61 protein-coding genes (1 of these 61 cut by a window edge) are annotated in these 55,573 nt (G+C 67.8%); 34 read left to right on the top strand and 27 right to left on the bottom strand.

Features of this window, described 5'->3' with window-relative positions; translation table 11 throughout:
* The first annotated feature begins 42 nt into the window (after positions 1–42).
* From MHO01S_RS00005 to MHO01S_RS00015, 3 genes are all read left to right on the top strand, one after another.
* On the top strand, positions 43–618 hold the full coding sequence (locus MHO01S_RS00005) for a cation efflux transmembrane domain-containing protein (protein ID WP_060958848.1): 576 nt from the start codon (positions 43–45) through the stop codon (positions 616–618).
* A 62-nt stretch (positions 619–680) separates the two neighbouring features.
* Positions 681–1,040 carry a Cd(II)/Pb(II)-sensing metalloregulatory transcriptional regulator CmtR gene (gene cmtR / locus MHO01S_RS00010; protein WP_060958847.1) on the top strand — a complete coding sequence of 120 codons (360 nt, stop codon included), beginning with the start codon at positions 681–683 and terminating at the stop codon, positions 1,038–1,040.
* The gene (locus tag MHO01S_RS00015; protein ID WP_060958846.1) at positions 1,037–2,941 is read left to right on the top strand and encodes a heavy metal translocating P-type ATPase; all 1,905 of its coding nucleotides are present in this window, start codon (positions 1,037–1,039) and stop codon (positions 2,939–2,941) included. The genes cmtR and MHO01S_RS00015 overlap by 4 nt, the downstream gene beginning before the upstream one ends.
* 73 nt (positions 2,942–3,014) lie before the next feature.
* Here MHO01S_RS00015 and MHO01S_RS00020 read toward each other — a convergent pair whose 3' ends face one another.
* The 4 genes from MHO01S_RS00020 to MHO01S_RS00030 form a co-directional block, all read right to left on the bottom strand.
* Entirely contained in the window at positions 3,015–3,995 is a 981-nt protein-coding gene (locus tag MHO01S_RS00020) for an arsenic resistance protein (protein WP_060958876.1), read from the bottom strand.
* Positions 3,996–4,027: 32 nt separating this feature from the next.
* A complete protein-coding gene (merT, locus tag MHO01S_RS00025) occupies positions 4,028–4,282 on the bottom strand; it encodes a mercuric ion transporter MerT (RefSeq protein WP_060958845.1) in 255 nt (84 codons plus the stop codon).
* 54 nt (positions 4,283–4,336) lie between these two features.
* Complete coding sequence (locus tag MHO01S_RS16830) at positions 4,337–4,459, bottom strand: hypothetical protein (protein ID WP_255266050.1); 123 nt, start codon at positions 4,457–4,459, stop codon at positions 4,337–4,339.
* A 139-nt stretch (positions 4,460–4,598) separates the two neighbouring features.
* A complete protein-coding gene (locus MHO01S_RS00030; protein WP_060958844.1) occupies positions 4,599–4,931 on the bottom strand; it encodes a hypothetical protein in 333 nt (110 codons plus the stop codon).
* 311 nt (positions 4,932–5,242) lie between these two features.
* On the opposite strand from MHO01S_RS00030, the gene MHO01S_RS00035 reads away from it, so the two are divergent.
* From MHO01S_RS00035 to MHO01S_RS00115, 17 genes are all read left to right on the top strand, one after another.
* Complete coding sequence (locus MHO01S_RS00035; RefSeq protein ID WP_157553710.1) at positions 5,243–5,665, top strand: hypothetical protein; 423 nt, start codon at positions 5,243–5,245, stop codon at positions 5,663–5,665.
* A 90-nt stretch (positions 5,666–5,755) separates the two neighbouring features.
* On the top strand, positions 5,756–6,421 hold the full coding sequence (locus tag MHO01S_RS00040; protein ID WP_060958842.1) for a DsbA family protein: 666 nt from the start codon (positions 5,756–5,758) through the stop codon (positions 6,419–6,421).
* An 11-nt stretch (positions 6,422–6,432) separates the two neighbouring features.
* Entirely contained in the window at positions 6,433–7,440 is a 1,008-nt protein-coding gene (locus tag MHO01S_RS00045; RefSeq protein ID WP_231734915.1) for a flavin-containing monooxygenase, read from the top strand.
* Between the two features lie 13 nt (positions 7,441–7,453).
* Positions 7,454–8,170, top strand: coding sequence for a copper resistance CopC family protein (locus MHO01S_RS00050; protein WP_060958840.1), 717 nt, complete (start codon positions 7,454–7,456; stop codon positions 8,168–8,170).
* The gene (locus MHO01S_RS00055) at positions 8,167–8,442 is read left to right on the top strand and encodes a TFIIB-type zinc ribbon-containing protein (protein WP_060958839.1); all 276 of its coding nucleotides are present in this window, start codon (positions 8,167–8,169) and stop codon (positions 8,440–8,442) included. Before MHO01S_RS00050 ends, MHO01S_RS00055 begins: the two co-directional genes overlap by 4 nt.
* Positions 8,443–8,519: 77 nt before the next feature.
* Positions 8,520–9,056: a signal peptidase II gene (locus MHO01S_RS00060; RefSeq protein WP_060958838.1), complete on the top strand. Its 537-nt coding sequence runs from the start codon at positions 8,520–8,522 to the stop codon at positions 9,054–9,056.
* A complete protein-coding gene (locus MHO01S_RS00065; protein ID WP_060958837.1) occupies positions 9,053–9,388 on the top strand; it encodes a DUF6804 family protein in 336 nt (111 codons plus the stop codon). The genes MHO01S_RS00060 and MHO01S_RS00065 overlap by 4 nt, the downstream gene beginning before the upstream one ends.
* Entirely contained in the window at positions 9,385–9,984 is a 600-nt protein-coding gene (locus MHO01S_RS00070; protein ID WP_060958836.1) for a TlpA family protein disulfide reductase, read from the top strand. Before MHO01S_RS00065 ends, MHO01S_RS00070 begins: the two co-directional genes overlap by 4 nt.
* Positions 9,981–10,748: a cytochrome c biogenesis CcdA family protein gene (locus tag MHO01S_RS00075; RefSeq protein WP_005054907.1), complete on the top strand. Its 768-nt coding sequence runs from the start codon at positions 9,981–9,983 to the stop codon at positions 10,746–10,748. The genes MHO01S_RS00070 and MHO01S_RS00075 overlap by 4 nt, the downstream gene beginning before the upstream one ends.
* Positions 10,729–12,423 carry a cytochrome c biogenesis protein ResB gene (gene resB, locus MHO01S_RS00080; protein WP_060958835.1) on the top strand — a complete coding sequence of 565 codons (1,695 nt, stop codon included), beginning with the start codon at positions 10,729–10,731 and terminating at the stop codon, positions 12,421–12,423. The genes MHO01S_RS00075 and resB overlap by 20 nt, the downstream gene beginning before the upstream one ends.
* On the top strand, positions 12,420–13,361 hold the full coding sequence (locus tag MHO01S_RS00085) for a cytochrome c oxidase assembly protein (protein ID WP_060958834.1): 942 nt from the start codon (positions 12,420–12,422) through the stop codon (positions 13,359–13,361). The genes resB and MHO01S_RS00085 overlap by 4 nt, the downstream gene beginning before the upstream one ends.
* A 3-nt stretch (positions 13,362–13,364) precedes the next feature.
* A complete protein-coding gene (gene lnt / locus MHO01S_RS00090; RefSeq protein WP_157553711.1) occupies positions 13,365–14,987 on the top strand; it encodes an apolipoprotein N-acyltransferase in 1,623 nt (540 codons plus the stop codon).
* Positions 14,984–16,390 carry a M23 family metallopeptidase gene (locus MHO01S_RS00095; protein ID WP_082734083.1) on the top strand — a complete coding sequence of 469 codons (1,407 nt, stop codon included), beginning with the start codon at positions 14,984–14,986 and terminating at the stop codon, positions 16,388–16,390. The genes lnt and MHO01S_RS00095 overlap by 4 nt, the downstream gene beginning before the upstream one ends.
* A gap of 192 nt (positions 16,391–16,582) precedes the next feature.
* Positions 16,583–17,371, top strand: coding sequence for a M23 family metallopeptidase (locus MHO01S_RS00100; RefSeq protein WP_231734912.1), 789 nt, complete (start codon positions 16,583–16,585; stop codon positions 17,369–17,371).
* Entirely contained in the window at positions 17,368–18,384 is a 1,017-nt protein-coding gene (ccsB, locus tag MHO01S_RS00105; RefSeq protein ID WP_060958833.1) for a c-type cytochrome biogenesis protein CcsB, read from the top strand. Before MHO01S_RS00100 ends, ccsB begins: the two co-directional genes overlap by 4 nt.
* 129 nt (positions 18,385–18,513) lie before the next feature.
* Complete coding sequence (locus MHO01S_RS00110; RefSeq protein ID WP_060958832.1) at positions 18,514–20,493, top strand: bifunctional copper resistance protein CopD/cytochrome c oxidase assembly protein; 1,980 nt, start codon at positions 18,514–18,516, stop codon at positions 20,491–20,493.
* A gap of 10 nt (positions 20,494–20,503) precedes the next feature.
* A complete protein-coding gene (locus MHO01S_RS00115; RefSeq protein WP_060958873.1) occupies positions 20,504–20,899 on the top strand; it encodes a DUF4307 domain-containing protein in 396 nt (131 codons plus the stop codon).
* A 39-nt stretch (positions 20,900–20,938) separates the two neighbouring features.
* On the opposite strand, the gene MHO01S_RS00120 is transcribed toward MHO01S_RS00115, so the two are convergent.
* Positions 20,939–22,975, bottom strand: coding sequence for a heavy metal translocating P-type ATPase (locus MHO01S_RS00120; RefSeq protein WP_174524642.1), 2,037 nt, complete (start codon positions 22,973–22,975; stop codon positions 20,939–20,941).
* Positions 22,976–23,095: 120 nt separating this feature from the next.
* Here MHO01S_RS00120 and MHO01S_RS00125 point away from each other — a divergent pair, with 120 nt between their 5' ends.
* The 3 genes from MHO01S_RS00125 (at position 23,096) to MHO01S_RS16835 (ending at position 24,812) form a co-directional block, all read left to right on the top strand.
* Positions 23,096–23,386: an ArsR/SmtB family transcription factor gene (locus MHO01S_RS00125; RefSeq protein ID WP_231734909.1), complete on the top strand. Its 291-nt coding sequence runs from the start codon at positions 23,096–23,098 to the stop codon at positions 23,384–23,386.
* 143 nt (positions 23,387–23,529) lie between these two features.
* Entirely contained in the window at positions 23,530–23,847 is a 318-nt protein-coding gene (locus MHO01S_RS00130) for an ArsR/SmtB family transcription factor (RefSeq protein ID WP_060958871.1), read from the top strand.
* Positions 23,844–24,812, top strand: a complete 969-nt coding sequence (locus tag MHO01S_RS16835) for an arsenate reductase ArsC (RefSeq protein ID WP_082734080.1) — start codon at positions 23,844–23,846, stop codon at positions 24,810–24,812. The genes MHO01S_RS00130 and MHO01S_RS16835 overlap by 4 nt, the downstream gene beginning before the upstream one ends.
* On the opposite strand, the gene MHO01S_RS00140 is transcribed toward MHO01S_RS16835, so the two are convergent.
* From MHO01S_RS00140 to MHO01S_RS00170, 7 genes are all read right to left on the bottom strand, one after another.
* Positions 24,794–25,486, bottom strand: coding sequence for a response regulator transcription factor (locus MHO01S_RS00140; protein ID WP_060958830.1), 693 nt, complete (start codon positions 25,484–25,486; stop codon positions 24,794–24,796). The genes MHO01S_RS16835 and MHO01S_RS00140 overlap by 19 nt on opposite strands.
* Positions 25,483–26,253, bottom strand: coding sequence for a phosphate ABC transporter ATP-binding protein PstB (pstB, locus tag MHO01S_RS00145; RefSeq protein ID WP_231734935.1), 771 nt, complete (start codon positions 26,251–26,253; stop codon positions 25,483–25,485). The genes MHO01S_RS00140 and pstB overlap by 4 nt, the downstream gene beginning before the upstream one ends.
* Before the next feature lie 111 nt (positions 26,254–26,364).
* The gene (pstA, locus tag MHO01S_RS00150; protein ID WP_060958829.1) at positions 26,365–27,282 is read right to left on the bottom strand and encodes a phosphate ABC transporter permease PstA; all 918 of its coding nucleotides are present in this window, start codon (positions 27,280–27,282) and stop codon (positions 26,365–26,367) included.
* On the bottom strand, positions 27,282–28,130 hold the full coding sequence (gene pstC, locus MHO01S_RS00155; protein ID WP_231734907.1) for a phosphate ABC transporter permease subunit PstC: 849 nt from the start codon (positions 28,128–28,130) through the stop codon (positions 27,282–27,284). The genes pstA and pstC overlap by 1 nt, the downstream gene beginning before the upstream one ends.
* Positions 28,131–28,298: 168 nt before the next feature.
* Positions 28,299–29,273: a PstS family phosphate ABC transporter substrate-binding protein gene (locus MHO01S_RS00160; RefSeq protein WP_060958827.1), complete on the bottom strand. Its 975-nt coding sequence runs from the start codon at positions 29,271–29,273 to the stop codon at positions 28,299–28,301.
* A 197-nt stretch (positions 29,274–29,470) separates the two neighbouring features.
* On the bottom strand, positions 29,471–29,962 hold the full coding sequence (locus MHO01S_RS00165) for a GNAT family N-acetyltransferase (protein ID WP_060958868.1): 492 nt from the start codon (positions 29,960–29,962) through the stop codon (positions 29,471–29,473).
* Between the two features lie 14 nt (positions 29,963–29,976).
* On the bottom strand, positions 29,977–31,296 hold the full coding sequence (locus tag MHO01S_RS00170; protein WP_060958826.1) for an FAD-dependent oxidoreductase: 1,320 nt from the start codon (positions 31,294–31,296) through the stop codon (positions 29,977–29,979).
* Positions 31,297–31,386: 90 nt separating this feature from the next.
* Here MHO01S_RS00170 and MHO01S_RS00175 point away from each other — a divergent pair, with 90 nt between their 5' ends.
* Positions 31,387–31,740, top strand: a complete 354-nt coding sequence (locus tag MHO01S_RS00175; RefSeq protein ID WP_060958825.1) for an ArsR/SmtB family transcription factor — start codon at positions 31,387–31,389, stop codon at positions 31,738–31,740.
* A 448-nt stretch (positions 31,741–32,188) separates the two neighbouring features.
* Here the strand turns inward: MHO01S_RS00175 and MHO01S_RS00180 are convergent, their stop codons facing one another.
* Positions 32,189–33,154, bottom strand: coding sequence for a sulfite exporter TauE/SafE family protein (locus MHO01S_RS00180; protein WP_231734904.1), 966 nt, complete (start codon positions 33,152–33,154; stop codon positions 32,189–32,191).
* Positions 33,155–33,186: 32 nt separating this feature from the next.
* Between MHO01S_RS00180 and mobF (MHO01S_RS00185) the strand changes: the two genes are divergently transcribed.
* The gene (mobF, locus tag MHO01S_RS00185; protein WP_060958824.1) at positions 33,187–35,691 is read left to right on the top strand and encodes a MobF family relaxase; all 2,505 of its coding nucleotides are present in this window, start codon (positions 33,187–33,189) and stop codon (positions 35,689–35,691) included.
* Positions 35,692–35,746: 55 nt separating this feature from the next.
* On the opposite strand, the gene MHO01S_RS00190 is transcribed toward mobF (MHO01S_RS00185), so the two are convergent.
* Positions 35,747–36,754: a zinc-binding alcohol dehydrogenase family protein gene (locus MHO01S_RS00190; RefSeq protein ID WP_024476678.1), complete on the bottom strand. Its 1,008-nt coding sequence runs from the start codon at positions 36,752–36,754 to the stop codon at positions 35,747–35,749.
* 71 nt (positions 36,755–36,825) lie between these two features.
* Between MHO01S_RS00190 and MHO01S_RS00195 the strand changes: the two genes are divergently transcribed.
* Positions 36,826–37,176 (top strand): winged helix-turn-helix transcriptional regulator, encoded by a 351-nt coding sequence (locus MHO01S_RS00195; protein ID WP_024476679.1) that lies wholly within the window; start codon positions 36,826–36,828, stop codon positions 37,174–37,176.
* Positions 37,177–38,213: 1,037 nt separating this feature from the next.
* On the opposite strand, the gene MHO01S_RS00200 is transcribed toward MHO01S_RS00195, so the two are convergent.
* The 8 genes from MHO01S_RS00200 to MHO01S_RS00235 form a co-directional block, all read right to left on the bottom strand.
* Positions 38,214–39,128 (bottom strand): alpha/beta fold hydrolase, encoded by a 915-nt coding sequence (locus MHO01S_RS00200; protein ID WP_024476680.1) that lies wholly within the window; start codon positions 39,126–39,128, stop codon positions 38,214–38,216.
* A 16-nt stretch (positions 39,129–39,144) separates the two neighbouring features.
* The gene (locus MHO01S_RS00205; protein WP_024476681.1) at positions 39,145–39,867 is read right to left on the bottom strand and encodes an alpha/beta fold hydrolase; all 723 of its coding nucleotides are present in this window, start codon (positions 39,865–39,867) and stop codon (positions 39,145–39,147) included.
* 161 nt (positions 39,868–40,028) lie between these two features.
* Positions 40,029–40,856: an IclR family transcriptional regulator gene (locus MHO01S_RS00210; RefSeq protein WP_060958823.1), complete on the bottom strand. Its 828-nt coding sequence runs from the start codon at positions 40,854–40,856 to the stop codon at positions 40,029–40,031.
* A gap of 26 nt (positions 40,857–40,882) precedes the next feature.
* Positions 40,883–42,094 (bottom strand): NAD(P)/FAD-dependent oxidoreductase, encoded by a 1,212-nt coding sequence (locus tag MHO01S_RS00215; RefSeq protein ID WP_005054949.1) that lies wholly within the window; start codon positions 42,092–42,094, stop codon positions 40,883–40,885.
* Positions 42,091–42,288, bottom strand: a complete 198-nt coding sequence (locus MHO01S_RS00220) for a ferredoxin (protein ID WP_005054951.1) — start codon at positions 42,286–42,288, stop codon at positions 42,091–42,093. The genes MHO01S_RS00215 and MHO01S_RS00220 overlap by 4 nt, the downstream gene beginning before the upstream one ends.
* Positions 42,289–42,291: 3 nt before the next feature.
* Positions 42,292–42,618, bottom strand: coding sequence for a hypothetical protein (locus MHO01S_RS00225; protein WP_005054953.1), 327 nt, complete (start codon positions 42,616–42,618; stop codon positions 42,292–42,294).
* Positions 42,615–43,202, bottom strand: coding sequence for a 3-phenylpropionate/cinnamic acid dioxygenase subunit beta (locus MHO01S_RS00230; protein WP_005054954.1), 588 nt, complete (start codon positions 43,200–43,202; stop codon positions 42,615–42,617). Before MHO01S_RS00230 ends, MHO01S_RS00225 begins: the two co-directional genes overlap by 4 nt.
* Positions 43,199–44,572, bottom strand: coding sequence for a Rieske 2Fe-2S domain-containing protein (locus MHO01S_RS00235; RefSeq protein ID WP_060958822.1), 1,374 nt, complete (start codon positions 44,570–44,572; stop codon positions 43,199–43,201). The genes MHO01S_RS00230 and MHO01S_RS00235 overlap by 4 nt, the downstream gene beginning before the upstream one ends.
* A 113-nt stretch (positions 44,573–44,685) precedes the next feature.
* On the opposite strand from MHO01S_RS00235, the gene phtC reads away from it, so the two are divergent.
* Genes phtC through MHO01S_RS16990 form a run of 3 tightly spaced genes read left to right on the top strand, consistent with a single transcriptional unit; the run spans position 44,686 to position 46,538 of the window.
* Positions 44,686–45,420, top strand: a complete 735-nt coding sequence (phtC, locus tag MHO01S_RS00240) for a 3,4-dihydroxyphthalate decarboxylase (RefSeq protein ID WP_060958821.1) — start codon at positions 44,686–44,688, stop codon at positions 45,418–45,420.
* A 25-nt stretch (positions 45,421–45,445) separates the two neighbouring features.
* Positions 45,446–46,306 carry an aldo/keto reductase gene (locus tag MHO01S_RS00245; RefSeq protein ID WP_060958820.1) on the top strand — a complete coding sequence of 287 codons (861 nt, stop codon included), beginning with the start codon at positions 45,446–45,448 and terminating at the stop codon, positions 46,304–46,306.
* A gap of 49 nt (positions 46,307–46,355) precedes the next feature.
* Positions 46,356–46,538: a hypothetical protein gene (locus MHO01S_RS16990; RefSeq protein WP_168212703.1), complete on the top strand. Its 183-nt coding sequence runs from the start codon at positions 46,356–46,358 to the stop codon at positions 46,536–46,538.
* Positions 46,539–46,692: 154 nt separating this feature from the next.
* Here MHO01S_RS16990 and MHO01S_RS16410 read toward each other — a convergent pair whose 3' ends face one another.
* The 5 genes from MHO01S_RS16410 to MHO01S_RS00270 form a co-directional block, all read right to left on the bottom strand.
* Positions 46,693–47,271, bottom strand: coding sequence for a relaxase domain-containing protein (locus MHO01S_RS16410; protein WP_174524654.1), 579 nt, complete (start codon positions 47,269–47,271; stop codon positions 46,693–46,695).
* On the bottom strand, positions 47,163–47,480 hold the full coding sequence (locus MHO01S_RS00255; protein WP_024476684.1) for a type II toxin-antitoxin system RelE/ParE family toxin: 318 nt from the start codon (positions 47,478–47,480) through the stop codon (positions 47,163–47,165). Before MHO01S_RS00255 ends, MHO01S_RS16410 begins: the two co-directional genes overlap by 109 nt.
* A complete protein-coding gene (locus tag MHO01S_RS00260; protein WP_024476685.1) occupies positions 47,477–47,713 on the bottom strand; it encodes an addiction module protein in 237 nt (78 codons plus the stop codon). Before MHO01S_RS00260 ends, MHO01S_RS00255 begins: the two co-directional genes overlap by 4 nt.
* A gap of 103 nt (positions 47,714–47,816) precedes the next feature.
* Positions 47,817–51,260 (bottom strand): MobF family relaxase, encoded by a 3,444-nt coding sequence (gene mobF / locus MHO01S_RS00265; RefSeq protein WP_200951266.1) that lies wholly within the window; start codon positions 51,258–51,260, stop codon positions 47,817–47,819.
* A gap of 239 nt (positions 51,261–51,499) precedes the next feature.
* Positions 51,500–52,084 (bottom strand): TetR/AcrR family transcriptional regulator, encoded by a 585-nt coding sequence (locus MHO01S_RS00270; RefSeq protein ID WP_024476687.1) that lies wholly within the window; start codon positions 52,082–52,084, stop codon positions 51,500–51,502.
* 99 nt (positions 52,085–52,183) lie between these two features.
* On the opposite strand from MHO01S_RS00270, the gene MHO01S_RS00275 reads away from it, so the two are divergent.
* The 5 genes from MHO01S_RS00275 to MHO01S_RS00285 form a co-directional block, all read left to right on the top strand.
* The gene (locus tag MHO01S_RS00275; RefSeq protein WP_218016042.1) at positions 52,184–53,149 is read left to right on the top strand and encodes an MFS transporter; all 966 of its coding nucleotides are present in this window, start codon (positions 52,184–52,186) and stop codon (positions 53,147–53,149) included.
* Between the two features lie 30 nt (positions 53,150–53,179).
* Positions 53,180–53,407, top strand: a complete 228-nt coding sequence (locus MHO01S_RS16785) for a hypothetical protein (RefSeq protein ID WP_197425747.1) — start codon at positions 53,180–53,182, stop codon at positions 53,405–53,407.
* Positions 53,404–54,093, top strand: coding sequence for an NAD(P)-dependent oxidoreductase (locus MHO01S_RS16175; RefSeq protein ID WP_024476688.1), 690 nt, complete (start codon positions 53,404–53,406; stop codon positions 54,091–54,093). Before MHO01S_RS16785 ends, MHO01S_RS16175 begins: the two co-directional genes overlap by 4 nt.
* A gap of 49 nt (positions 54,094–54,142) precedes the next feature.
* Positions 54,143–54,997: a helix-turn-helix transcriptional regulator gene (locus MHO01S_RS00280; RefSeq protein WP_024476689.1), complete on the top strand. Its 855-nt coding sequence runs from the start codon at positions 54,143–54,145 to the stop codon at positions 54,995–54,997.
* A 524-nt stretch (positions 54,998–55,521) separates the two neighbouring features.
* A protein-coding gene (locus MHO01S_RS00285) for a helix-turn-helix transcriptional regulator (RefSeq protein ID WP_157553712.1) crosses the window boundary here: on the top strand, positions 55,522–55,573 show its beginning. The gene runs 659 nt beyond the window's last position; only the first 52 of its 711 coding nucleotides appear in the window; it begins with the start codon at positions 55,522–55,524; the stop codon falls past the right edge of the window.

Genomic DNA, 55,573 nt, shown 5'->3' on the forward strand with positions numbered 1-55,573 from the left:
CGGCTGCACGAGGCGCAGCTGTCCCCCAGCGAGGATGGAGGTATGGAAGCTCTCAGACGCGTGGTGCTGATCGTCGCCGTGCTGAACCTGGCGTACTTCGGCATCGAGTTCACCGTCGCCCTCACGATCGGATCGGTCTCTCTCTTCGCCGACAGCGTGGACTTCCTCGAGGATGCCGCGGTCAACCTGCTCATCTACGCGGCGATCCCCTGGCCGGTGCGCCGCCGCGCGATCGCGGGAAGCGTCTTAGCGTTCGTGATCCTCATCCCTGCCGTTGCGACGATCTGGACTGCGATCGTGAAGATCCTCGACCCGGTCGCGCCCGACCCCACCGCCCTGTCGATCACCGCGCTCGGCGCCCTCGCCGTCAACCTCGCCTGCGCGACCATCCTCGCCCGGCACCGCCACCAAGCTGGCAGCCTCACCAAAGCGGCCTGGCTTTCGGCACGCAACGACGCCTTCGCCAACCTCGCGATCATCGCCGTGGGCGTGCTCACCATCTGGTTCGTCACCGGATGGCTGGACATCGTCGTCGGCATCGCCATCGGCCTGCTCAATGCAGATGCCGCCCGCGTCGTCTGGAAAGCCGCCCGCCAGGAAGCCGCCGCCCAGCCATAGACCCGACCCGATTGTCGCCTCCACGGAGAAGTTTTATACATCGTTGGGTGTATAGTCATCATGTGCTGACTATTTCCGATCGACTCGACGTGATGAACCGGCTCGGACGGGCGATGGCCGACCCGACCCGCTCCCGCATCCTCCTGACCCTCTTGGCCGGCCCGAGCTACCCTGCCGTGCTGTCCCGGGAGCTGGGGCTGTCGCGCTCGAACGTGTCGAACCATCTGACGTGCCTGCGCGGGTGCGGGATCGTGGTGGCCGAGCCCGAGGGTCGGCAGACCCGCTACGAGGTCGCGGACCCGCACCTGACCCGCGCGCTGACCACGCTCGTCGACGTGACCCTGGCCGTCGACGAGAGCGTGCCGTGCATGGACCCCGACTGTGGGGTTGAGGGCTGCGTGGTGGGGGAGGCGAGCGCGTGAGCACGGTCACGGGTTCGCAGGTCGAGCGTGTCGACCTCGACGATGACGACGACGACGACCGGCCCTGGTATCGGAGCCCGAGCGTCCTGATCCCCATCGCCTCCGGCGTCGCGTTCGCCGCCGGCCTGATATGCGAATGGACTGGCGCGGAGACCGCCGGCCTGGTGCTGTTCTGGATCGGTCTGCTGCTGGGCGCGTACACGTTCGTCCCCGGCGCGCTGCGCAAGCTGTTCACCAAGGGCAAGCTCGGCATCGGACTCCTGATGACCATCAGCGCCACTGGCGCGGTGATCCTCGGCTACGTCGAGGAGGCCGCCGCGTTGGCGTTCCTGTACTCCATTGCGGAGGCGTTGGAGGACAAGGCGATGGACCGCGCCCGCGCAGGGTTGCGGGCGCTGTTGAAGCTCGTGCCCGACACCGCTCTGGTCAAGCGCGGCGACGCCACGGCCGAGGTCGAGGCGAAGGAGCTGCGCGTCGGTGACGTGCTCGTGATTCGGCCGGGCGAGCGGATCGCCACCGACGGCATCGTGCGGGCTGGCCGAAGCAGTCTGGACACGTCCGCGATCACGGGTGAGTCGATCCCTGTCGAGGTCGAGCCCGGTGTCGACGTGTCAGCCGGGTCGATCAACACGACAGGCGTCCTCGAAATCGAGGCCACCGCCGCCGGCACCGACAACTCGCTCACCACGATCGTGGAGCTGGTCGAGCAGGCCCAGGCCGAGAAGGGCGACCGTGCCCGCCTGGCCGACCGGATCGCCCGCCCGCTTGTGCCCGGCGTGATGATCCTCGCCGTGCTCGTCGGCGTACTCGGATCGCTGCTGAGCGGCGACCCCGAGCTGTGGATCACCCGCGCCCTGGTGGTACTCGTCGCAGCCTCCCCGTGCGCTCTGGCGATCGCCGTCCCGGTCACGGTCGTCTCCGCGATCGGTGCAGCGTCGAAGTTCGGTGTGGTGGTGAAGTCCGGGGCCGCGTTCGAGCGATTCGGCGGCATCCGCCACCTTGCCGTCGACAAGACCGGCACGCTGACCCGCAACGAGCCCACCGTGGCCCGCGTCGTGACCGCTGCGGGCGCGACCGAAGATGAAGTGCTCGCATGGGCGGCGAGCCTGGAAGCGCACAGTACGCACCCGCTGGCCGCCGCGATCACCAACGCCGCCCCCGACGCGCCGACCGCGCAGGAGGTCAGCGAGACCGCCGGGCACGGCATCGCCGGCACCCTCGACGGTGCCCGTGTCGCTGTCGGGAGCCCCCGCTGGCTCGCCGCCGGCACACTGGCCGACGAGGTGACCGCGATGGAATCCGAGGGGATGACCGTCGTCATCGTGTACCGCGACGACCGGCCCGCCGGCGCGATCGGGGTCCGGGACGAGCTGCGCCCCGAGGTTCCCGAGGTCGTCGCCACGCTCAACCGCCGCGGAATCGGGGTGACGATGCTCACCGGCGACAACGCCCGCACCGCGGCGGCCCTGGCCGCACAGGCAGGTATCAGCGACGTGCGCGCCGAGCTTCGCCCCGAGGATAAGGCCAGCGCCGTCGCGGAGCTGTCCGTATCGCAACCCACGGCCATGATCGGGGACGGCATCAACGACGCCCCCGCCCTGGCGGCCGCGGACCTGGGAATCGCGATGGGAGCCAAAGGCGCGGACGCGGCGATCGAGTCCGCCGACGTCGCGTTCACCGGCCACGACCTCCGCCTCATCCCGCAGGCCCTCGCCCACGCCCGCCGCGGCCGCAGCATCATCAACCAGAACGTCGTGCTGTCCATCGCGATCATCGCGGTTCTGCTGCCGCTGGCGATCACCGGCATCCTCGGGCTCGCGGCAGTCGTGCTCGTGCACGAGGTCGCGGAGGTCATCGTCATCCTCAACGGGCTCCGCGCAGCTCGGCGCACGCGCGCTTGACACGCGCGTCCCGCTGACGAACCGACCGTCGACGGGGAGAACACGGCAGACCGCACACCGAGGCAGATCGCTCCTAAGCCACAGCGACCACGGGATGTCTGTTCGGGATGAGCCGTGGGATGAGGCGGACGAACGCGACCATGACCAGGAGCTCGACGAGGGTCTGGGTGACCACGACGAGCGGCGCGAGGTCGAACGCGGGCGGCAGCGCAAGGACGAGCGGGAGGACGACGAGCGAGTTGCGGGTCGCGCCGCTGAACACGACCGCTCGACGGCCGGGAACGTCGAGCCGGGCGACGCTGCCGGCGAGGGCGCCGATCGGGATCATGAGGGCGGCGAAGAGCACGTAGACGGGGATCGTGAGCAGCAGCGATGCGATCTGCTGGCCGACGCCGGCGATCTGTGAGGCGACGACGACGGCCAGGGTGAGCATCATCAGCGGCACCATCGCCCCGAGTACCGCGTTCTGGACACGCGCGCCTCCACGGGTGCGGGCGGCGAGCTGCGTGAGCCCGGCGGCGAGCAACGGCAGCACGATGAGCAGCAGGAACGCCTCGACGAACGGGGCGAGGTCGACGCTGGCGACGAACTCGGCGCCGACGATGAGCCGGAGGTAGAACGGCAGCAGCAGCATCTGGGCGATCATCAGAAGCGGCGCGGCCGCGAGCAGGCGGTCCTTCGCGCCGCCGGCGATCCCGGTGAACACGATCACGTAGTCCACGCAGGGTGTGAGCAGCACGAACAGCACGCCGACGAGCAGCACCTGATCGTGGGCGACGATCCGCGACAGCAGCCAGACGACGACGAGCACGAGGACGAAGTTGACGATCATGACCGTGGTGAGGAATCGCCAGTCGCGGAACGCGGTGCCGATCTTCGCGAACGGCACGCCGAGGAAGGTGGCGTAGAGCAGCAGCCCCAGCACCGGGTTGATCGCGAGCTCGGCCGGGTGGGCGACCGCGGGGATGAGCAGCCCGACCGCAGCGCCCAGGGCGAGAGCGGCGAGGTAGAGCAGCACCTGGTGTCGTTCCATCCACTCGACGCTCGCTCGCATCGTCCCATTCTCCCGGGCGACGGGATCGGTGTTCAGCAGGCGCAGTTCGCGTCGCCGCACCCGGAGCCGCCGGCTGCGGCGCGTCTCTTCGCGATCTGGCGTCGGCGCAGCCACCACATGCCCAGGGCGAGAGCGGCCAGCCCCGCGGCGACCGCGATGAGCGTCTGCTGCAGGACCGCGGCGCCAGCGCCGGTGACGATCCCGGCGACGATCAGGTACGGGAGTGCGCAGCAGCCCACACAGGCCAGCAGAGCGAGCAGTCCGGCCACCTTCGTGCGCGTCGGCACGCCCTCCTCGGTGAGAGCCTTGCGCGCGCAGCTTGTCGTGGTTTCGGGGGGCGCTCATGCGGGTGCTCCTTCGGGGTGCGCGATGTCGGCGTAGGGGATCGGGCAGTCGGCGCAGGTGCAGCCGATCAGGCTGTCGCAGCGGGCATCGACCACCTGCTGCAGGGAGGCGCGGATCACGAGGAGGTCTGCCAGTTTCTGCTCGATCTCGTCGATCTTCTCGAGCGCGCGGGTGCGCAGGTCTGGGGTCGCGGCGTCCGGTGTCGAGCAGCTCGGCGACCTCTTCAGAGCGAACCCGAGCCGTTGCGGAGCATCGTCGTCATCGCGCCGAGTCGGCGAGGCTCGTGAGCGCCGTGAGCACGTCGGCGTACTGCTCGGGAACCTCAATCGTCATCACGGCGCTGCCCCCGACCGGACTGGTCGTGAACGTGAAGAACGAGCAGCACGCCGTCTCGCGCTCCGCGAGATCTCTCGCCGTCGCCAGCGACTCCAGCGGAAGGGTCACCACCGCCCGAGTCAAGGAGGAGCGGGCGACGGTCTCCGTCGCGGTCGCGAAGAGCTCGGCGAACTCGGAGACCCGCAGCGGACGGTCCACCGTGGGCAACGTACATGCTTCGGGAGCCTGCTCGAAGAGTTCCAGAAAATCGGTCATGCGCCAACGGTAAACCCGTACCCAAGTAGGGAATGCAACCCCTGCCGACCAAGGCGGCTCGGCCGGGATGAAGGTTCTCGATAGGAGTTGCAAAGTCCACGCGCTCTTTCGAGCAAGTTGCGAATTTGAACTTTGACGGGGCGCACCGGCGCTCGGATCGGACACGAATCATGGGAAGTGTCGGAGCGAGAGTTGTAGTTCCAGGTGAAGATGGCGTTGCCCAAGGGTCGACGGAACCCGGCTCAGAGTGGCGCTTGGGCGCGCACGGTAGGCTGTTGGCGATGGTCTCTTCGGCCCAGACTCCGCGCTCCGTGACGCTGAATGAGCAGTTGTTGATAATGAGGCTCATTACCAGCGTCGGTTTGGCGTTGCTGCTGATGCTGGGTCTGGCAGCGACTGGCCACACGGAGGCGGACGGTTCGACTCCTGTCCCGCTGGTGATATCTGGGTTGATGGACCCGCACGTCGAGCCCGTGGCAGATGCCCCGGCCGAGCATGAAGCAGTCGCTGGTGGCGTCGCTTCTGGGCCGAACGCGTTAGTGGGCGCTGCGCTGTGCATGCTGGGCGTGTTGTGCGGGTTGACGTTCATGGTGGTGCTGCGGGGATTGTGGCGTCGGCGGATGCCTCCGGTTCTCGGTGACCGACCACGAATGCCTTCGCTGCTTCCGGCGCCGGCCGCTCGTGCTCACCCGATTGTCTTCTCGTTGACGCAGTTGGGTCTTTCCCGAACCTGACATTTGGCACGCCGCCCTTTCGGGTGGCGCTTCGTCCCGGGTTGCGTGCCCGGGTTCTGTCCTGTGCCGTGTCTTGGTTTGGAGTACCCGATGAAAACCCCTGTGAAGGCGACACTCGTCACCATCGCCGTTGTGGTGGTGCTGGTGGGCGCCGCGTTGATCTACGTCCTTGTCAATCAGAGCCAGACCGCTCCACCATCTGGGGGCGGTGACGCATCCCCGCAGGTGGTGCGGGAGAGCTCGCATGTCCTCGACGACGGCGGGGAGGGCGCAGTCACCCTGGTGGAGTTCCTCGACTTCGAGTGTGAGGCGTGTGGTGCGTTCTTCCCGATCGTGGAGGATCTGCGGGAGCAGTTCGCGGGGGAGATCACGTATGTAGTCCGTTACTTCCCGCTGCCGGGCCATTTCAACTCGAAGAACGCGGCGGTCGCGGCGGAGGCGGCCGCGCAGCAGGACCGGTTCGAGGACATGTATGTCCGGCTGTTCGAGACGCAGGCGGAGTGGGGTGAGGCGCAGGAGTCTCGCGCCGACCTGTTCCGTGGCTTCGCGGAGGAGATCGGTCTGGACATGGCCGCCTATGACGCCGCCGTGGCGGACCCGGCCACGACGGAGCGGGTGGAGCTGGACTTCGAGGAGGGCCAGGCGCTTGGCGTGAGCAGCACCCCGACGTTCTTCCTCGACGGGAAGCCGCTCAAGCTGCAGACGTGGGACGACCTCGAGAACGCCATCCAGTCCGCGGTGAACGGTGGCCAGTGATGAGGGCGGGTTTGACGCATCGGCGGGCGATCATCGTCGGCGCCGGGCAGTTCGGGCTCGCGGTTGCCGCGGCTCTGAGCGCGGAAGGGCTGCGGCCGCAGCACGAGTTCGTCGTGATCGACGCCGCCAGCACGGGGCAGCGTTCCTGGTCCTCACGGTGGCATTCGATGGAGCTTCTCAGCGACGCCCGGCACAGTGCGCTGTCTCCGCGGCGGCTGCTGGGTGACCAGCGTCGGCACCCACGGACGGACGAGATGGCCGACTACCTCACCTTCGTGGAAGCCGGGCTGGGCGTGGAGACGGTCTGGGGCATCCGGGCGACCGGGGTGGAGCACCGCGGGAACGGCTCGACTCTGCTGCTGTCGACGACGGCAGGGGAGGTGCAGACCCGCAACGTGATCTGCGCGACTGGCGCATCCGCGCACCCGCGGATTCCGGAGTGGGCTTCTCTGCTGACGGTGCCCGGGGTGGTGCTGCACAGCAGCGAGTACCTGTACCCGAAGCAGATCCCCGTCGGCGACGTGCTCATCGTGGGAGGCGGGAACAGCGGTGTGCAGCTGGCCCGCGAACTGTCCGCGTCGCACACCGTGACGCTGTCCGTGCGAACCCGGCGGCAGCATCGCCCCGCGATGAGCTATCCCGTCGCGGCGGGGGAGAGGGTGCCGCTGTTCTCGCGGGAGCGTCGCCCCGAGCCGGTCTTCGGCGACAGCTATGAGCAGCTGCGCCGCGCAGGGGTCACGATCGCAGCTGCGGTGGAGAACGCTACCGGCGACGTGGTGACCTTCGCTGACGGCACGCAGGCATCCCCCCGGTCGGTGATCCTCGCCACCGGCTACACCCCTGGCGACGATTGGCTCCCGGAACCAGCCCGTGTCGACCGGGCGCGGCGCACCCTGACCGGGCTGCCCGGGCTGTTCGTGGCGGGGATGCCGCAGTACGGCGGCCGCGGCTCCGACACCCTCGCCGGGGTGTGGAAAGACGCGACGACGATCGCCCAGCACATCATCAACCAGCCCTGAAAGGACCACCGCCTTGACCACGGTCACCGACCACGAACACCCGCACCGATCCGGCTCACGGAGACGCGTCCTCCTCCTGCCCGCCCTGACGGCGCTGCTGCTGGCCGCCGGGCTCCTGTTCGCCACCGCGGCGCCCGCAGCCGCGCACGATGAGATCGTCTCCTCCTCCCCGGATTCCGGATCCACGGTCAGCGTGGTCCCGGAGGAGATCTCGCTGACGTTCAGCGGCGAGATCCTCACCGATTTCAGCGCCGTGATCTTCGAGGTGGTCGCCCCGGACGGGCAGAATATCGCATCGGGGGATCCGGTCATCGACGGGACCACGGTCACCCAGACGGTGACGCCCGGTCAGGCGGGCGTGTACACGGTGCGGTGGCGGGTCGTGTCCAGCGACGGGCACCCGATCAGCAACGAGTACCAGTACACCGTCGAAGCGATCACCGTCCCCACCAGCATCCCCACCCCCGAAGCGACCGAGGAGCAGACACCCGACCCGTCTCCGACGTCCACCGACACCACCGGGAACCCCGGTCACGGTGAGCCCTCCGGGGGTGGGGAGCTTCTGCCGGTCTTGGCCGTCGCCAGCGGCGTGATCGTGCTGGGCGGCGCGCTGGTGGTCGTGCTCATGGTGGCCAGAGAGCGTCGTCGCCGCGACCGAGCAGCCGCAGCCGCGGCCGCCGCGGATGGTGGACCCGCCGACGACCAGCAACAGAAGGAGAACCCCTCATGAAATGTCCGGTCGACGGGACCGCCCTGCTGATCACGGAACGCTCCGGGGTAGAGATCGACTACTGCCCGCAGTGCCGGGGCGTCTGGCTGGACCGCGGCGAGCTCGACAAGATCATCGACCGTGCCGCCGACCTCGCCGGCGGCGGCCGGCAAACCCGCACCGCCCCCTATCCGCGGGAGGGCGACCACCGTTCTGACCGCGACAGGGATCATCACGGTCGCTCCGGGCGTCGGCGGAAGGAAGGGTTCCTCGGTGACCTCTTCGACTTCTGACACCAAAGGTCTCTTCCTGATAGCCGGTCTGATGGCCGGGGTATCAGCGACCGCCGCGAACGCACGAGGAGCCGCTGATGGTTCGTGAGCAGACCCGGCGGTTCGCGGTCGCGTGCCTGGCCGCCGCTGTGGTGGTCCTGGTCGACCAGGCGACGAAGGCGGCCGCACTGGGAGGGTTGAGTCAGGAGGAGCGGATCCCGCTGCTGGGGGATCTGCTCGGGCTGCAGCTCGCGTTCAACCCCGGCGCGATCCTCTCTCTCGGAGCCGGGGTCACCGGGCTGCTCACTCTCCTCGGGGTCGGTGCCGTGGTGCTGCTGGTTGTGGCCGCCGCGCGGGCGCGGACCGGATGGTGGGCGTTGGGGATCGGGCTGATCCTGGGGGGGGCGATCGGGAACCTGATCGACCGGCTGTTCTCCCCCCCCGGGTTCGGGGTCGGGCACGTCACCGACTTCCTCGCCTACGGGAACCTGTTCATCGGCAACCTCGCTGACGTCGCCCTCGGCGCCGGCGTCATCGTCCTCGGTCTAAGCCTGTGGGTCCGTCACCGCCGCGCCCGCGCGAGCGCGGCAACCGGTGCGTCGCCTGCGACGGGCTCCGTAGGGAGCGGGTCATGATGGCGAAGCAGCGGACTCCGTCCGTGTACCAGCGCAATGCGTTTGCGCCGGGGCTGCTCGCGGCGGCGGTGTTGTTCCTCGCGCCGGTGCTGATGGGTGGGGACTGGTTCACGGTGGTGCTGTTTGTCGCGGCGATCTTCGCGGTCATCGTGGGGTGGTTCGCGATCCAGGCGCGGCAGTGGTGGTGGCTGCCGGTGTTTGCGGTGATCGTGGTGATCTGGAACCCGGTGTTCCCGTTCCCGTTTTCCGGCCCGGTGTGGACTGCGGCGCAGCCGGTCGCGGCGGTCGTGTTCCTGGTCGCCGGCGCCCTGATCAAGGTCAAGCGCGCATGATCCGGCGCCGCGTCCTTGTCGCTGTGACGCTGGTCGCGGCGCTGCTGCTGGCCGGGTGCACGTCCAGCGATTCGCTTGCGCAGCAGTACCGGGACGGGAACGAGAAGGGCTACATCGCTGGCGACTTCCAGGTCGTCGAGATTCCGGATCCCGACCGCGGGGAGCCGGTGGTGTTCGAGGGGGTCACCGAGACCGGCGAGACGGTGTCCAGTGACGATTACCGCGGCGGGGTGCTGGTGGTGAACTTCTGGTACGCCGCGTGCGGGCCGTGCATCGTCGAAGCGCCCCTGCTCGAGGAGGTCTGGCAGGAGTACCAGGATCAGGGCGTCGCTTTCCTCGGGGTGAACACCTACGACCAGCCCGCCACCGCACTGTCGTTCGCGAGAGACAACAACGTCACCTACCCGAGCGTGATCGACGTGAACGACGGACGGGTCAAGCTCGCGTTCGCGCAGGTCACCCCGATCCAGGCCACCCCCACCACTCTGGTCATCGACCGGGAGGGGCGGGTCGCGGCGCGGATCATCGGGCAGCTGGCCAGCGCGTCGATTCTGTCCACCCTGGTCGCCGATACCCTCGCCGAGGACAGCTCGTGAACCCGGGCCAGGTGATCGTCGACGGTGCCCTGTGGGTCGCGATCCCGGTCGCGATTCTCGCCGGGCTGGTCTCGTTCGTGTCCCCGTGCGTGCTGCCGTTGGTGCCCGGCTACCTCGGCTACCTCGGCAGCACCACCACGACGACCGCGGCCCCCACGGTGGACGGGGGGCGCACGGTGACGGCGGAGCGCGCTCGGCTGCTGCTGGGCGTGACATTGTTCATCGCCGGGTTCACGGTGGTGTTCGTCGCCGTCACGATCCTCGGCGGCACCTTCGGGTACCTGCTGCTGCAATACGCCAATGTGCTCACTCGCGTCTTCGGGGTCGTCATCATTGCCCTGGGCCTGGTGTTCCTCGGGTTCTTCGGCATCGCGCAGCGCACTCTCCGCCCCCGCGCCCAGGGCAGGGCCGGGCTGATCGGGGCGCCGCTTCTCGGGTTCGCGCTCGGCGTCGGCTGGACCCCCTGTATCGGCCCGACGCTCGCAGCGATCATCTCGATGTCGTGGAACCTCGGCGACCCCGCCCGCGCGGGCCTGCTCGGGCTGGCGTACTCGCTGGGTCTGGGCATCCCGTTCCTGATCCTCGCGGCCGGGTGGGGGTGGGCGTCCCGGTCGGTGACGTTCCTGCGCCGCCACATCCGCGCCCTGAACATCATCGGCGGGGCCATGCTCATCGCCCTGGGCCTGCTGATGGTGACCGGGCTGTGGACGGCGCTGATGTCGCAGCTGCAACAGGTGGTGATCAATGTCCCCCTCCCGCTCTGACATCGGCACCGACGTCACGGCCGACCCGCTGCGCCCCGGCGACCACGCGGACACCGATGTCGACACCGCGACGGAGATCACCCAGCCGGCGCTGGGCGTCACGGGGTGGTTGCGGTGGGCGTGGCGGCAGCTGACCAGCATGCGCACCGCGCTGGTCCTGCTGCTGTTTCTCGCGATCGCCGCGGTGCCGGGGTCTCTGTTTCCGCAGCGCAGCGCCGACCCCAACGGCGTCATCCAGTGGGAGCGGGACAACCCCGATGTGTTCCCGCTGGCGGAGGCGGTGGGCCTGTTCGACGTGTATCTGTCGCCGTGGTTCTCCGCGATCTATCTGTTGCTGTTCACCTCTCTGATCGGTTGCGTGATCCCGCGCGCCAAGCACCACTACAAGGCGCTGCGTTCCCGCCCGCCGCGCACCCCGGCGCGGCTGTCGCGCCTCTCGGAGTACCGGGAGCTCACGTTGCCGGCGGGGGAGGGGCGGACCGACGCGGCCGGGCACGCGGTGGATGTCGCGGCGGAGCAGCTGCGGCGTGCCGGGTACCGGGTGGAGCGATTCGACGCCCGCGGAGCCGCGTCGGTGTCGGCCGAACGCGGCTACCTGCGCGAGACCGGCAACCTGATCTTCCACGTTGCCCTCGTCGGCGTGCTGGTCTCCGTGGCGATCGGCGGGTCGTTCGCGTACACCGGGCAGCGGGTGGTGGTGGAGGGCACCACGTTCGTGAACGCGCTCAGCGACTACTCCTCGTTCAACCCCGGCCGGTTCGTCGACGGCACGGGCCTTGCCCCCTACTCGCTCACCCTCGACGACTTCCAGGTTTCCTACCGGCTGCCCGGCACCCCCGGCGCAGGCCAGGCCGGCGACTTCTCCGCCGACATCACCATCCGCCAGCCCGGGCAGGACGACCGGGCGCAGAGCGTGATCGTGAACTATCCGATCACCGTCGACGGCGACCGCATCTACCTGCTCGGCAACGGCTACGCCCCCACCCTCACGATCCGTGACGCCGCCGGCGAGGTGGTGTACAGCGAGTCGCAGCCGTTCCTGCCGCAGGACTCCAACATGACCTCGCTGGGGATCATCAAGATCCCGGACGGGCTGCCCGAACAGGTCGGGCTGGTCGGGTTCTTCTACCCCACCCAGGGGGTGCTGCCCTCCGGCGCGTTCACCTCCGTCTACCCGGACGTGGTCAACCCGGTGCTGACCCTCAACGTGTTCAGCGGGGATCTCGGCATCGACGACGGCACCCCCAGGTCGGTTTACACGCTCGAGGTCGACGGTCTCACCCAGCACACCGGCGGCGACACCGCCGCCGACTCCCTCGAGCTCACCCCCGGCGCCACCGTCGACCTGCCGAACGGGTGGGGCACCATCACCTGGGAGGAGGTCACGGCGGAGGAACCGGTGAAGCGGTTCGCGTCGCTGCAGATCCAACGCGACCCCAGCAGCGGCTGGGTGCTCGCGTTCTCCGTGCTCGCCACCCTCGGCCTGTTCGCCGGCCTGTTCGTGCCCCGCCGAAGGCTCTGGGTGAAAGCCCGCACCACCCCGGATGGTGTGCACGTTGAGTACGCGGGACTGGCCCGAGGCGAAGACCCCGCTTTGGCGCGCGCCGTCGACGAGTTCGCGACCCGCCACGCGCAGACCCTCGACGTCGCGCCGGCGGAGAAGGACACGCCGTGACGACCGTGTGGATCCCGGACGCCCCGCCGACTCTCGGCGGGTTCCTCACCCCCGCGCCACTTCCGGCTCCGGTACTGCCGCTCCTCGCGGTGCTCCTCGCGGTCGCCTACCTGGCCGGCGCGATCCGGATGTGGGTGCGCGGCCGCGGCTGGCCGGTGTGGCGGACGGTCAGCTTCCTGCTCGGCTGCGTCGCCCTCGCTGCCGTCACCGGATTGGCGGTGGAGAACTACGGGTACGCCCTGTTCTCGGTGTTCATGTTCCAGCAGCTCACCCTGATGATGGCGATCCCGCCGCTGCTGGTCCTCGGCTCTCCCGGCACCCTGCTGCTGCGCGCCACCCCGCACCACGGCCCCGGTCTCCTGGTGCTGCGGGCCGCGCATGCCGGGCTACGCAGCCGCACCGCGCGGTGGCTGCTCAGCCCGTGGCTGGCGGTGCCGCTTTACCTGGCCGCGTTCTACGGTCTCTATCTGGCGAACTTCGCCGACCCGATCCTGTCCACCGTCACCGGGCATACCGTCCTCGAGGTCGGGTTCCTGGTCGCCGGGATGCTGTTCACCATCCCGATCTTGTCTTCCGACCCGTTGCCGGTGCGGATGAGCCACGGCGGCCGCGCCCTGGATGTGTTCGCCGAAGCCGCCCTGCACGCCTTCTTCGGCGTCTTCCTGATGATGGCCACCACCACCCTCATCGACGGGTTCGCCGGCCCGACGAGCGCGCTGGGCATCGACCCGATCGAAGACCAGCGCCTCGCCGGCGGGCTGGCCTGGTCCTATGGCGAGGCCCCCACCCTGCTGATGCTCATCTACGTCATGCACCGCTGGTTCCGCGACGACACCGCCCAGGCTGTCGCCGCCGACCGTCGCGCCGACATGCACGGCGACCCCGAGCTCGACGCCTACAACGACTACCTCACCCGACTCCACCAGAAAGACACCTGACCGATGCGCACGCCCCTGCCGACACCCGCCCCGGCCGCCGCGCCGGAGCAGGAGACGCCGCCGCGCCGCACCGTTGCGGCATGGTCGCTGCCGGTGTGGGCGGCGGTGCTGGCATCCGCGGCCGGCGGCCTGCTGCTGGATCTCGCCTCCGCACCGGTGGGGTGGTGGCCGTTGACGTTCGTGAGTGTCACGGTCGCCCTGGTGGCCCTGATCGGCCGCAGCATCGGCGGGGCGCTGCTGGTCGGTACGGTCTTCGGCGCCGTGTTCTACACGACCCATCTGGTGTGGGTGGGGGAGTTCCTCGGCCCGGTGCCGTGGCTTGCCCTCGCCGGGCTGGAAGCGGTCCTGTTCGGCGCGGGCGCGGTGCCGATCGCGCTCGCCTACCGGTGGACCGCCCGCTATCCGGCTCGCGGCCTCGTGCAGCTGCTCGCGGTACCGCCGCTGATCGCGGTTCTGTGGACGGCCCGTGAGGTGGTGATGGGTGCGTGGCCGTACTCCGGGTTCCCGTGGGCGCGCCTCGGGATGACCCAGGTGGGCGGGCCGCTCGCGGAGGTCGCGTCGTGGACGAGCGTGACCGGCCTGTCGCTGCTGATCGTCATTCTGTGCGCCTCGGTGGTGCAGTGGATCCGCGCCGGCGGCATCCGGTTCATGCTCGGGCTGCATCCTGCCGTGAGCGTCGCTGTTCTCCTGGTCGTGGCACCGCAGTTCCCCACCGCGCCGACCGGGGAGTTCCGGGTGGGATGGGTGCAGGGCAACGGCCCCACCGGGTACTTCGACGACAAGGCGCCCGGCGATGTCCTTGCCGCGCAGACCGCCGCCACTGTGCCGCTGTACGGGCAGCCGATGGATCTGCTGGCCTGGCCGGAGGGCGGCGTCGACGCCGACCCGCTCAGTGATCCCGCCGCCGCCGAGGCGTTGGACCGGGTCGTGCGCTCGGCCGGGGCGCCGTTGCTGATGAACGCCGCCACCACCCGCGGCGCCGAGGTGTTCAACACGTCCCTGCTGTGGACCGCGGACCCCACGGGCCGGCAGTGGCACGACAAGGTCAACCCGGTCCCGTTCGGGGAGTACGTGCCGGACCGGTGGTTCTACGAGCTGATCGTCCCCGACCTGGTCGGACTGATCCAACGCGAGTACACCCCGGGCACCAACCCGCCCATCGTGCAGGTCGGGGACGTCGGGGTGGGGTTGGCGATCTGCTTCGACGTGATCTACGACGCCGTGATCTGGGACGGCGCCCGCGCCGGCGCAGAGGTGTTCGTGTTCCAGACCAACAACGCCGACTTCCGTGGCACCGACGAGAACCTGCAGCAGCTCGCGTTCGCCCGGATGCGCGCCATCGAAACCGGCCGCGCGGTGGTCAACGTCTCCACGGTGGGCACCAGCCAGGTCATCACCCCGGACGGCACCACCGTCGACAGCATCGGTGTCGACACCGCTGACGCGTCGATCACCACTGTCCCGCTGCGCACCGGACTCACCCCGGCGGTGATCCTCGGTCCCTGGCTCACCGCTCTCATCGTCCTCGCTGCCGCCGGCGCTCTCACCGCGGCGGGGTTCTTCCACCGTGCCCGCACGCGTGCGGCCGGCGCAGATCGTTCGACTGATCCGGGGAGGCAGTCATGAACACGCCACGGGTCAGGCCTGCCGGAGGTCGACTGGCCTGGTCGCTGCGAACGCTGGCGACGGGCACGGATCTCACCCTTCTCAGCGACCTGACGGCGGAGGAGTGCGGGTGCGCGCCCACGCCCGCGGAGAGCCGCGCATTCCGGGCCGGGGTGAGCCGACGCACTCTGCTGACCGCGGGAGCATTGAGCGCGGCCGCCATCCTGGCCGCCGGCCCGCTGCTGCCAGCAGCGTTCGCGGCGACCTATCCGTCCTGGGAGGACGTGCAGGCCGCGAAAGCGAACGAGGCCACCAAAGCTGCCGAGGTGCAGCGGATCCAGGGCCTCATCCAAAGTCTGACCGGCAAGGTGGCGCGCACCCGCACCGCCGCCGAGCAGGCCGCCGGTGCGTTCTACACCGCCCAGCAGGAGTACTTCGACGCATCCATCCGCGCCGACACGTTGCAGTCCCAAGCCGACCTGGAAGCGCAGAACGCGACCGACGCGGCGAACAAGGCCGGCCGCATCGCCGCGCAGCTGTACCGCGACGGGGGCGACACCACCTCCCTCGAGCTGTTCCTCTCCGGCTCGGCCGCGACCGCGGACGATCTCCTGTCCCGGCTGGGCGTGATGGACAAGCTGCTGGAACGCAACCAGGCCGTCTACGCTGCGGCGCTCACCGCCCGCGATGCCGCGCAGAGCCTGACCGATCAGGCGGTGGTGGCCCGGGATGAGCGCGACCGGCTGCAGCAGGTCGCCGAGCAGAAGATGCTCGAGTCGCAGCAGGCCGCCGATGCCGCGCAGGCCGCGCTGGACGCGCAGACCCTCCACCTCGGCGAGCTGCAGGCCCAGCTCGCCGCCCTCGAGGACACCACCGCGAAGACCATCGCCGACTATCAGGCCGGGGTGGAGGCTGCCCGCCTCGCCGAGGAGCAGCGGCGAGCGGCGGAGCGCGCCGAAGCGGAACGGCTCGCCGCCTCGGGAGGTGGCGGTGGGGGTGTGGTCAGCTCCGGGTGGGCACGGCCGACCTCCGGGCACCGCACCTCGGGGTTCGGGCCGCGCAGCTCCCAGTGCGGCAACGGGTACTGCTCGACCAGCTACCACTACGGCGTCGACCTCAGCGGCGGATGCGGCGCGGGGATCTACGCCGCCGCGACCGGCACCGTCGTCTACGCCGGGTACAACGGCGGCTACGGCAACTACATCAAGATCGACCACGGCGGCGGGATCGGCACCGGATACGCCCACATCCGCCCCGGCGGCTTCTACGTCGGATACGGCCAACGCGTGAACGCCGGCGACCTGATCGGCAGCGAAGGCAACACCGGCAACGCGTTCGGTTGCAACCTGCACTTCGAGGCCTACGTGAACGGCTCCCCGGTCAACCCCATCACCTTCCTCGCCGCCCGCGGCGTGTCCATCTGACCCGAAACGAACCAGGACATCATGACTGACCAGACCACCCCACCAGGCGGCGGCGACCAGCCCCAGACGCCCCCCCCGCGCCGCAGCCTCCGCCGCTCCGCAACCCCGCCAGCCACCAGCATCACCACCCGCCTCCCACGGCGCCCGCCCGCAGAAACGTCCGCCCGTGGTCGGGTAATCGCGCTGCGCCCAGTGCGGTCCCTGGCGGTCCTCACGGTCGTCACCGGCCTGATCGCCACCTTCGCCCTCCCCGCGTATGCCGCCTGGCAGCCGGCGGACCTCGAGATCCCGACACTGCAGCAAGTCGCGTCCGAGGACGCGCAATCCTTGATCGTCGCCTCCGACGCGACCGGGACGCAGCTCACACGGGAGAGCTACTCGGCCACCACCCAGGCCGAGATCGACCAGAAGAAGGCGGCAGAAGCAGCCGCAGAACGTGCCCGCGCCTCCGCACAAGTCGCCTCGGTGCCCTTCGACTACAGCGTCGTGCCCCAAAGCAGCGGAGCCGTGCGGTGGCCGGTGGGCGGCCCATTCACCGTGACCGACCGCTTCGGTGCTCGAGGCGGCGCGCATATGGGCACCGACATGGTCGCTGCCGGCGGAACCCCCGTCTACGCGTCCGTCGACGGCGTCGTGCGGATCTCGCAGGACAGCTACGGCGGCTACGGGGTGACCGTCGTGGTGGAGTCCGTGCTGAACGGGCAACAGGTGAGCACGGTGTACCCGCACATGCAGACCGGAAGCCGGCAGGTCGCAGCCGGGCAGAGCGTCACGGCCGGGCAGCTGGTCGGACTCGTCGGCAGCACGGGACGCTCCACCGCGAACCATCTGCACTTCGAGGTCTACCTCGACGGAACCGCCGTGGACTCGCTGGCCTGGCTGGAAGCGAACGCGGGCTGGCCCATGTGCACGGATATACCGCACCACCCCGCTCGCGGGCACCCCCTGACCGAAACGACGAAGAGGACGACCCTGCCATGACCGGAACCGACGCGCTCTCCCTCGACGGCATCTCACTGCTGCTGGTATGGACGGCGATCGCCACCTACCTGCTCGCGTTCATCGCGTACACCATCGACCTGGCCGGGCGCTCCGTCCCCGCCAGCGTCCCGCAGCGGGAGCCGGCCCTGGCCGGCGCTGCCGCACGGGCTGGCCAGCACACGGAGAACGCCCAGAGTCGGTCGGTGGACAGTGTTCGCACGCCGCCCGCGCAGCGGCAACGGCTGCTGTGGGCGCGGATCGGGACGTCGCTGACGGTCCTCGCGTTCCTGTTCCACCTGGCCGGCACCATCCTGCGCGGCATCGCCGCGGAGCGGGTGCCGTGGGCGAACATGTACGAGTTCGCGTTGACCGGCACGGTCCTGATCGTCGCCGTCTACCTGCTGGTGCTGCGCCGCTACGACCTCCGCTTCCTCGGTGCGTTCCTGATCGGCATGGTGGTGCTGCTGCTGGGTGGCGCGACGATCTCGTTCTACGTCGAGGTCGTTCCGCTGATGGATCCGCTCAAGAGCGTGTGGCTGGTCATCCACGTCTTCGTCGCCTCCCTGGCCACCGCCCTGTTCGCGATCGCCTGCGGCATCTCCATCACCCAGCTCCTGCAGGCCCGCCGGGAGCGCCGCGCCCGAGCATCTTCGGACACTGCCCGCGCAGCCGGTCCCGGGTTCCTGCGCACTCTGCCCACCGCCGACGTGCTCGAGTCCCTCGCGTACCGGTTCGCGATCGTGGGGTTCGTGTTCTGGACGTTCACCCTGATCGCCGGCGCGATCTGGGCCAACGACTCCTGGGGTCGCTACTGGGGCTTCGATGTCAAGGAGGTGTGGACGTTCGTGATCTGGGTGCTCTACGCCGGCTACATCCACGCCCGCGCGACCCGCGGCTGGCGCGGTACCCGCTCCGCCTGGCTGTCCATCATCGGGTTCGTCGCGGTGCTGTTCAACTTCACGATCGTGAACATGTTCTTCCAGGGCCTGCACTCCTACTCCGGGCTCACCTGACCCCGCACCCCTGCTCCGACCGCTTGCCCGAGCCGAAAGCACGCACATGACCCCGATACCCTCGATTCCCGCCACCACGCGTGCGGATACCACTGAACGCGGACAGCGGTCACTCCGACCGCGACAGGAATGACTCCTCGCGTCTTGCGGGTCGCAGGGCCTGCGATCCTCGGCGGGGTCGCACTCATCGCCTTGGTCGGCGCGTTGTGGTCCGGTGGGGGTGCTGCGCAGCTCCCGCTCGGCGACGCCGGCCCTGTTGTGCGCTGGGGGCTTCCGGTCGCGAAACTGGTCGTGAATCTCGCCGCCGCGGGCATGGTCGGTGTGCTCGTGACCGCGTTGTTCACGCTGCGGTCCGGTGAGCGCGAGTTCGACGTCGCCCTCGATACCGCGTCGATCTCTGCTGCCCTGTTCACCGTGGCCGCGGGCGCGACCGGGTTCCTCACGTTTCTCAGCGTGTTCAACCCGGCCATCGACGCAGGCCCCCAGTTCGGTGCCCAGCTCGGCCGGTTCCTCGTCGAGCTCGAGGTCGGCAGGACATGGCTGATCACGATGGTCGCCGGCGCCGCCCTCACCGTCCTGACCTTCGCCGTGCGGTCCTGGGTCGGGACGCTTCTGGTCGCCCTGGTGGCGGTGGCATCGCTCGTGCCGATGGGCACGCAGGGGCACTCCGGCGACGACGCCTTCCACCACGAGGCGATGATGGCGCTCATCCTGCACATCATCGGCGCCGCGGTGTGGCTCGGCGGGCTCCTGCTGCTCATCGCCGTCCGTCCAGTCCTCGACCGCGGTCGCATCCCCGATGTCGTCGCCCGCTACTCGAGCATCGCTCTAGCCGCGTTCGTGCTCGTCGCCATGTCCGGCACGGTGCGCGCCGCCATCGGCTTGCAGGAGTGGTCCGATCTGCTCTCGCCCTATGGCGCGATCCTGGGCGTCAAGGTCGTCGCGCTCGTCGGCCTCGGCCTCTTCGGGGCGTGGTACCGCACCCGCCTGATCGGCAGGATGCGCAGCTCCGACGCGGCATCCCGCCCTTTCTGGATGCTCATCGCGTTCGAGCTGGCACTGATGGGTGTGGCCAGCGGCGCCGCCGCAGCGCTGGCCCGCACCCCGCCACCGAACCCGGCCCCGCTTCCCGAGATCCCCTCGCCGGCAGAACGCCTCACCGGTGCGCCGCTGCCCCCGGAGCTCACGATCGAACGGTGGGTCACCGCGTGGAACGTGGACATGTTGTGGGCGGTGCTCGCCGGGTTCGCGATCTTCTTCTACCTCGCCGGGGTGTGGCGGCTGCGCCGCCGGGGCGACGCGTGGCCGGTGTATCGCACGATCATGTGGGTCGCTGGCATGGTGCTGCTGGTCTGGGTCACCGGCGGAGTCGTCAACGTCTACCAGGACTACCTGTTCAGCATGCACATGGTGGGCCACATGCTGCTCACGATGGCGATCCCGGTGCTGCTGGTCGCCGGCGCCCCGGTGACGCTCGCCGCCCGGGCGATCCGCAAACGCGATGACGGCACCCGCGGCGGGCGCGAGTGGATCCTGTGGGCGGTGCATTCGCCCGTCGCCCGCATCCTGACGAACCCGTTCGTCGCGGCCGCCCTGTTCATCAGCTCACTGTGGGTGTTCTATTACACCGACCTGTTCCGCTGGTCGCTGTACGACCACCTCGGCCATCAGTGGATGATCGCGCACTTCCTCATCACCGGCTACCTGTTCGCGCTCTCCCTGATCGGTGTCGACCCGGTGCCGTGGCGGCTTCCCTACGCCGGCAGGCTGCTGCTGCTCATCGGCGTGATGGCGATGCACGCGTTCTTCGGCATCGCCATCATGATGCAGTCGGGGCTCATGGTCGCCGACTGGTTCGGGTCGATGGGTCGCACCTGGGGTGCCACACCGCTCGAGGATCAGTACACCGGCGGCGGCATCGCGTGGTCGATCGGCGAGATCCCCACCCTGATTCTCGCGATCACGGTCGCGATCCAGTGGAGCCGCAGTGACGTGCGCGAGGCCAAGCGCCGCGACCGGCACGCCGACCGCACCGGCGAAGCCGAACTCGAGGCCTACAACGCACGCCTCACCGAGCTCGCCGACCGCGATGCTCGCAGCCGCAGATAGGGCGCACTACGTGACGACGAAGGAAGAGCTCGCCGACCGCTACGGCCGGGGACCGCGGCCCATCCGCCGCCACGTGTTCAGGGTCACCGTCGCGACGGTGGCAATCCTGTCTGTCGCCGGGCTTTCGTGGCTGACTGTCTCGAACTCGCTCGACGACGTCGGATTCGACGAGACCGGATACGAGTTGGTCGATGCGCGCACCGTGACCGTGTCCTTCCAAGCCACCCCTCCCGCTGGTACGTCGTTCGCGTGTGCTGTGCAGGCATTGGATGAGGACTTCGGCATCGTCGGTTGGCGTGTCATCGAGTACCCCGCGTCCGAGGAGATCACACGAGCACTCGTGGAGACCATCCCGACCGTCGCGCAGGCAACGACCGGTACCGTGCAATCCTGCTGGGCCACATAGCCACCCAAGGGAGGCCGTCCCCTGCGCCGGCTGAGTCTCTCAAGCAGTGGGCCTGTCTTCGTGGTCGATACCGTGATGCTCCTTGCCGCGCTCGAAGTTGAGCAGGCGGAGTGCGTTGCCGACGACGACCAGGGTGGAGCCTTCGTGGATGAGCACGACCGCGCCGATGTTCAGGCCGAGGAAGGTGGCGAGGATGAGGAACGCGACGATCGCGAGGCTGGCGATGAGGTTCTGCCGGATGATGCGGCTGGTGGCGCGGCTGAGCCGCACCGCGAACGGGACGCGACCGAGATCGTCGCTCATCAGCGCGATGTCGCAGGTCTCCAACGCGACGGTGGAGCCGGCGGCGCCCATCGCGATGCCGACGTCGGCGCGCGCCATCGCGGGGGCGTCGTTGACGCCGTCGCCGACCATCGCGATCGGTCGGTGGGTTTCGGCGAGGCGGGTAATCTGAGCGACTTTGTCCTCGGGGAGCAGCTCGCCGATCGCGGTGTCGACGCCGACCTCCCGGCCGACCGCGTCGGCGACGCGCTGGTTGTCGCCGGAGATCATCACGAGCTGCCCCACGTTCGCGCCCCGGAGTGCACGGAGCACCTGGGCGGATTCCGCTCGGGAGGCATCCATCACGCCGACGATGCCGAGGAACCGGTCGCCACGGCGCACGATCATCAGCGTCTGCCCGGAGTCCCGCGCCTCCGTGTACGCGTCGGCCAGTGTGCCGGTCAGCGGAACCTGCTGCTCGTCGAACATGCGCAGGTTGCCGACATCGACCCGCTCGCCGTCGATCGTCGCCGTGACGCCACGCCCGACGACCGCGTTCAGGTCCGTCGCGGTGAGGCGCTCGGTCTGGGGGACACGAGGTTCGAGGTCGCGGACGATCGCCTCGGCCAGCGGGTGATCGCTGAGCGCTTCAACGGCAACCAGAGTGCGGATCAGCTCGGACTCGGGGACATCGGCAGCAGGCGTGACGGACGTCACCCGGGGGGCACCCCAGGTCAGGGTGCCAGTCTTGTCGAACGCCATCGCCTTGACCCGTCCGAGCGTCTCAAGCGGGGCGCCGCCCTTGACGAGCACGCCGGCACGCGCAGCACGGGCCACACCCGCCAGCACCGCGGCCGGGGTCGCGATCGCGAGAGCGCAGGGGCTGGCGGCGACGAGCACCGTCATGGCGAGGTAGAACGCGTCGGGGAACGGTTGCGCGAACGCGAGCCAGGAGATCAGGAGCGTACCGGCGACCCCGAGGATCACGGCGGGCACGTACCAACGCTGGAACCGGTCGATGAACTGCTGTGTGGGGGAGGCGGCCTGGTCGGCGGAGCGGACGAGCTCGACGACCTTGCTGAGCGTCGAGTCCGCGGCGGTCGCGGTGACCTCGACCTCGAGCACGCCGGACCCGTTCACGGTGCCGGCGAACACCCGGTTCGCGGCGGGCAGGGTGTCGACGGTGCGCATCGCCCGCTCCGGGTCGGCCACCGGCTCCTTCTCCACCGGAATCGACTCCCCGGTGACCGCGGACTGATCCACCGCGGACACCCCGGAGATCACGAACCCGTCTGAGGGAATGCGGGAGTTCGGGCGGATGACGACGATGTCGCTGACGACGATCTCCTCCACCGGCACCTCCACCGGCTCGTCCCCGCCGCGGCGCACCAGGGCGCTGCGGGGAGCGAGCTCGGCCAGGGACTCGATGGACTTGCTGGCACGGCTGAGGGCGTACTCCTCGAGCGCGTGGCCGAGGCTGAACAGGAACAGCAGCACCGCCCCCTCCGCCCACCGGCCGATGAGGGCGGCGCCGATGGCGGCCACCAGCATGAGGAAGTCGACCTCGAACTTCCCTCGCATCGTCGAAGCGATCGCGGTGCGGAACGTGAAAAACCCGCCAAAGAAGTAGGTGGCGAGGAAGAACACCAACGGCCACCCGAGCAGCGGCAGCCCCAACGCGAACTCGGCGATCATCCCGCCGGCGTAGGTCACGCCCGCGGCGATCGCGAACCACAACTCCCACCGGGCCGAACCGTGGGAATGGTCGTGCGTCTCCGCAGCGGGCGCGGTAGTCGTCGGGGAGAAAGCAGTCATGCGACCAGGATACATCACAAGATCATGATATGTTGTAGTTGTGAATGATTATCGTGATCGGAGGGCACAATGGTGAGCATGGTCGGTAGCGAGACGCGTCGGGAAGCAGGTTCCCTATCCGTGGCGGATGCCGAGCGGCTCGCCGAGATCATGCAAGCGCTGGCCTCGCCTGTGCGGCTGCGCATCCTGAGCACGCTGCGCGCACGGCCGAGCACGGTCACCGAGCTCGGCGAGCACTTGCAGCTTGGCCAGACGACCGTGTCGAACCATCTTCGGCTGTTGCGGCACCTCAGCCTCGTCACCGGGAGCCGAGACGGCCGGCACATCCATTACTCGCTCTTCGACGATCACGTCTCCGAACTGCTCGAGGAAGCTATCGGTCACCTCGAGCACCTGCCGCGCGGAGGGTGATGTAGGTCAAGGGCATCCGAGCCCCACGCAGGAAGGAGTGTAGGAATTCGTCGCTTCCGCGCGGTGTCGCCATTTCCGAAAGGGAACCTACACGGGATAGCGCCAACGCCGGCCGGACACCCCGCTCACATAGAATGCGGTCGATGCATGCGACGCGACCTCTTCCCGAGCCTGACGTCCCCCCGCTGGGGCGGTCGGCGGCGGAGCAGTTGTCACGGACGCTGCGAGTGGTGGCCGACCCGACTCGCCTGCAGCTGCTCAGCGTGATCCTCGGCTCCACGCAGCGTCGCGCCACGATCGGGCAGCTGGCGGACGTGCTGGGCTTGACGCAACCGACCGTGACGCACCATGTGCGGATCCTCGTCGAGGACGGCGTCTTGGTCCGCGAGCAGCAGGGCAAGTTCGTATGGCTCTCGGTGCGAGAAGAGCGTCGCACGGCGATCGAGGACTTGCTGCGATGACGACCCCGACCGGGATCCACAGGGTCGGCCGGCCGCTGGATGCCGAGGAAGCGGGGGAGCGGGCAGCGCAAGCCGCGGTGCTCGGCGACACGCTCAATCTCCGCGTCCTCAGCGCGATCGCCGCAGGAGCCCCCGCTGCCCAGCTGCCCGAGATCCTGCACGTCGCGGCCGAACGCGCCGAGACGGCGATCGAGGCGTTGCGCGCCGCCGGCATCATCCATCACGAGCCCGACACCGGCTGGACACTGACCGCTCGAGCCTGGGTGCGGTTCGGCCGGCTCCTGGCCGCCGCGCCCCCGCAGGGCATCCCGCTCCCGCCGCCGGCGTCGCTGACGGCGCTTCCGGTCGCGGTGGAGAGCGTGGCCCGAGATCTCGCGTATCGGTTCAGCTCCACGTTCAGCGCGGAGACGGTCTCCCGCTACATGGCGGAGAGCTACCTTCTGCTCAGCCAGCGTGCACAGGTACGCACGCACTTGGCAGCGCTCACCGCACGGTATGCGGCGGAGCGGCTATCCGCACTCGCCTCTGCCAAAGGGCTGGTGCTGCGTGGCACACCGGAAGTGTTGTTCGTGTGCGTGCAGAACGCGGGCCGGTCGCAGCTGGCCGCAGCGTATCTGCGGCATCTGGCCGGCGATGCGGTGCATGTGCGCACGGCGGGGTCGGAGCCGGCGGCGGAGGTTCACCCGCGGATCGCGGAGTCGCTGGCCGAGGTCGGCGTCCCCGCCACGGACGACTACCCCAAGCCGCTCACCGACGAGGTCGTGCAGGCTGCGGACTACGTGGTCACGATGGGCTGCGGCGACGCCTGCCCGGTCTACCCCGGCCGGCGCTACCTGGATTGGGATCTCGACGACCCGCTCACTCTGGACGAGCCGGGCCTACGACGGGTGCGCGACGAGATCCGGGGACGGGTGGAAGGGCTGCTCGTCGACCTCGGGTTCGCCGATCACGACGCGAGTCGGTAACCGAGGCCTCGGACGGTCTCGATCGGAGGATTCGGTGATGCGCCCGCTTCGGAGAGACGCATCCTGATCCGTTTGATCGCGACACGGATGGAGGCGATGGGGTCAGTGGCCGTGCCGGCGTACTCCACGGCGAGTTGCTCGAGCGTGGCGATGTAGGGGTGCGCGCGGGTCAGGGCGAGCAGGATCGAGAACTCCCGCAACGTGACCTCGATCGGCACGTCTCCCCAGTACACCTTGTGCCGGCCGGGGTCGACGGTGAGCTCACCGACGCAGACTGCTTCGATGTCCTCTTGTGCTGTCTGCGGAAGCCGCTTCATCGCGGCGCGCAGACGATCCGGGGTGAGCGGGAGATCAACGCTCGAGCGGATGCCGGCGGCGATCCCGGCTCGCATCGCGTCGGCGGCGTCGCCGGTCCCGAGGCCGAGGATCACATCAGGGCCGCACATGCCGACCGCCAGGTCGAGGATGCTGGACAGCGGCATCGTGTCACAGTCGGAGGAGACGATGAGGACCGCGCCGGGGTCGTGGGCGACCTCGAGCAGGGCGTCCAGGAGATCTCTGTGGGTCACCACCGAGTACCCGAAGTGCCGGTACTCGGCGGCGGTGCCTCGGATGTCGAAATCGGGCGAGAGCAGCACGGCGGTCGTGATGCCGTGCAGCGGTGCGATGCTCATCCGAACCTGCCGCTGATGTAGTCCTCGGTGCGCTGGTCGGCCGGCTGCTCGAACAGCTTGCTGGTGAAGTCGTACTCGACGAGCACCCCGGTGCGATCACCCGTAGTCTCGTCGGCCAGGGCGGTGAAAAACGCGGTGCGGTCGGCCACCCGCGCGGCCTGCTGCATGTTGTGGGTGACGATCACGATCGTGTACTCGCCGCGCAGCTCGTGCATCAGGTCTTCGATCTTGGTGGTCGCGATCGGGTCCAGCGCCGAGCAGGGCTCGTCCATGAGGATCACTTCGGGCTGCACGGCGATGGTGCGGGCTATGCACAGGCGCTGCTGCTGCCCGCCGGAGAGCCCGAACGCGGACTGCTTGAGCTTGTCCTTGACCTCGTCCCACAGCGCCGCCTTACTGAGCGCCTCCTCGACGAGATCATCCATCGAGGAGACCTTCATCCCGGTGACGCGGGGACCGTAGGCGATGTTGTCGTAGATCGACTTGGGGAACGGGTTGGGCTTCTGGAACACCATGCCGATGCGGCGGCGGACCTCGATCGCATCGACGTCCTTGGCGTAAATGTCCTCGTCGTTGAAGGTGATCGAGCCCTCCACGCGGGCACCCTCGACCAGGTCGTTCATCCGGTTCAGGGAGCGCAGCACGGTGGACTTGCCGCACCCGGAAGGGCCGATCAACGCGGTGATCTCCTGTTTGCGGAAGGCCAGGCTGACCCCAGTGACGGCGCGGAACGAGCCGTAGAAGATGTTCACGTCCTGGCAGTCGATGACGGTCGGCGGCTCGTAGAACAACGAATACGAGCGGCCGAGGGCGCCGGTGTCGAAGTGCATGCTGGGGTGCGTGGCGGTGGTGTCGTCGTTCATGTCGGGGCCTTTCGATTACCAGCGCTGCTGATAGCGGTTGCGGATGAAGATGGCCAGGGCGTTCATCGCCAGCAGCACGACCAGGAGCACGATGCTGGTCGCGGCGGCGAGCTCGTGGAACCCGTCCTGCGGGCGCCCTGTCCAGTTGAAGATCTGGATGGGCATGGTCGTGTAACCGCTCATCAGGCCGTTCGGGTCGAACCGGAGGAACACCAGCCCGCCCAACAGCAGAAGCGGCGCGGCTTCCCCGAGCGCACGCGACAGCCCGAGGATCGACCCGGTTGCGATGCCCGGAAGCGCGGCCGGGAGTGTGTTGCGGAACACGGTCTGCAGCGGCGTCGCGCCCAGGGCGAGGGAGCCCTGCCGGATCTCGGCCGGGACGGCCCGGAGCGCCTCGCGGGTGGCGATGATGATCACCGGAAGGATCAGCATGCTCAGCGCCAGCGCCCCGACCCACACCTGGTTCTTGTTGACGATCCCGAACAGGCCCAGGGCGGCGAGGGTGAGCATGCCGTAGATCACCGAGGGGATCGCGGCGAGGTTCTGTACGTTGAGCTCGACCGCCCGGTTGACCCAGTTGTGCTTGTCGGCGAACTCTTCCAGGTGGATCGCGGCGGCGATCCCGAACGGGAGAGTCATCACCGCAGTCGTGCCGATCACCCACAGGGAGCCGAGGATCGCGGGGCGTGCGCCGGCGTCCTCGGGGTTGGAGGAGGGGTACTCGGTGAACAGCCGGGAATCGAGTCGGCCCTGACCGTCGATCCAGATCGTGATGAGCAGGATGGTGAGGAACAGCAGTGCGAACAGCAGGCAGAACCACAGCGCGACGAGGAAGATGATCGCGCGGGGGCTGGTCTCGCCGCCCTTGGCGCGGCCGCGGATCGAGCGCTGCACGACCCCGCCGATTCCCCTGGATGTCGTGGTGGTGGTCATCAGTACGCCTCCCGGAACCGGCGGACGATCGCGATGCTGATGAAGTTCACCAGCAGGGTGATGAAGAACAGCAGCAGCCCGACCGCGAACAGGGTGTTGTATTCGAGGGAGCCGACCTGGGAGTCGCCGAGAGCTGCCTGGGCGATGAACCCGGTCATGGTCTGCCCGGCCTCGAGCGGCCCGGTGACGATGCGGGCCTGCTGGCCGGCGGCGAGGGCGACGATCATCGTCTCGCCCACCGCGCGGGAAATCCCCAGCACGACCGCTGCGATGATCCCGGACAAGGCCGCGGGGAACACGACGCGGAGCGTGGTCTGCATCCGGTTCGCGCCCAGCGCGGCGGAGCCCTGGCGCAGCGCGTTGGGCACGGCCGACATGGCGTCCTCGCTGATGGACGCGATGGTGGGGATGATCATGATGCCCATCACGAACCCGGCGGCGAGGACGCTGAACGAGCCGGTGTCGAGGCCGAGCCATTCGCGGAGCACGGTGGCCTGGATGAACTGGACGGCGAAGTAGCCGTAGACGACGGTGGGAATCCCGGCGAGGAGCTCGAGGATGGGCTTGAGCGTCTTCCGCACCCGGTGGTGGGCGTACTCGGAGAGGAACACCGCGGCGCCGAGCCCGAACGGGACCGCAACAAGCAGCGCGATCGCCGTCGTCCAGGCGGTGGCGGTGACCAGCGGGATGACGCCGAAGGAGGCATCCGCGAAGCGGGGCGCCCACCGGGTGCCGAACAGGAACTCCCAGACGGGAACCTCGGCGAAGAACTCGAGCGACGGGATCAGCAAGGCGAGCACGATCCCGGCGGTGATGACGATCGTGGCGATCGCCGCGAGGCGAAACACGAGCCGGATCGTGACGTCGACAGGGCGCGGCTTGGCTCGCAGAGACGATGGGGGACGTCGCGCGGGCTTCGTGCGCGGCGTGGTGGACAGGGCGGTCACGGCACTCCTCATGTGGCGGGCCGGGGGCGACGACGGGCGTCGCCCCCGGCCTGGGGGCAGGGACGCTGGTCAGCCGAGGCTGGCGAGCTCGTCCTGCGCGGTCGTGATCTGGTCGTCCGTGAGGGGCACGAACAGGGCCGACTGGGCGATGGTGACGGCGTTCTCGACGTAGTAGTCGACGAACGTCTTCACCGCGGCGCTGTCGGAGTAGGAGGCGTTGTTGACGTAGATGAACAGCGGCCGGCCCAGCGGGGTGTAGGTGCCGTCCTGGACGGTCTCCGTCGACGGGAAGACGCAGCCGTCGCCGCCGTCGACCTCGAGGCCCTTGAGGACGTCGGTGTTCTCCTCGAGGTAGCTGAGGCCGAAGTAGCCCATCGCGCCCTTCTCGCCGGAGACGCCCTGGATGGTGACGTTGTCGTCCTCGGAGGGGCTGTAGTCGGTGCGGCTCGCGCCCTCTTCACCGTTGATCGCGCCGGTGAAATAGTCGAACGTGCCCGAGTCGGTGCCCGCGCCGTACAGGGTGAGCGCGACGTCGGGGAAGGACGGGTCGACCTGGTTCCAGTTGGTGATCTTGCCCTCGGACTCGGGCGCCCAGATCGTGTGCAGCTGCTCGACGGTGATGCAGTCGATCCAGTTGTTGTCCTTGTTCACCACGACGGACAGGCCGTCGTTGGCGATCACGATCTCGGTGAACTCGATCCCGGCTTCCTCACACGCCGCGGCTTCCTCGTCCTTGATCGGGCGGGATGCGTTGGAAAGGTCGGTCTCGCCGGCGCAGAACGTCTTGAAACCGCCGCCGGTGCCGGAGGTCGCGACGGTGACCTGGACGTCAGGCTCCACGCCGGCGAACTCCGTCGCTGCGGCCTCGGTCAGCGGGCCGACCGTCGACGAGCCATCGGAGGCGACGGTGCCGCTCAGAGCGGAGCCGTCCTCCCCATTGCCGCTCGAGCCGCTCGAGGGCTGCTGGCCTCCGCACGCGCTCAGGGCGAGGGCCGCGGCGAGCACGGCGGCCGCGGCGGCGAACTTTGCTGTGGTGATCTTCACGGTGCACTTTCGTTCAGGGCCTCTCGGCCTGTTCGATCTCGCCGCATGGCAAGACGGATAGACGGGCTTCTATCTGTGTTACATAGAAGCGCCTCTATGTGAACGCTGAGTGAACGTGAAGCGGCAACCAGGAGGAGGAACCCCCGGACGCGGGCGTCGCCCCTGGTGACGAGGCGAGCTGTTTGGCGCAGCCGGGGTCAGATGCCGTTGCGGGCGGAGCGGTACTCGATCAGCACGGTGTCGCGCCAGTGGCCGGCTTGCGGGCCGAGCAGGGAGCGGGCGATCCGCTCGCGGTGGCCGACGACGCGGAACCCGGCCCGCTCGTGCAGGCGCAGGCTGGCGGTGTTCTCCGGGAAGATGCTGGACTGGATTATCCAGTAGCCGGCGTCCTCGGCCGCGGCCATGAATGCATCCAGCAGCAGCCGTCCGATGCCTTGGCCGTGGTGGGTGGGGGCGATGTAGACGGAGTGCTCGATCACGCCCCGATAGACCTCGCGGGCCGAGACCGGGGACGCGGCGGCCCAGCCGACCACCGCCCCGGTGTCGTCGACGGCGACCAGCCGGGGCTCAGCGATCTTGCCAGCATCGAACTGTCCCCAGGACGGGGTCGTGGTCTCGAACGTGGCTTCGCCGCCTTCGATGCCGGCGGCGAAGATCTCCTCGACCTGCGGCCAGTCCGCCGCGGTCATCGACCGAACCGTCGTCACGAGCAGCACGAGCTCCCGCTGCTGAGGTCGGCGGAGCAGACGCCGGTGGCCGGCAGAGTCAGCCGGACGTCGGTGGCGGCGGGCATGTCGCCGTCCAGCCACGCGGTGATGGAGCGGACCTGCTCGTAGCCGGTCGCGAGCAGGAACGTCGGCGCGCGGCCGTAGGACTTCATGCCCACGAGGAAGAACCCAGGCTCCGGGTGGCGCAGTTCGGCGAAGCCGTGCGGGGAGACGGTGCCGCAGGAGTGCAGGTTCGGGTCGATCAACGGCGCCAGCCGGCGCGGGGCCTCGACGATCTCGTCTAGCTCGAGGCGGACCTCGCGCAGCATCCCGAGGTCGGAGCGGAACCCCGTCGCGTTCACCACCACATCCGTGTCGAAAGCGGCCGGCTCGCCACGGCACGAGCCGATGAGGCGGACGCCGTCGCCGTGCGGCTGCACGCGGGAGATCTCGAACGAGTCCACGAGATCGACCCGCCCGGACGCCACGAGCTGGTCGACGCGGGAGCCGAGGTGGGCGCGGTCGGCGAGCTCATCATCTGGGGAGGAAGAGACGCGGATCGCGGAGGGGTTGCGGATCAGCCAGGTCACCCGCGTTCCGGGTTCGCTCTTCGCGAGCTCGGCGAGGGCGATCAGTGTGTTCGCGGCCGAGTGCCCGGCGCCGACGACCGTGGTGTGCTTCCCCGCGAACCGTGCCCGGTCGATGCCCATGACGTCGGGGAGGGCGTGCAGCATCAGATCATCGACGGCGGCGGCGCCGATCGGGTCCAGGCCCGACGAGCCCAGCGGGTTCGGCGTCGAGTAGGTGCCGGAGGCGTCGATCACGGCCCGCCCGGTCCGGTCCACAAAGTCACCGTTCACGGTCTGCAGGCGCACCAGGAACGGCGTCTTGTCGCGTCCGGCGGTGCGGGTGCGATCCATGCCCTCTCGGGTCACCGCGACCACGCGGGCGCCGAATCGGATCCGCGAGCCAATCTCCGGCAGCGCCGCGAGCGGCGTGAGGTAGTCGTCGACGAGCTCGTGCCCGGTCGGCGCCCGGCCCTCGTCCGCCGGGCCGCTCCACCCGGCTGCCTCGAGGAGGCGACGGGAGGCGGGGTCGATCAGGTGACGCCACGGCGAGAACAGCCGGGTCTGACCCCAGAGCCGGATCGACGACGCGACCCGGTCCCCGGCCTCGAGGATGGTGAAGTCGATGCCCCGCTCGGCGAGGTTCGCCGCGGCGGCGAGACCGATCGGGCCGGCGCCGATGATCAGCACCGGGAGCGTCGCCAGCCGGTCGCTCGTCGCGGTGCGGGAGGTCAGATCGAGCAGCGTCACGAGGATGCCTCCACGAAGGATATTGATGAACGTCGATGCCCAGTATGAGCACATGTATCGAAACCTGTCAATATCGACTATTGTCGATGCATGGTCACGATGCTCGAGGTCACCGACGTCACCCCCGGTGCGGCGTGTTGCGCGCCGCTGGTGCGCGAGCCGCTCGCGCAGACGGACGCCGAGCAGCTCGCCGTGACTCTCAAGGCCCTCGCGGACCCGGCGCGGTTGCGGCTGCTGTCGATCGTCGCATCCTCCGAGGATCAGGAGGCGTGCGTGTGCGACCTGATCGACCCAATCGGACTCTCCCAGCCGACCGTCTCGCACCACCTCAAAGTGCTCACCGAGGCCGGGTTCTTGTCGAGGTCGAAGCGGGGGACGTGGGCGTACTACAAGCTCATCCCGCAGGCGCTCGAGCAGGTCTCGATCACGCTGGTCCCGCGATAGTCACGCAGCAAGGCCTCAATCCTGGCTCAGGCGAATAGGTTGACGACGGAGTGACCTAACGTCGCTAGCGCCTTCGACAGGTGTCGGAACCGTCAAGTGCCGGTCGTCTATCCGTGGAGACCGCCATATTCACGCGGAACCTACGATCACGCATGCAGCCGCAAAGCGTCGGTCGAACACCGAGAGTACTGGCGCTGATACCGACCTTGGTCGTGCCTGGCGGTCCACTGCGACTGTTGATAGACCCACCGGTCGTCAGCCCCGGTCCTGACGGACCGACACCAAATGTCATCTGCATCAGCGTCGATGATGGCCGCCGACGGCGCTCACACGTCTTGCAGATCAAGGCGAAGCCGGGCGGACTGGTCCGACTGTGTCGGGCAAGAGCCCCGTCCCACGACTGAGCTGGCTTCTCAATGGCTAGACAAGTCGAGGGTGCGGACGGAGCCTACTTGTGGTTCCAGACCTTGATGGAAGAGAGGAGTAGGAGCAGCACGAGCAGCGGGATGAGGATCGCGTCCGGGATCACCCCGAGTAGCAGCCCGCCGACGATGGTTCCGGCGATCGAGCCCGCGGTCATCGCGATCAGGAAGCCCTTGTTCTGCCCGAGCACCTGGAAGCTGTTGTCGCGGCTATAGCGGGCGAACGCGACCAGCATGGTGGGCAGCGAGATCAGCAGTGAGAGGCTGCCGGCGATCTTGATGTCGGCGCCATAGAGCAGCACGATCGTCGGGATGAGCAGCTCCCCGCCGGCGACGCCCATCAACGCGGCGACCACGCCGATGATCACCCCGGCGATGATGCCGAGGATGATCCGCGGCACGACCGGAACGCCCAGGGGTTCCATGGCGAAGAAGTGGGTGACGAAAAGCAGGACCGCGATCAGCACTAGCAGGATCGCGATGACCCGGTAGAGGGTCTTGGAGGCGAGCTTGGTGGCCCAGTGCGCGCCGATCCACGCGCCGATCAGGCTGCCCGCGAGCAGGTTCACGACGACATAGAGATATGGCGAGAGTTCGTCCAGGGGCACGCTGATCAGGCGCGCCGGGATCGCGGTGATCACCACGATCAGGCTCATTGCCTTGTTCATGATGATGGCAGGGAGCGCGGCGAACGCGAACACGCCGATCAGCAGCGGCAGCCGGAACTCCGCGCCGCCGAGTCCGATCATCCCGCCCAGCACACCGATCCCGGCGCCGGAGATAAACACCACGATGAGCGACCGCTGCCAAGACTTCGTAGTCGGCGGACCGGTCAGATCGGGCGGAAGGGCTGGCGTGCTCACCCGGCAAGTATCCCCGACGAACGTCCCCTTGCGACGGCCGATGACGGACGGCTCCGACGAACAGATCTCGCACTCAATAGGACACAGGCCAAGGCCCCGATAAGTACCCGCTGGCGCGGGCACGGGCACGCACCTCTCTGATAGATGAGAGGCGGTGCCGGATGTCGGTGTCGATGCGGTTGATGAGCGCTGAAGACGGCTACAAGTATCTCCTCCGCACCGTCGCCGCAGCAGATGGCGAACGGCCTCTCTCAACCCCGCTGACCCGGTACTACGCCGAGGCCGGCACGCCGCCAGGCCGCTGGCTCGGCAGCGGCCTACCAGAGCTGGCCGACGGCAAGATCAACGCCGGCTCCCGCGTATCTGAGGCCCAACTCGAGCTGCTGCTGGGGATGGGCCGAGATCCCGGAACGGGCGCGCCGCTCGGCCGGGCGTACGCCGAGTACGCGGCATCCGAGACGAGCCCCGACAACCCGACCGCATCACGGGCCGCCCACGCAGCACCGACTCGCCGTCGTGCCGTCGCCGGCTACGACTTTACGTTCTCGCTGCCAAAGTCGGCATCCGTTCTCTGGGCGGTCGCTGACGCCAATACCCAGGCAACAATCGCCGCCGCGCACCACAAGGCCATCGACGACGTGCTGGCCTTCATGGAGCGCGCGCTTGCCGCGACGCGCGCAGGCGAAGCGGGCCGCGACGGCGCTGTCGCCCAGGTCGAAGTGGCGGGGCTAATCGCCGCCGCGTTCGATCACTTCGACTCGCGCGCGGGCGATCCGCAATTGCACACGCATGTAGTGGTGAGCAACAAGGTACGCACGGAGTTCGACGGCAGGTGGCGGTCCCTCGACGGTCGACCGCTGCACGCGGCGACGGTTGCGCTGTCCGAGTTGCACACCGCGGTGTTCGCCGACCACATGACACGTGCTCTCGGCGTGCAGTGGGAGAAGCGCGAGCGCGAAGCGGATCGCAACCCGGTCTGGGCGATCGCATCCGTCCCTGAGCAGCTGGTCACCGAGTTCTCGTCACGGTCGCGTCATATCGACATCGAGAAGGACCGGCTGATAGATGAGTACATCGCCACGCATGGGACGGCTCCGTCGAAGGTGACGATCATCCGCCTGCGCCAGCAGGCGACGCTTGCGACGCGGCCCGAGAAGCAGCTCCGATCGCTCGCCGATCTCACGCACGAGTGGCGCACTCGCGCCAGTCGGCTGCTCGGCCGCGACGCAACCGCCTGGGCGCGTGACGCGGTGAACCAACGTGAGGCGCCGAAGTTACTGCGCGCAGACGAAGTCGCGCTCGGCATCCTCAACCAAGTCGCGCTGCGCGTCGTCGAAGCAACAGGCGAACGTCGCTCAACGTGGACCCGCTGGAACCTCTACGCAGAAGCCGCGCGGCAGACGATGGGCTGGCGCTTGGCCACAACCGAGGATCGCGAGGCGATCGTCGGCATGATCACGGATGCGGCGGAGCATCGCTCCGCGCAGCTCACGCCCCCCGAACTCGCCGTCTCGCCCGCCGAGTTCCGACGTGCAGATGGGACGAGCGTCTTCCGCCCGCGCAACTCCGAGCGCTACTCCTCGATTGCGCTGCTGGACGCGGAAGAGCGACTGCTCAGCGCGTCGCACGCGACCGCAGCGCCGGTGGTCAGCGCAGCAACCCTCGGTTACGCCGAGCGGGCACGCCGCAATCGCGGGATTGAACTCGGAGCGGATCAGCGCGCGGCGCTGCAGTCAATCGCAACCTCCGCGCGTTCCCTCGATGTGCTGATCGGGCCAGCCGGTTCGGGCAAGACGACAGCGATGCACGCGCTGCGGCTGGCGTGGGAGCACGAGCACGGTCGCGGCTCGGTCATCGGGCTCGCACCGTCCGCTGCGGCCGCGCGCGAACTCGCTGACGACCTTGGCATCGCGACGGAGAATACTGCCAAGTGGTTGCACGAGCACGGCCAGGGCCGCGCCACGGTTCGCGCAGGACAGCTCGTCATCATCGACGAGGCATCCCTCGCGGGCACGCTCACGCTCGATCGCATCTGCACGCTGGCCACTCGTGCGCGCGCGAAGGTGCTGCTGGTGGGCGACTGGGCGCAGTTGCAGTCGGTCGACGCCGGCGGTGCATTCCGGATGCTCGTCGAAGCGCGCTCCGATGCGCCCGGACTCGCTGACGTGCACCGCTTCCGGCACGCATGGGAGAAGGAGGCATCCCTTGACCTCCGCAACGGACGACTGCAGGCGCTGGATGCCTACGGCGCGCGCGATCGGATCGTCGGGGGCGACGCCGATGCCATGTCCGACGCGGCGTACAGCGCGTGGCTCCGCGACGTGGCTGCGGGGATGTCGTCGGTGCTCGTCGCTGAAACCGGTGAGGCGGTTGGCGCGCTCAACCGGCGGGCGCGCGCCGAGCTGGTTCTCTCCGGCGAGGTGGATGCCAGTGCTGAGGCCTCGCTGCGGGACGAGGCCGCAGCATCCGTCGGTGATGTCGTCATCACACGCAAGAACGACCGTCGCCTGCGATCGGGCCCTGACTGGGTTCGCAACGGCGCGCGATGGAAGGTCGTCGCGGTTCGTCGCGACGGCTCGCTACGTGTGCGGAACACCGATCGCGCCGGTGCCCGGCCGATCACCCTGCCGGCCGGCTACGTCGCCGAGAATGTCGACCTCGGCTAGCCGAGGTTCTGCAAACGCACTCGCCTGTGAACATGCGCGTGCGCGCGGTTTCAGTCTACTCCCATCTGTGGACGGTGACCTTGCCGACTGTGCGGCCGTTCTCGACCAACTCGTGCGCCTCGCGGAGTGTGGTCGGTGAGATCGGCGCGAGTGTCGTTGTGGCCGTGGTGCGGATGCGGCCCTGATCTACAAGGTCAGCGACAGTGTTCAGGAGCTGGTGCTGTTCAATCATGTCCGGGGTCTGCCTGAGCGGGCGGGTGAACATCAGTTCCCAGTGCCAAGCGATGCTCTTGCCCTTGAGCGGGAACACGTCGCGCGGACCGTCGTCAATGGCGACAATATGCCCGAACGCTCGAACGATCCGCGCATAGGTTTCGATCTGCCCCGCGGAATGCGCGGTGAACAGCCAGTCCACGCCATCCTGCGCGACGGCGAGCACCTGCTCAGCCAGGTCGTCGCGGTGGTTCACCACATGCTCCGCGCCCAGGTTGCGCACCCAGGCGGAGCGTTCATCGTCGGAGGCGGTGGCGATCACGGTGACGTTCGGCAGGAGCGCGTCGGCCAGTGCCAGCATGATCGATCCGACTCCGCCGGTCGCGCCGATCACCAGCAGGGTGCCGGTCGAGTCCTCGGTAAGGGCGAGCCGCTCGAACAGGGTCTCCCAGGCGGTGATCGCCGTCAGCGGCAGCGCAGCAGCGTCGGCAAACGACAGCACCTGCGGCTTGCGCCCCGTAATCCGCTCATCCACAACATGCAGGCGCTGGTTCGTACCTGGCCGGTCGATGCTGCCCGCGTAGTACACCTCGTCACCCGGAGCGAACAGCGTCACCGCTGAGCCGACCTCGCGCACCGTACCGGCGGCGTCGAAGCCGAGCACCTTGAACCCGTTCGCAGGAGCGCCTTCCCGCAGTTTCACATCGACCGGGTTCACCGAGACCGCCTCGACCTCGACCAACAAGTCATGCGGTCCAAGTTCGGGCACCTCGACCTCGCGGGCGGTCAGCGCCTCGGGGTCGGTGGCGGGGAGGTTCTTCTCGTATCCGATCGCAGTCGTAGCCGTCATGCCAATTATGGTTCCCCAGACCTACTGGTTACCGTCAAGGCAACCTAGTACCCATCGGATACCATGAACGTATGAGTCAGACCGTGGATGAGTGCGACCGGAACGACGTGTACGCGGCCATGTGTCCGTGCCGCGACATGCTCGACCTGCTCGCCAACAAGTGGAGCGCCCTGGCCATCGGTGCGCTCGAAGACGGGCCGCAACGCAACGGGCAACTCAAACGACGCTTGGAAGGCGTCAGCCCCAAGGTGCTGTCCCAGACCCTCAAGCGTCTCGAAGACCACGGCCTGCTCACTCGCACCGTCTACCCCGAGGTTCCCGCTCGCGTGGAGTACGAACTTACTGACCTCGGACACAGCGCAGCCGCCCCGTTGAAGCATCTGCGCGACTGGGTTGAACACAACGTCGGAACCGACCAGTAGCGACCCCCTCGGCGCTACATCGAGCCAGGAGTCCCGGCCTCCGCGTAATACCGCGTCAACACAGACGAGGCGTCGCGGTCGCCGTCACCGGACACGACAGAGTTCAGCAGGTACCGGTACCCGTCACCGGTCGTCATCACCCTAATTGATAACGTCACACCTAGAAGGTGCGAAGTAACCGACGCGCGAGCACAGGAGCGCTTCTGTCATTTCGAAGGCGAGACTTCGCGCGATTGGGATTCGCCGGGCCATCCTTCTTCTCTTTCGTCGAACGTCACCGCAACACCGTGTCGCTGGGGTTCGTGAAATCTTCTTCCGGAAGCGAAACCCAGGTACTGCGCCATGAGGAACTCGCCGCAGCGATGCACAGGCGTTCGACAGTTCGGTCGCACGAACCGATCGTTTGTTAACGGACGGCACTGTACGTCGATCGAAAGTCGCGCCGACACCCCCTGCGAATTCGCGTCGCGGGATAGTTTGCCAGGATCCGGCGATCAGCGTGGTGCGCATCAAGGAGGTGCGCAGCGGCCTCAGCACGAGGAGCCTGCCCGCGAGGCCGACCACCCCGCCCCTAGGAACGGTAGGAGTGCGACGTCGGGGCGAGCTGGGGGCCACCCCCCGAGACCGAAAGTAGCACCGCAGCGACGATAAGCGCCACGCCAACCAGGGTGGTCGTCAGCTCCCCGACCAACGAACCGATCCATCCGCGTTCCTGGAGGTCTCGGAACATCCTTATGCTCAGCCCGAACGTTCCGTTCGAGCTGCGAACCGATCGTCTCGATGCGTCGTGGCAGACGCCTCAGCTGTCCACCGATGACCTGGAGTTGCACGCGGCCGTCGGCGAACATCTCCCTTGAGTCCATCGCCAGACGTATGAAATGAGGAGTTCGAGCAAGGGCCCGATCGACCAAGTCGTAGTCGGCAACGAGCTGGCACAGCGTTCCCTCGAGTGACACGAAGGAAACGACTGGCGTTCTCCTCCGCTGTTGGGGACGTCGGGTCGGCTGAAATAATGGCCGGGACGATACGGTGGCGAGTCAGAGCGCCGTGATCCACCGCGCGATCTCGTCAGCGAGCTCGTCGCTATTGTCTTCGACCATCAGCATGTGGCCGTTCCCAGCGAGAACAGGCAGTTCGGACGACCAGAAGGTGACGGCGGCGCCCTGATCGGTGAGCCAGGCCACGATGTCCTGATCCAGCTGCGAGGGGTGGTCGGTATCGGCTCCACCCGTGAAGACGAGAATCGGCTTGTTCGTGAACGCGTCGGTCGGCCCGATCCTCATTTGGCTCCCACCGATGTTCTGACGCTGATAAAGCATCCGGGCCGGGATCGGCCGAAGGGTGCGGCGGAACACCTCGATGCACTCGCGGGGGAACCGCCGGCTGGGTCCGATGGCCTTGTCGTTCACGAAGGCGCTTGTGGGTTCCCAGAAACCCATCTTCGGGATGGTCCAGTCGATGGCCGCTCCACGGATGGAGACCTCCTGGTCGGACTCCCTCACGATCTCGGGCACCGCCTGTACATTTCCAGGCGGGCCCGGAGCGACGGCTACGAGCCCGTCGATGAGATCGCCATGCGTCTCTAGGAGGCGGAAGCCAATCGGACCTGCCATCGAGTGCACGACCAGCACGACGTTCCGGCCGAGACCAGAGAGGAACACGCCCATCCCTCGGCACACGCTCTCATAGTCCAGCCGCGCAGACGCCGCACGATCATCGACGTGTTGGGCCGCCTCATAGGACAACCCCAGCCAGTCCACCACCAGCACACCGTAGCCAAGCGATACCAATCGTGCCGCCCAGCCCTGTCGGCCGTCGGGCGTCTCGAGATAGCACTCCTTCGAGACACCACCCCCGTGCACGAGGACGATCCACCGAGCAGGCGCACCCGACGGCGCCAGTTCGGTGTACGAGATCGGCGCGACGTCGTCTGGGCGTGAAATCGAATCCATAGCTTCCCCAGGCCTGTTAGGCAATGACGGCGTCGAGGGCCCGTGCGAGCCTCTCCGGATGCGTGAGCATCACCAAATGGCTTCCGTCGATCTCGATCGTGCGCGGACTATCAAGCCGCCCGGCCGCGGCCTGGTAGATCTCAGCGGGAACGGCCTGGTCCTGAGCGAGGAACACATAACTTGACGGGATGCTGCTCGCCCAGAACTGGTCGAGGCGGATCGGCTCATTGGACCAGCCTGCCGGCGTTGGGACGAGCCTCGGCTCGAGCGCGGCGAGCTGCTGCTGCTCGAACGGGGACATGTCCTGCATAGACGCGGCCCAGAGCTCAGGCGGCATGACGATGGTGTTGTCGTCGGACTGACTCGCAAGCGCCTTCATCGCTGCGACCAACGGATCGGGGAGCACGTCGTTAATGGTCTCGCCGTCGCGCAGCACCCAGGCGTCGACGAAGACGACCCGGCCGATGCGCTCGGGCATCGCCTCAGCGACGAGTTGGATGAGCGGACCTCCGCCGCTATGACCGACGAGCACGATGTCGAGCTGGGTGAGCTCTCTTACCTGATCGATCAGATCGCGCGCCATCATGCTCATCGTGACGCCGGAGCGGTCCACGTCACCGTCTTCGAGACCGCGCAGCGTCGGCGCGATCACCTCGTGCCCCATTCTGCGCAATTCGTCGGCGACGCCGTCCCACGCCCAGCCGCCTACCCATCCGCCGTGCACCAGTACGATCTGCATTGATCATCCTCTTCGCATATTTATCTGCTGAGCAGAACTTGTTCCTAACTAGAAGACACAATAGCTTGCGCGGCGCCAACAGTCCAGCATGGCTCGAGCTCTCTTCAGAACGCGCCGAACGACCCCTGCACCAGGTCGCAGGGGAAAGAGACGACGAGCCTTCAGGAGGTCAGGTCGGCCAGACGTACGGCTGCCTCATCGAGGAGTGCGACGAGGGTCTTCACCTTGCGGGGAGGCAAGCGGAACACCGGGGCAGATGCGTTGATCGCCAACCGCAGCCCGCTCGCCGAGGGAACGGCCACGGCCACCGAGGCCACGCCCTCCTCGCTCTCCTCCCGGTTCGTTGCATAGCCCTGCTTCGCGACAAGATCCAGTTGTGCGAGGAGCTCGGTCTTGGTACGGATCGACTGCGGAGTCACCTGTGAGAGTTGCTCGTCGGGGTAGAGACGGTCCAATTGTTCTCGCGGGAGCTGCGCCAGGAGAACCTTTCCCGTGGAGGTGCAATGGGCCGGCATCTCCTTGCCCAACCGTGAAGCGACTCGCACCGCCGTCGTCGGTTCCGAGACTGCGAGAAAGCGAGTGGAGTTGCCGTCGAGCGTGCCGAGGTGAACCGTCTCGCCGGCTTGGTGGCTGAGTTCCTCGAGGATCGGTTGCACGATCTGCGGGATGTCCATCTTTCTCAGCACCGAGAAGGCGATCGTGGTCAACGACGGCCCTGGCCCGTATGTCTTCGTTCGCGGGTCTTGCCGCACGAATCCTCGCCATTGAAGCATCGCGAGGATGCGATGCGCCGTTGAGGTCGCGACACCCAGGTGCTTGCTGGCGTCCGTCAGTCGAAGTTCGTTCTTCTCACCGAGCAGGAGCAGGAGTTTCAGGGCATTGTCGACCGACTCGATCGGGTATTGCGGAGCCGCATCGACTCCGTCGGCTGCTCTATTTCTCTGCACAACAGAAACTGTATCGTTCCTGCCGGCCCTCAGGGCCGCCATCAAGGGCAAGGCGATCCCGTCCAGGTCTATCCGGACGCCGATTCGAGCAGCCGGCCCAGTCGTACACGAACGTCGGAAAGCGACGATCCCGCTGCGATGGACCGGCGGACTTCGACGAGAGCGCGGGGCCAATTCAGTACCACTGCCCCGTCGAATGACAGACCATTCTGAGAGTACAGAGACGCGATCCGGTCGGGTGTTCGAGGGTCCGTCACCATCTCGGGGTTGACTGCCGTCGTGCGACCGACGATGTGCAGCTTCCAGTTGAACTGGTCACTCCAGACATACTCGACAGGCAGATATGAGCGTCGGTCGTCGGGATGAGCGATGTTGTGCGCGACACAGCGCGCCTGGTCGACCGCATTCGTCCAGTGCTCAAGACGGGTGAGATCGCCGCGAACCGGATGCCGCCACCGCGCAACATCGCCGATCGCATGGATTTCCGGGGCGCCGAGTGCCGTGAGGAATTCGTCGCAGACGAGACCGTCGTCGATCTCGAGCCCTGAGTCCTCGAGCCATTCGACGTTCGGCACTGCCCCGATGCCGATGACGACGACATCACCGTGGAGCTCGGAACCGTCATCCAGGAGCACGCGGAAGTCTCCCTTCGCACCGTCGATCTGCGCGACCGTCCGTCCGAGAACCGCATGTACGCCATGCCGGGAGTGCTTCTGCGAGAAGAGGGCGCCAATCTCGTCACCGAGCCGGCGTGACATCAGGTCGCGTGTCGCCGAGACCAGGGTGACATCGACTCCGAGCCCAAGAGCGGTCGCGGCGACCTCGGCGCCGATGAAGCCCGCTCCGATGACGATGATCCTGCGATCGGGAACTAGCTCGGCGCGCAGCCGGTCTGCGTCGTCGAGTGTCCGCAGCACATGGATTCCCTCGCCTTCACCCCACGGCGACGGCCGCGCGCGGACGCCGGTCGCCACCACGAGGTCATCGAAGCCGACCCGCCGTCCATTCGCCAGCCGGAGCTCCGACAACGCACGGTCCAGACCTACCGCCGGCACACCGAGACGAAGGTCGATGTTAAGCTCGAGCGCCTCCGCCGCCGTGAGGAGCGTGACCTCGGCTGCACCTGCACCGACGAGGTATCCCTTCGACAGCGGCGGCTTGTCGTAGGGCAGCACGGGCTCGGAGCCGATGAGCACAACGTCTCCGCGATACCCCTCTGCCCGAAGCGCCTGCGCGGCCCGTACCCCCGCGATCGACGCACCGACAATCGCTGTCGTCATTCGTCTTCCACCCGGAGCGCGGAAACCGGGCAGCTGTTCGCCGCCTCGGTGACCCGTTTCCGGTCGGCCTCGTCGACCTCTGTTCTGAGCAGGATCACGACGCCGTCGTCATCGAGATCGAAATAGTCTCCCGCGGCCATGATGCAGTTGGCGTAGCCCTGACAGAGCCCGAGATCCGCTTTCACGACAGGCATGTGTCACTCCTCTCCTGCTTCTTCAGGCGTTATCTCAGGGAACATCGGTGCGAACGGTTGGGCGATCATGGCGGAGAACGTCGCCGTAGTCTGCCAGGTCAGCGCCTCGAGCTCGAGCGGATCGAGAGCGACCCACTGCCCGGATCGCGGCGACTCGATCAGGAGCCGGGAGCCGTTGCGTGTCTCCACGCGAGATACCCGGATCTCCGAGAACTCATTGGCGATCGAGATCGGAGCCCCTACCCGCTGGTCTTCGAGCCGCTGACGTTCGTCTGCTGCTGCGATGGCCGCGATGCGGTCGTCCTCTTCGCCTTCCCATTCGAGTTTCATAGGAAGATCGCCAGATTCTGTGTGCGCAAGACCGACTCGTCGACCGTGATGGTTCGGCGTGCGAGCTGCAACCCGCCGCCGACACGTCGCAGAACGTCTTCGCGGCCGGCCGAGATCACCGCGGGCTCGTGCACGTCGCCGCGACTGCGGAAAAGAAGCACCGCAGAATCGACGACGACCTCGCCCGGGACGTCGCTCTCGAAGGTGCGCACGTTCGTGACGAAGTGACGGAGCCGGGAGGGCGGATCCTCTGTCCAGGCGTGTTCCGTGAGGAAGCGGGCGACCCGCCGGCTCAGGGAGTACTTGTTCTCGTCCCAATGCGCCATGCCCGGAGACGTCGAGTACCCGGCGCCGAGCGCGGTAGTGACCTGCACGGGCATGATGTAGTGCACATCGTCGGCGATGAGGTCGAGCCAGTCCTCGTACCGCTGCTCGTCGAGGATGTATGCCTCTTCGACGAGCCACCTGTGCGTCTCCAGATGCAGGCCGTCCGAGAACGACAACGAACTCCCCACCCGCGTGGCTTTGGTCGTATGTGCTCCGAGCGGCGACTCTTTCAGTCGAACCCAGCGCGCCTCGGTCATGACAGCCCCTCCGGCATCCCCACCGACGAGATGATCAGCGCGGTCGGCTCCGTCTCGAGGTAGTCCGCCCAGCGCTCGAGCAGATGCCGCTGGTTGTACTCTCCGTAACCGACGTGGGCCACGCCCGGGCCAGAGAACGCGTCCGGTCCGAGCGGCTCCACGACGAATCTGCCGTCTTTCAGCACGCCCATCCGGCTGTTCAGCAGCAAGCGCCGCGCCATATTCCCTTTCGCGGTGTTCGTAAGGGACACCCAGTTCTCCACATCGTCCTGCTCGAACATCCCCGTGCTGCCGAAGCACATCAGGTACGCCTTGTACGACAGAGCCTTGAACTCCTCCGGTGCCGCTGCGTCGACGGCGAACCAGGAAAGCACCTCGGTCTCGTTCTCGCTGATCGGCTGCCAGGTACGGATCGAGATGAACGGGAGCACGTCGTCGCCGTCTTCCACCTTCGGCCAGTTGTGCACGAAGCTCATGTTCGGGAAGATCGAGGCCGCCGAGATCATGAAGCCGTTCTCGCCGATCACATTGAGCTGGTCCTGGGACCAGACCTCCTTCATCCGGTCGATCATCTCGTCGGGGTAGCCCACGTAGCGCAGCCGCTCCTCGAGCGTTCCCTCCGGAAGCTTGTAGGTCGTGCCTCCGCCGTTGCCCGCCCAGTACGTGTTGCCGTCTTTACGCTTCTCCGCCTTCGGTTCGCGGAAGAGGCCGATCTCGACCACCGAGGTGTGGGTCTGTGGCGTGTGGTACATGTCGCCGGCGAAGTTCTCTGCGCCGATCTTCCAGTTCGCCTTCACCCGCCAGCGCTGCGGGCCGCGGAGCTCGATGCCCGAGGAGCTCTGCTTCGTGTAGTAGTCGAGATAGAAAGCGAAATCGCCGAGGTAGTCGATCAGCGGTGGCGCATCCGGATCCATGCTGATGAAGATCAACCCGTTGTAGCTGTCGAGGCTCGGCGCCGGAAGCAGGCGGGCTCCCTTGCGATTGAAGCCAGCCTCGCCACCGTACGCCTCTTCGTGGAACGGCAGCCCCACGATTCGTCCGTCGTTGCGGTACGACCAGCCGTGATACGGGCAGCGGAAGTGCGAGGCGTTGCCCATTTCCGCCCGGCACACCTGCATTCCTCGGTGCAGGCACATGTTGAACATCGCCTTGACGGAGCCACTCTCGTCGCGCACCACGATGAACGAGTCGTCGAGCACTCGCCGCACCACGTAGTCGCCGGGCTGAGGGATCTCTGATTCGTGACCCACGAAGATCCACGCGCGACTGAACAAGCGCTCCCGCTCGAGCGCGAAGATCTCTTCGTCGTTGTAGATGTGGGCAGGGATCATGCCGCGTCTGACATCGTCGTAGATCGTGTGGTCTGTCATATCTTGAACGCTCCGTCGAAGTATGGATTGTTATCTGTCTAGCAGAAATGTACTCTGATGTGCGGAAGCGGTCAATTGGAGAACGACCACCGGATCGATTGGAGAAGCACGGAATGCAGGTGACCGACTACTCAGAGGAACGGCTGCTCGTCGCCGAGGGATGCCGCATCCTCGCTCTGCGAGGGCTCGTGGACGACATCCTGGGGCACATCAGCCTTCGAGTGGGCGAAGACTCCCTGCTCGTGCGCTGCAGAGGCCGCGAAGAACGCGGGCTGAAGTTCACGCAGCCCGACGACATCCACCTGGTCCGCCTCGATGGGAGTACCGAGCTGCCCGACGGATACTCGGCGCCGAACGAGCTGCCATTGCATCTCGCCACCCTCCGCGCACGCCCGGATGTGAGCGCGGTCGTGCACGCCCACCCGCCAGCCGTCGTCGCATTGACGCTGATCGGTGTCCCTCTTCTGGGCGTGGTGGGTGCCTACAACATCCCGGCGATGCGAATGGCTCTGGCGGGCATCCCCACTTTTGCCCGGTCGGTCTTGATCCGCTCGGACGCGCTCGGCAGCGCCATGGTCGACGCCCTCGGCGATCGCCCGGTCTGCCTACTCCGTGGCCACGGGCTCACGGCGACAGGATCGAGTGTCGAATCCGCCGTCATCAACGCGATCAACGTCGACGCCCTCGCTCGCATCCAGCTGCAGGTCCTTCAGGCTGGTGTGACGCCGGCCGCTGTGGCGCCGGCCGACCTCGACGATCTGCCCGATCTCGGACCGGCCTTCAACGAACAGCACGTCTGGCGATTCCATCTCGCCGACCTCGAACACGCCGGCCTCGGCATCCGATAGCGACCAACGATAGGACCACCGACCGATGACTACAGAAGAGCTCGAACCTGCGCCCCCAGCGCCCCTGCTCCCCCTCCTGCACGGCCACCGAATCCCGTCACTCGGCCTCGGCACCTGGCCGATGGTCGGCGATGAATGCCAGGAGGTCGTGCGCGTCGCCATCGAGAGCGGCTATCGGCTCATCGACACCTCATTCAAGTACAGCAACGAGGTCGCCGTCGGGCGGGGGATCCATGACTCCGGGCTGCCCCGCCACGAGATCTTCATCACCAGCAAGTTCAACAAGGAGTCGCACAGCGTCGACGGCGTCCAGCGCGCCTACGACGATAGTCTCGAGCGGCTCGGGGTGGACCACCTCGACCTCTTCCTCTGCCACTGGCCGGTCCCGGCTCAAGGCCGTTACGTCGACGCCTGGAAGGGTCTCGTCAAGCTGTTGGAGGAGGGGCGGGTCAAAGCCATCGGCGTCTCCAACTTCAAACCGGCCCACCTCGCCTCCATCATCGACGCGACCGGGGTCGTGCCCGACGTGAACCAGATCCAGCTCAGCCCCGACATCGCCCGTACCGTTCCTCGACGCGCGCACGAGGTGCTCGGTATCGTGACCGAGAGCTGGAGCCCGCTCGGCCGCGGGCCCGAGCTGCGGGAGAACCCGACGATCGTGCAGATCGCGGCGGACGTCGGACGAACGGCGGCACAGGTGGTGCTCCGCTGGCACGTGCAGCAGGGCCTCGTGCCGGTGCCGAGATCGTCAGACCCCAAACGCCTGGTCGAGAACCTCTCGGTCTTCGACTTCCGCCTTAGCACCGACCAGATGGCCACGCTTGCGTCCCTCGACAACGGCGAAGCCGCCGCGCGGGACTCTGACCTGCCCGAGAACGGTCATTAGTCCACCAAGAACACCAAAATCGTCACCGATCTGGTAAATTCAGCGCGCTCTGGAGACGCAGCAGAACGCCTCGCGCGGCTCCTGGACATTCGACTACACGCAGGACCGGCTCTCCGCCATCATGCGCTGCACACACGACCGCTGCCTCGAGACCGCCGACGAATACGGCTCGCCAGGCTTGCCCGGTGGACTTCGGCGACTGCGCGAAGCAACTGACCGGCGGCGAAGGTGATGGCTCGAACGTAGGCGCGATCTGCCTTGCTCGCCTCACCTTCGGCTCGCTCGACAGCCGCGTCCAAACCATCGCGAAGTCGCGTGCACTGCAGATGGCGGCGAGGGAGAGAGTAAGTTCTGCAGTGTGCCCGATCGGGAACAGGGGGTGGGCTTTAGTACCCCTGCCCGAATTCGCGAAGTCTGGGCCACAGATCGCCGCCGACGACGCCGAAGACCCCTACGTCCGCCAGCATGCCGCCGAAGCCCTGCTTGAGATCAACGAAGACCGGAAAGTCAACGGCCGCTACCTCGCCGTCAAGACCCGACAGAACCTCGCCCGCCTCACCGACTTCGCCGAACACACCCGTCGGTTTCCCTGCCTCTTCCGCCTCGATCAACGCCACCTGTGCACCCCTATCAGCGGGAGCGAGGGTCTCGGGAAGCTTCTCAAGCCGACGGGCAACTCGCTCGGCAGTGCTTGCGAATCGGCGGTACGGACGACCCAACTGTTCGCTCGTGTTGGGGTCCTGGCCGTGCCCCATGAGACGGCGGAGCTGCTCCTCGCTGACCTCACCACCGGGTTCGACGGCGCCAGAAATGTACGCGAGACCCGATCCGAGCCATGAGCCCGGCGGCGTGCTGTTCAGTCGTTCAGCCGGTGGAGCCAGTAGCCGGGTTCGCGGCGCTCGTGGGCGTAGGCGAGGATCAGGATCGTGTCCGGCTCCACCGTGTAGACGATGCGGTACGGGTATCCGCGAACGGCCTTGCTGCGGATCACGGTGCCATCGTCAGCGGTCGTGAATGGTGGGGCGGCGTTCGGCCATTGGTCGAGGTCTTTCCGGGCTTGCCTTGCTCGGTCGATGAGCGCAAGGCCGATCCCTGGCTCCTGGTCTTCGTACCAGCGCACGGCGGCGTCGAACTCCGCGACGGCCTCGGGGTGCTCTCGCTGGGCCAAGGTCATGCGGTGAGCAAGGCGCGCAAACGCTCGTAGTGCTCGTCGGCATCCACCAGATCGACCGCACCCTCACGCACCTCGGCCAGTCGCCGGGTAGCCTCGGCACGCCAGGCTGCATCGACCTCGCTCTCGTCGTCTGCATCATGGAGGCTTTCGAGCAGGGCGTTAGCGACGACCGCGCGCTGATCGGCGTCGAGCGCGAGGCCGTCTCGGATCAGAGTTGCGGTGTCGGGTGTCATGTATTCAAGTGTACGTCGAACGGCCGACAATCGCGCTGGGCGTCTGTGGCTCGGGTTGCGGGGCTGCTGTGAACGTCACGCCGACGCGACGTGCTGCTGATGCTCATAGGCCGCGTGCTGGCCCGTCATGTCGCGGGTCGTTGCGCCGCGGGTCGCGTTCGGTCGGCTCGCGGAGTTGCCGTTCGCGTTCGGCGAGTGCTTGCTGCCTTGCTTCGTGCTCGGCGCGGGTGGTTTCGATCCGTGCGGCGGCGTCGCGGATCGGTAGCGCGCGGAGGTAGTCGGCCTCGGCTCGGAGCGCGGTGGCTTGCTGGTGCGCCTGTCCTGCTTGCTGTGCTGGGTTCGGCAGTCGCATCCCGACCCGGTGGCGCATCACCGCCTGCGGCCCGTACTCGCTGACCAGCAACGCCCGGCGTTCCTGCTCGTGCCGCTGCCGCAACTCGTCACGGTCGGCTCGCGCGGCCTCGACGTGCTGGGCGGCGTCGATCACGCGGGGATCGGCCTCGGCGCGACGCTCGGCCTGTCGTGCCGCCCACTCGGGCAGGGTGTCGGTGGTGCGGGGTGGTTCGCCCCATGTTTCGCGCACCCGTGCCCGAACCGTCCGGGTGTGCTCGCTCGTCTGGCGGTGCTCCGCGCGGGCCTTGCGCCTGCCGAGCCTGCCGACGGTGGCGAGTCGGCTGCTTGCGGCGGCCTCGCGCTCGACAGCATCGAGATAGGTGGTGCCGTCTGCCTCGGCCTGCACCGTCAACGGTTCCGCGATTTCGGCACGGATGCGCGCCGCCTCGTCCTCGGCGTGGCGGAGCACGTCGGCGTGCTCGTCGTCCTCGGTCTTGTGTGTTGCGCGCTGGGCGTCGAACCTGGCAGCGGTCTGCTCCCAGCGTTCCGCCGCACGTTCGGCTCGTTCGGCTTCGGCGGTGAGGCGGGCGAGTTCTTCGGTGATGAGCTGCACGGGGCCATCGCTGACGAGGCCTTGCACGGCGTCGATGGCTTGGGCGGTGGCGTGGTCGAGGCCACGGTCTGCCGGGTCGCGTTCCATCGCCTCAACGAACCGCGCCCGCGCATCCGCCATATCAGCGGCGACGACGTGGAGTTGGTTCTGTTGGCGGCCTCTCGTCATGCCGACGTAGACGCCTGCCGCGCTCGTCGCCTCCGACAAGGCCGTGTGGGAGGCATCGACGGTTGCGCCTTGGACGCCGTAGGCGGTCGCGGCATACGACAGGTGCGCCCACTCGCTCACGTACTCGGCGGGGAGGGCGACGGTGCGGCTGTGCTTGCCTCCGCCGCTGACTTCGCGGGCGTAGACGCTGCCCTCGTCGGTCACATGCTGCACGATCCATTGCTGCCGGTTTGCCACGCCGAGGTCGCTGCTGTTCTTCCGGGTCTGGATCAGGTCGCCAGCGCCGATGCTCAGCCCGTCGCTGCCGGTCGTCGTCATAGTGTCGTCGACCTCGCCGCGCTCGACCCGCCCGGCGCGGATGTGCTCGTTCAGCTCGGTGGCCTCGTCGTTGGTGGCGACGGTGATCGCTTCGCCGTCGTGGGCGTGGGCGGTGATGTGCTCGCGGGCCGCTTCCTCGTCGGCATGCAAGGTCACGAGGCCCATCGTGGCGAGTCGGTCGAACACGTCGCCGGGGTGCTCCCGGTCACGCATGACCAACGTCAACGCCGCATACTCGGCATCGGTGAACCTGTGGAGTTCGGTCATGTCGTAGGTACGGCCACGAATCTGGGCGGCCATGTCGAGCACCCCGCCGCGCCCGACCGCCGGGAGCTGCGCCCGGTCGCCCACGAACGCGACCGACGCGCCTGCCTCGGCGGTGACGGTCAGCAGAGCGAGGGCGGTGTCCTGGTCGAGCATCCCCGCTTCGTCCACGATCACCCGCTCACCCCGCGACAGCACGGCGTCGTTTGGTGGGCCGGTGTAGATGTTCCCGGTTGCAGGGTCGGTGTCGCCGGGTGCGAGGCGTGTCCATACGCCGTCCTCGTTCCACCGCCACCCATGCGCATACACGAGCGCCGCGACGGAGGTTGCGGGCACGCCGAGTTCTTCGTGGGCGACCTGCGCCGCACGCAACGTCGGCGCAACCACCCGCGAGGATCGCCCGTGCTCGGCTGCAACCTCGATGGCGACGCCGAGCATGGTGGTCTTGCCTGCGCCCGCCGCGCCCTCGACAATCACGAGCGGGTTGGTCGAGGCGACGGCAGCGGCGGCCACGGTCTGCCCGGTGTCGAGTCCGGCGGCTTGCGCAGCGTCGGTCACGTCGGGGTGCTTCGGCTCCCGTTCCGGCGTCGCGGCGGTGAGTTGGTCGCGGAGTGCGGTCTCGGCGGCGACGACGCCAAGGCTGGTGAGGTGGGCGACGTGCTCGGGTTGCACCATGCCCGGCGGCAGCACCGAGAAACAATCCGAGGCGGCGAGTCCGGTGGCGAGGTCGATGAACTCGCGCAACTCCGCCGGGGTCGCTTGCACGCCTGCCTCGGTGGTGATGCGGGTGACGTGCTCTCGCACGGTGTGCGGTGTCCAGGTCGATGCAGCCGCCGCGCAGCGATCCAGCGCACGACTGGCGACCTGTTGCACGCTGAGGTCATCCAGCGATGCCGGCGCAACGGTGTCGGGGTGCTGCAAGCTCTCGGGGTGGTAGCCGGCGTCTCGGAGTTCCTGCTGCCACCACTGCTCGTTCTTCAAGTCCGCCGGTTTCTTGCCGGGCCGCTGGAACGCCCACGCCGCGTCCTGCATCCGAGCGGTCAACACCGGGCCGGGCGTCTCGCCGGGATGCTTCGCTTGCCACTCGGCCTCCATGCGTTCCAGGTTGCGTCTGATCTGCGCCGACCGCTTCGACATGACGGCGTTGAACGGCTCCAACTCCACAACCTCACCGCTTACGGGGTCGAGGGTCAGGCCATGCTCGGAGAGCGTGGCGGCGAGCTGGGGGTGCGCGGCGATCACCGCCGTACCGAGAGCACGGATCGCGCCCTGCTGCTGGAACAACGCCGCCGTGGTCAGCGCCCGCCACTTCCCGCCCGCCCACACCCTCGTGCCAATCTGGAAATGGATATGCCGGTGCGGATCACCCGCACGACTCGTCTTGTGCGTGATCGCGACGGTCTGCATGTGCTCGACCGGCAGCACCTCCTGCGCGCCGCGCGGCCCCGCCAACGTGACCGAATGCTGACCAAGGAAGTGCTGAATCTCCCGCGCCGCATCCCGCTGCGTCGCGTCCAACGCCTCGGACACGTCCGGGTGGAGTGCGGCGGCGACCGACAGGCTCTTCGGCGCGTTGATCGTCATCTCCGCGAACAACGGCGACCCCCGACGCACCTTGCCCGGCTTGCGCGGGGTACCCATCGACTCCCCGGTGTCCGGGTTCACCCAATCGACCCAGGCTTCGTACTCATCCGCCGACAGCGACCGAGCAGCGGTGACCTCGCCGGTCGCGTCGATCACGGCGTACTCGGCCACGGCCTGGTCTGCGCCGAGGTAGTACTCGTCAGCGCGGGAGCGGTCGGCCTCGACATAGGCGCGCGCGGCAGCACCGCTGCCGTGGAACAGCTTCACTCCACCCTTCACTCTGGCCTCCCTCACGAGTCGTCTCGTGAGAGAGGTGCGCACTACGGCCCCGCCGTAAAATACGTGCCTCACTGAGATAGGGGGCAGATGACTGATGGAGCCGAGCGTCAGCGCGAGAGCGTCGCACAGAGTGTCGCTGGCAAGAGTTGGCGTCACAAAGTTCGAGGGAACTTTCGGAGTTCGGTTCGATGAAGTGACTAGTCTTCTCGGCGAACTTCGTGACCTGATTACTGCCCGATGAGTCTTCGGGCAGCGGTGACGACGGAGGCACGGCGGCGTGCGTGTTCGGCGTCGCTCTCGGCTCCGGTGATCATGCGGGCGACCTGCGGTACCGCTGACCACCATCCGGCGAGTGAGAGCACGAGGAACATCAGGTGGTCGGCGTCGAGGTCGCTCGTTACTGTGCCCTTGGCCTGTCCGTCGGTCATGGCGGCGACTTTGTATCCGTAGTATTCGCGCCGCTCGGCCTCGTCGGGTACTTCGGTGTCGAAGACGAGCCCTTCCCAGCGCATGAGCCTGCCGAGTTCGGGGTGCTCGCGGTGGTAGTCGTAGACGCGCCCGGCGTAGTCGCCCACGTCCTCGGTTGCGAATGATTCGACGGGCACGTCGCGGGCTACCTTCGCCAGTTCCTCGCGCAGTACGGTGGCGAAAAGTCTGTCCTTGCCCCCGAAGTGCGTGTAGACGCGCTCCTTGTTCACCCCGGCGGCCTTGGCGATGCGCTCGATGGTCGTGCCGTGCGGCCCGTGCGCGGCGAACTCGGCCACCGCCGCGTCGAGGATGCGGCGCTTCCTGCCCTCAACATCCCAGCCCATCGTTCCCACCTCCCGTCTCGTGCGGTAAACCCAACGCTCACGTTGCGTCTTCGCGGTTAGCCTACTACAGTCAAATCCAACGGAAACGTTGGATTTGGAGTGGTGGTGTCTGCGAACTCGACGGAACAGATAGCGGGAGCAGGCGAGGCGCGCGAGCACCCGGCAGGGAACGGCGTGGTCGTGCTGCTCGTGGTCACGGCGCTGCTGGTGCTCACGCAGTTGTACGCGGCAATCCCGCTGATCGCCCCGATCGGTGCGGAACTCGGCTCTGATGTGACGTTCGCGCTCTCGACGGTGTTCAGCGTGTGCTATGCGGTCGGGTTCCTGATCTGGGGGCCGTTGGCCGATCAGTACGGGCGGAAGCGGATCATGCTCATCGGCCTGGTGTATCTCACCGTCGCGACCATCGCCTGCGGCTTCGCCTCCACGGTGCCGATGCTTGCTGCGCTGCGCGGGGTGCAGGGGGTGATGGCGTCGAGTTTCGCGCCGGTTGCGCTCGCGTATCTGGCCGAAGCGACCCCGCTGAAGCGTCGGGCAACGGCGATCGGGGCCATGTCGACGGCATTCCTCGTTGCCGGGATCGCAGGCCAAGTACTCGCCTCCGCGCTCAGCCTGACGTTGGGCTGGCAGTGGGTGTTCATCCTCTCCGGCATCATGCTCGGCCTCGGCATGATCGGCGTCGCCGTGCTCGTCACCGAGCCGCACAGTCGCAGAGACGATGCGAGCCTGGTGCGTCGCTTCGCCGTAGTCGGGAGGGTCGCCACACGCCCCTCGGTGCTGCTACTGAGCCTCGCGCACCTAACGCTGCTGTTGTCGTTCGTCGGCATGTACACCGGCCTCGGCCCGCACCTGACCGACCTCTGCCTGGACTCATCGCAGGTGATCTGGCTCCGCCTCGTCGGGCTGCCGGGCATGTTCGCCTCCCTCTTCGCGGGCGCTATTGCGAAGCGTCTCGGCGGCGCGGGGGTTGCACGTGCCGGGTTCGCCCTCGCCGCGATTGGGCTGCTGATCGAAGCCGCACTCTCGGCATCCCTCGCGGGCACGGCGCTGGCGAGTCTCGTGTGAGTCACTGGGGTCGCGCTCGCGGTGCCCGCGATGATCACCCTGTTCGGCGAGACCGCCGCCCCGAACCGGGCCGGTGGGATGGCGCTCAACGGATTCGTGCTGTTCCTCGGTGCCAGCGTCGGCCCACTCACTGCCTACCTGGGCTTGGACTTCCCGATCCTGCTCGTCAGTCTCGCCGCGCTCATGGTGCTCGCCGTCGCCAGCCTCACCGGGTTCGCCCGACTCACCCGCACGCCCGCTTCGGAGGTACCTGTATGACTCGCATCCTGATTCTCGGCGCGACCGGGCGCACCGGAGCCGCCATCCTCGCTCATCTCCCCGCAGGCATCGAGGCGACCGCTGCGCTGCGCGATCCGGCAGACACCACGCGGCTCGCCAAGACTGCTGCATCGCTGACCTCCACGGTCGTGAACATCGCTGAGAACGCCAGTCTCACGCAAGCAATGCACGGCATCGACGTCGTCATGAACGCGATCCGACTGCGTGAGGACATCGCCCCGACCGAACTCGTGGCCGTACATGATCGACTCATCGAGGCAAGCACCAAGGCCAACGGCGCTCCGGCCCGGATCGTCACGGTCGGCGGAGCAGGAGCACTCCGACTCCCTGGAGACAGACGGTTCTGGCAAGACCCCCGGTTCCCAGAACCCACACTGCCGCGCGGGAGAGCACACGCCATGCTGCGCGACCACCTCGAAGCGGGCAACGCAGGATCAGAATGGGCGTATCTGATCCCGCCGCCCGTCTACGAACCGGAGGGGCCGACGACAGCACGCTGGGAACGAGTCTCCCCTTCCACAGACGAGACTGCGTTCACCCGACAAGCGATCAGTTATGCCGACTTCGGAGCGGCAGTCGCGGAGACTTCCACCAAGGACGACACTCGCACGCAACTCATCGCATGGCCCAGTGAACTGACAGAAAAGCACCCGATGAGTGGATAGGCGCATCTCCCCGCCGTTGTCGGCTCGGACACGGACGACGCATCGACCTGTGGGCCTGGCGGCGTACAACGTTGTCCGGCTCGTTGTGATCCGTGACGGCACGGCCATCGTGTTCAGCGAGTTCGGACAGCAACCCGTCAGCTTTGGCGACGCGGTGCTGCTGGGGCCGAGCGTGCTGTTCGGCGTCGAACCCGAGGGGCGGGTCACCTATACGACGGTCTACATCGACACCGACATGGCGCTGGATCAGTTCTTCTGGCAACACTCCGCGATCTTGCACGACCGCCTCGACGCCCACGACTTCGCGGGAAAGGTGTACACCGAACCTGCCCAGGTACTGCACCTGGGCCGGGATCGAGCCGGGCGGTTGTTGCCGTGGCTGGACGAGCTGGTCGCCCTCACCGTCGAGGGCAAGTACCTGGAACGGTTCCATCGGATGCAGGCGCTCTGGTTCCTCATCACCGATGTGATCGCGCCGTGCATCCGCGTCTCGACGGTGCGGCTGACCCGGCTGCAACGTGCCCGCGCTCGCCCGTTCTCCGCTCGAAGTCGGGTGCCTGAACCGTTGCGTCGTGAGGCGATGCTGGTGCGCGACGCGCTGCACAGCCGGATCACGCACCCGTGGACGCTCGCGGAACTGGCAGCCCTGGTGCGGCTCTCTCCGAAGCACCTGGTGCGCGTGTTCACGGACACGTTCGGGAAGACCCCGACCGCCTACCTGGTGATGCTCCGCGTGCAAGAGATGGCGCGGCTCCTACGCGAGACGAACATCACCGTCACCGCCACCGGGCAGCGGGTGGGGTGGCGGAGCCGGTCGCGCGCGGTAGAAGCATCCACAGCGCACACCGGAGTGACACCGAGCCGCTACCGAGACATGCGCCCGCTCATGACCGACCTCCCATGACCGAGCCGGTCGCGCTGCCCGGCAAAGTGCCGGAGTGACCGGGAAACGCCCGGCCTGCTCGTCTCCTGCTTCGCCGCGACCGCCGGTGCTTGGTAGGCCGGTTCTTCCCCCTGGTTGCTCGGGGGTGGTCAGAGAAGGGAGGTCGTCATGTCGCTGCTACTCGAACGCCCGGCGACCACGCCGACCGGTCATGAGCCTACAAGGACGCCGCAGTCGCCGCACCCCGCGATAGTGCAGCCGGTCGAGCCGTGGAGTTGCGTCTATGTCACCAGCATCCGTCACCGTCGCATATTGGCGGCGACCGCCTATGACTGTGTGCGCTTCGTGGTCGTGCGCGACGGCTCGATCATCCTCACCGATGCCGATGCCGATGCCGATGCGGGCGGGTCGGCGTCGGTGGGTGATGTGGTGCTGGTCGCCCCGAACGTCGAGTTCGGGTACGAACCCGAGGGCACCGTCACGGTGAGGACAGTGGCAGTGGATACCGATTACTGGTCGAGCAGTTGTTCTGGCAGCACCTCGACGTGCTCGCGGACGGCGAAGCCGCACGCGACCTCGCAACTCACCTGTATCCCG

The organism is Microbacterium hominis NBRC 15708 (assembly GCF_001592125.1).
GTDB lineage: Bacteria > Actinomycetota > Actinomycetes > Actinomycetales > Microbacteriaceae > Microbacterium > Microbacterium hominis.

Bases quoted from the DNA above. Each gene is read 5' to 3' on its own strand.
- MHO01S_RS00005 (WP_060958848.1), top strand. From the start codon at position 43: ATGGAAGCTCTCAGACGCGTGGTGCTGATCGTCGCCGTGCTGAACCTG.
- MHO01S_RS00020 (WP_060958876.1), bottom strand. From the start codon at position 3,995: ATGCGAGCGAGCGTCGAGTGGATGGAACGACACCAGGTGCTGCTCTAC.
- MHO01S_RS00030 (WP_060958844.1), bottom strand. From the start codon at position 4,931: ATGACCGATTTTCTGGAACTCTTCGAGCAGGCTCCCGAAGCATGTACG.
- MHO01S_RS00040 (WP_060958842.1), top strand. From the start codon at position 5,756: ATGAAAACCCCTGTGAAGGCGACACTCGTCACCATCGCCGTTGTGGTG.
- MHO01S_RS00055 (WP_060958839.1), top strand. From the start codon at position 8,167: ATGAAATGTCCGGTCGACGGGACCGCCCTGCTGATCACGGAACGCTCC.
- MHO01S_RS00060 (WP_060958838.1), top strand. From the start codon at position 8,520: ATGGTTCGTGAGCAGACCCGGCGGTTCGCGGTCGCGTGCCTGGCCGCC.
- MHO01S_RS00065 (WP_060958837.1), top strand. From the start codon at position 9,053: ATGATGGCGAAGCAGCGGACTCCGTCCGTGTACCAGCGCAATGCGTTT.
- MHO01S_RS00070 (WP_060958836.1), top strand. From the start codon at position 9,385: ATGATCCGGCGCCGCGTCCTTGTCGCTGTGACGCTGGTCGCGGCGCTG.
- resB (WP_060958835.1), top strand. From the start codon at position 10,729: ATGTCCCCCTCCCGCTCTGACATCGGCACCGACGTCACGGCCGACCCG.
- lnt (WP_157553711.1), top strand. From the start codon at position 13,365: ATGCGCACGCCCCTGCCGACACCCGCCCCGGCCGCCGCGCCGGAGCAG.
- MHO01S_RS00095 (WP_082734083.1), top strand. From the start codon at position 14,984: ATGAACACGCCACGGGTCAGGCCTGCCGGAGGTCGACTGGCCTGGTCG.
- ccsB (WP_060958833.1), top strand. From the start codon at position 17,368: ATGACCGGAACCGACGCGCTCTCCCTCGACGGCATCTCACTGCTGCTG.
- MHO01S_RS00110 (WP_060958832.1), top strand. From the start codon at position 18,514: ATGACTCCTCGCGTCTTGCGGGTCGCAGGGCCTGCGATCCTCGGCGGG.
- MHO01S_RS00120 (WP_174524642.1), bottom strand. From the start codon at position 22,975: ATGACTGCTTTCTCCCCGACGACTACCGCGCCCGCTGCGGAGACGCAC.
- MHO01S_RS00130 (WP_060958871.1), top strand. From the start codon at position 23,530: ATGCATGCGACGCGACCTCTTCCCGAGCCTGACGTCCCCCCGCTGGGG.
- MHO01S_RS16835 (WP_082734080.1), top strand. From the start codon at position 23,844: ATGACGACCCCGACCGGGATCCACAGGGTCGGCCGGCCGCTGGATGCC.
- MHO01S_RS00140 (WP_060958830.1), bottom strand. From the start codon at position 25,486: ATGAGCATCGCACCGCTGCACGGCATCACGACCGCCGTGCTGCTCTCG.
- pstA (WP_060958829.1), bottom strand. From the start codon at position 27,282: ATGACCACCACCACGACATCCAGGGGAATCGGCGGGGTCGTGCAGCGC.
- MHO01S_RS00165 (WP_060958868.1), bottom strand. From the start codon at position 29,962: ATGACCGCGGCGGACTGGCCGCAGGTCGAGGAGATCTTCGCCGCCGGC.
- MHO01S_RS00175 (WP_060958825.1), top strand. From the start codon at position 31,387: ATGGTCACGATGCTCGAGGTCACCGACGTCACCCCCGGTGCGGCGTGT.
- mobF (WP_060958824.1), top strand. From the start codon at position 33,187: ATGTCGGTGTCGATGCGGTTGATGAGCGCTGAAGACGGCTACAAGTAT.
- MHO01S_RS00190 (WP_024476678.1), bottom strand. From the start codon at position 36,754: ATGACGGCTACGACTGCGATCGGATACGAGAAGAACCTCCCCGCCACC.
- MHO01S_RS00195 (WP_024476679.1), top strand. From the start codon at position 36,826: ATGAGTCAGACCGTGGATGAGTGCGACCGGAACGACGTGTACGCGGCC.
- MHO01S_RS00200 (WP_024476680.1), bottom strand. From the start codon at position 39,128: ATGGATTCGATTTCACGCCCAGACGACGTCGCGCCGATCTCGTACACC.
- MHO01S_RS00205 (WP_024476681.1), bottom strand. From the start codon at position 39,867: ATGCAGATCGTACTGGTGCACGGCGGATGGGTAGGCGGCTGGGCGTGG.
- MHO01S_RS00210 (WP_060958823.1), bottom strand. From the start codon at position 40,856: ATGGCGGCCCTGAGGGCCGGCAGGAACGATACAGTTTCTGTTGTGCAG.
- MHO01S_RS00215 (WP_005054949.1), bottom strand. From the start codon at position 42,094: ATGACGACAGCGATTGTCGGTGCGTCGATCGCGGGGGTACGGGCCGCG.
- MHO01S_RS00220 (WP_005054951.1), bottom strand. From the start codon at position 42,288: ATGCCTGTCGTGAAAGCGGATCTCGGGCTCTGTCAGGGCTACGCCAAC.
- MHO01S_RS00225 (WP_005054953.1), bottom strand. From the start codon at position 42,618: ATGAAACTCGAATGGGAAGGCGAAGAGGACGACCGCATCGCGGCCATC.
- MHO01S_RS00230 (WP_005054954.1), bottom strand. From the start codon at position 43,202: ATGACCGAGGCGCGCTGGGTTCGACTGAAAGAGTCGCCGCTCGGAGCA.
- MHO01S_RS00235 (WP_060958822.1), bottom strand. From the start codon at position 44,572: ATGACAGACCACACGATCTACGACGATGTCAGACGCGGCATGATCCCT.
- phtC (WP_060958821.1), top strand. From the start codon at position 44,686: ATGCAGGTGACCGACTACTCAGAGGAACGGCTGCTCGTCGCCGAGGGA.
- MHO01S_RS00245 (WP_060958820.1), top strand. From the start codon at position 45,446: ATGACTACAGAAGAGCTCGAACCTGCGCCCCCAGCGCCCCTGCTCCCC.
- MHO01S_RS00255 (WP_024476684.1), bottom strand. From the start codon at position 47,480: ATGACCTTGGCCCAGCGAGAGCACCCCGAGGCCGTCGCGGAGTTCGAC.
- MHO01S_RS00260 (WP_024476685.1), bottom strand. From the start codon at position 47,713: ATGACACCCGACACCGCAACTCTGATCCGAGACGGCCTCGCGCTCGAC.
- MHO01S_RS00270 (WP_024476687.1), bottom strand. From the start codon at position 52,084: ATGGGCTGGGATGTTGAGGGCAGGAAGCGCCGCATCCTCGACGCGGCG.
- MHO01S_RS16785 (WP_197425747.1), top strand. From the start codon at position 53,180: ATGATCACCCTGTTCGGCGAGACCGCCGCCCCGAACCGGGCCGGTGGG.
- MHO01S_RS16175 (WP_024476688.1), top strand. From the start codon at position 53,404: ATGACTCGCATCCTGATTCTCGGCGCGACCGGGCGCACCGGAGCCGCC.